Below are 44,655 nucleotides of genomic sequence, written 5' to 3' on the forward strand. Positions count from 1 at the left end.
TAGCGGGTGAAGTCCGCAACCTGGCAAGCCGCAGCGCCAATGCGGCAAAAGAAATTGAGGGTCTGATTACCGATTCCGTGACCCGCGTAGAGCAGGGTGCGCAGCTGGTGAGCGACACGGGCACCACCATGGATGCGATTTTGCGCGACGTGACGGAGGTGACGACCATTATGAAGCAAATCGCGTCGGCTTCTGAGGAGCAAAGTAAGGGCATTTCGCAGGTCGGGATTGCCATTACGCAGATGGACGGCGTCACCCAGCAGAACGCCTCGCTGGTCGAAGAGGTTTCCGCGGCAGCCGCGGCGCTGGAACGCCAGACCGAAGAGCTTCAACGCTCGGTGCAGAAGTTCCGCCTGACGGCATAACACAACAGGCCGCCTGATGCGGCCTTACTTCTTTCTTTTCCCGATGCTGTTAGTGCGTCGCTTCACCAATCAGCGCGCCCGTGCCGGCACCCACGGCCGCGCCTTTCAGCACGCTATTGCCCGTCACCGCAGCCGCGCCCGCGCCAACGACGGCACCCACGGCACCGCCCTTACGTGCGTCTTTGCCTTTTTCGCCGTTTTTGAACATTGCCCCCGTGCCTGCGCCAACCACGGCACCGCCCACGGTTGATTTCAGATCTTTGCCCGTGGCAGCGCCAATAGCAGCACCTGCTACCGCGCCGGCGGCGGTTTTGTCGATGGCCATTCCCGAGGTGGAAAAAATGAGGGCGCTGATAACCAGCGTTGTTTTAATAAGTTTCATAACAGATCCTTTGTGACTGCTGTCAGTTGATACGGCGTTTCTCATTCTGAGGTGAGAAAAACGTCCAGATAGTGCCAGCAATAGCCACTCAACCTTTAGGCTAATCATGCCCTGGGCAAGGATCTCGACTGCCGGGCGGGGAGCCGCCCGGCGAAACGTTACGCCTGACGCTTGTCTTCCGTATTGGTATCGAAGTCGCTCGCCGCGTGGCGTTCGTGGAGCTGCTCGTTCAGCTCGCCGCTGGTGCGGTTAACGATGCGACCGCGCTTAACCGCATGGCGGTTCGCCACGTCCTTCGCCCAGCGCTGGACGTTGGTGTACTTCTCCGCGTCCAGGAACTCGGCGGCGTTATAGACGCTGCCCAGCGCCACGCAGCCGAACCAAGGCCAGATCGCCATATCCGCGATGGTGTACTCCTCACCCGCCACGTAGCGACCGCGCGCCAGCTGTTTATCCAGCACGTCGAACAGGCGCTTAGCTTCCATGGTGAAGCGGTCAATCGCGTACTCGATTTTTACCGGCGCATAGTTGTAGAAGTGGCCAAAGCCGCCGCCGAGGAACGGTGCCGCGCCCTGGAGCCAAAACAGCCAGTTCAGCGTCTCGGTGCGTCCCGCCGGATCTTTCGGCAGGAAGTGGCCGAATTTCTCCGCCAGATAGAGCAGGATATTGCCGGATTCAAAGACGCGCGTTGGCGGGTTCGTGGAGTGGTCACGCAGCGCCGGTATTTTCGAGTTCGGGTTCACGTCTACAAACCCGCTGGAGAACTGGTCGCCCTCGCCGATGCGGATCAACCACGCATCGTATTCCGCGCCCGTCACGCCCAGCGCCAGCAGCTCTTCGAGCATGATCGTCACCTTCTGGCCGTTCGGTGTGCCCAGCGAGTAGAGCTGCAGCGGGTGAGAGCCGACAGGAAGATCTTTCTCATGCGTTGCGCCGGAAATTGGACGGTTGATGTTGGCGAACGCGCCGCCGCCGTTCTTTTTCCATTCCCACACTTTGGGTGGCTGATACGTGTTGTCTGACATGTTGGCCTGCCTTTTTAGTGATGTGTTGAGGCAGTGTAGCAGGAGATTTGTGAAGCGTTTAACGTTGTGAGCGCAAGCAATTAACCGCTATTCCTTCTGCTGCTTATATATATCAAATCCGGCATAAGCTTAATCGAAAATCGCATTTTCATAATTAATGCGTAAACCACTAAAGCTGAATATGATGCTTCAACATAAATAAAAGATGCAGTAATAAACACTTTATAAGGCAAGGAGTTAGTGAGATGCGCAAGCTTCTGTTATCGGCAGTGGTCGTTTCGCTCGCATTAGGCCTGGCGGGCTGTGATGATGCGAAAAATAAAGAGACAAATTCGGCCGCGGCGGCAAAAAGCGACGCGCCAAAAGAGGGCGGTTCGCTCATTATCGGGATTACCTCCGGCGACCCGTTAGCCGTTAATCCGCTCTACGCCAGCGACCGCACAACATTAACCATCATGCAGGCGCTTTATGCCCCGCTGTACAGCTTTAATAACGGCAACATTGAGTGGGGCCTGGCGGAAAGCCTGACGCCTTCTGCCGACAACCTGAGCTATACCCTGACGCTAAAACCCAACCTAAAATGGCAGGACGGACAGCCGCTGACGGCGGACGACGTGGTCTTCACCTTCAATAAGCTGCTGGATGCCAAACAGCACAGCTTCTTCCGCAGCATGTTTACCTACGGCGGCAAGCCTGTTGAAGTGAGCAAGGTTGATGAGCGCACCGTTAAGTTCACCTTACCGCAGGTCAGCGCGGCCTTTACCGGCACCCTGGTGCAGATCTACCCGATCCCGCAGCACGTGTTCGCCGGTGAAGGCGACCTGGAAAAGAGCACCAAAAACGATGCGCCGGTCGGTTCCGGGCCGTTCAAATTTAAAGAGTATCGCGCCGGTCAGTATTACGCCCTTACGCGCTTCGACGATTACTGGAACGGCAAACCGAAGCTCGATTCCGTCACCTACCGTTTCGCCAAAGACAGCAACGCCGCCAACCTGGCGCTGCAAAACGGTGAAATCAACCTCAAGATGGTTGACCCGCAGGATGTGAACCGCCTGAAAAATACCGGGAAATTTGACTTCGTGGTCTATCCGGAAGGCCGTCTGGCCTATATGACGTTCAACCAGAACGTGGCGGTGATGAAGAGCAAAGCGCTGCGTCAGGCCATCGCGTACGCCATCAACAAAGACGAGCTAACCCAGACCGCGTTTACCTCGCTGGACTACGCTAAACCGGCAACCTCGTTCCTGACGCCAGATACGCTTTACAAGACGGATGACGTTGAACAGTACAAATTCGATCTGCAAAAAGCCAAAGACCTGCTCAAGACGTCCGGCGCGCCGGACAACCTCAAGCTGCGCCTGGCGTATGTGAACACCAACAAAACCCAGGAGAGCATGGCGCTCTACATTCAGCAGGCGCTGAAGGGCATTGGGGTGAACGTGGAGCTGATGCCGCTGGACTCCAACGCCATGTCTCAGCGCAGTCTTGATATGAACAACACCGCGTGGGAACTGAACCTGGGCGGCTACATTATGGGAGCAGAGCCGGACGGTTACAAATCGCTGTTCATGAGCAACGAAGCCTATAACTACGCGCACTACAAAAATCCGCAGTTTGATGCCCTGTGGGATAAAGGTGCGGTGGAAACCGACGCCGCGAAACGTGCCGATATCTACAAGCAAATTCAGCAGACCGTGGCGAACGAGATGACCTACTACCCGATCGCCTACACCAATGCGACCGTCGCCGTGGATAAACGCTTCGGCGGCACGAAGGAAGCGGAGCCGAAGCCGGTTTATCTGTTCCAGGATCTGTCAAAAATTTATCAAAAATAGGCTGTTGCCCCGGTCGTAAGATCGGGGCCTTTTAAGGGCACGTCGTGAACACACTCCTCACGCGTCGGCTGCTGCAGCTGCTGCCGATGCTTTTCTTTATTTCGCTGGTGGCGTTTTTGCTGGTCAAGCTCGCGCCCGGCGACCCCGTGGCCGCGTACATCACGCCGCGTATGGCGCCGGAAGATATTGAGCGAATTCGCCAGAGCCTGGGGCTGGATAAGCCGCTGGTCACGCAGTACGTCCTGTGGCTGAAAAGCGTCCTGCAGGGCGATCTCGGCTATTCGTTGATTTACCACCGCCCGGTGCTGGAGATGATCGGCGAACGCATTCCGGCCACGCTGGGGCTGATGGGGGCGTCGCTGCTGATGGCTATCGTGCTGGCGATCCCGCTGGGGCTGCTGGCGGGGGCATTTAAGCACCGCTGGCTGGATCACCTGTTGAACCTGTTTGCCTATATCGGCATCTCGGTACCGATTTTCTGGTTCGGCATTTTGCTCATCACCGTTTTTGCCGTGCAGCTTAACTGGTTCCCCAGCATGGGGATGCGCACCATCGGCATGGAAGATAATGCGCTGGATCTGCTGCGCCACGGCGTGCTGCCGTGTATTGCGCTCACGTTTTATAATCTTTCCAGCTACGTACGCTACATCCGCTCCAACACCATCTCGCAGCTCTCGGCCGACTACGTGCAGACCCAGCTGGCCTACGGCGCCACGCGTTCCAGCATTCTGTTCCGCCACGTGCTGAAAAACGTGCTGCTGCCGGTGATCACCCTGTTCGGATTGTCGTTCGGTGAGCTGATTGTGGGGGCCTATGTGACGGAAAGCGTCTTCTCCTGGCCGGGGATGGGGCTGCTCGGGATCCAGTCGATCGCCTCGCTGGACTACCCGCTGATTATGGCGATCATCATGCTCTCGTCGATAATGCTGATCGTCGGTAACCTGATCGCCGACGTGCTTTATCGCTTCGCCGATCCCCGCATTCGTACGCTGAGGTAACCGGATGAGCAGACGCTGGCAGCAGGTTCGTCACCAGCTGCGCCGCAACCGTCCGGCGCAGTTCTCCCTGTTTGTGCTTTTTATTTTCGTTGTCGCCGCGCTCTGTGCGGGGTTAAGTCCGTACGATCCAGATCGGATGGCGCTCGGCGCGCGCACGTTGCCGCCGGATGCCGCGCACTGGTTCGGCACCGACGAATACGGGCGCGACTACTTTACCCGCGCGCTGTACGGCGGCCAGATCTCCCTGATGGTCGGTTTTCTTGCCATGCTCTTTTCCACGCTTATCGGCACGGTGGTAGGAACGGTGAGCGGCTATTTTGGCGGCTGGCTGGATAACCTGATGATGCGCGCCGTGGATATCCTGATGGCCATTCCGGCCTTCTTCCTGCTGCTGGTGGTGAATGCTTACCTCAAGCCGGGCGTGGATAACATCATTCTGATTATCAGCCTGCTGACGTGGATGAACATGTCGCGTCTGGTGCGTGCTGAAACCCTATCGGTGAAAGAGCGCGAGTACGTGCTTTATGCCCGCGCGTCGGGAGCGCATCCGCTGCGTATTATCGTGCGCCACATCATTCCCGGCGTGCTGCCGACCATTATCGTGGCGGCCACGCTGAATATCGCCTCGGCCATTCTGATGGAGTCTACGCTCAGCTTCTTAGGGCTGGGCGTGCAGGCACCGGCGGCATCATGGGGAAGCATGCTTAACAACGCCCAGTCTTATATTGGCGAAGCGTCGTGGCTGGCGATGTTCCCCGGCATTCTGATCCTGCTGACGGTGTTCAGCTTTAACGTGCTGGGCGATGTGTTCCGTACCGCCTTTGAGCCGGGAGCAAATCGCGATGAGTAACTTATTAGCGCTTGAGAACCTGCAAACCACGTTCCGCACCCGCGAGGGCGAGGTTCACGCGGTGCGCGGCGTGAGCTTTCAGGTTCAGCCGGGGGAACTCGTCGGTATCGTCGGCGAGTCGGGCTGCGGGAAAAGCGTCACCTGTAAGTCGATTATCCAGCTTCTGGGGAGCAACGGACGGATAACCGGCGGCAGCATTCGCTTCCAGAATGAGGACCTGGCGCAGAAAACGCCCGCGCAGATGCGTGCCATTCGCGGCAACGAGATCGCGATGATTTTTCAGGATCCGATGACCGCCCTGAACCCGGTGCTCACTATCGGCAAGCAGATGTCTGAGATCCTGGTGCGAAATAAAAAACTGTCGAAAAAAGCGGCCAAAGCGGCAGCAATAGCCATGCTGGATCAGGTGGGCATTGCTGAAGCGGAACGCCGATACGACCAGTATCCCCACGAGTTCAGCGGCGGGATGCGCCAGCGGGTGATGATCGCTATTGCGCTCTCCTGCAATCCGAAGCTTCTTATTGCCGATGAGCCGACCACCGCGCTGGACGTGACCATTCAGGCGCAGATCCTGCGCCTGCTGAAAAGTCTGCAACAGCAGACCCGGACCGCGATTTTGCTGATCACCCACGATCTCGGCGTGGTGGCACAGGTCTGCAGCCGCGTGGTGGTGATGTACGGCGGGCTGGTGATGGAGGAGGGGAGCGTGGAGGACATTTTTTATCGCCCTGCGCATCCTTACACCCAAGGTCTGCTGGCCTCTCTGCCGCGCCCGGATGAGGTCAACCAACGTTTATCGCCCATTGAAGGTTCGCCGCCTGGCCTGCTTAACCCGCCGCCGGGCTGTCCATTTGCGGAACGCTGCCCGAAGCGCATGCCCCAGTGTGAACGGCAACCCGCATTTTACACCGCCGGAGAGGGCCATCGCGCCGCCTGCTGGCTATGGGCCGAGGAGATTCAGGCATGAGTGAACAACAGGCGCCATTAGTGAGCGTGCGCGATCTGCGGAAGCACTATCCGCTCAACGGCGGTTTGCTGCGTAAAGGCGTGGCCGTGAAGGCGGTTGATGGCGTGAGCTTTGATATCCAGCCCGGCGAGACGTTTGGCCTGGTGGGGGAGTCCGGCTGCGGAAAATCCACCCTCGGGCGCGCCATACTGCGCCTTTTCGATATTACCTCTGGCGAGATCCACTTTGCCGGACAGGCAATCGCCCACGTCCGCGAAAGAGAGCTCAAGCCGCTGCGTAAGCGGATGCAGGCAATTTTTCAGGATCCTTACTCCTCGCTCAACCCCGGTATGACGGTGCGACAGCTGGTGGCCGAACCGATGCAGATCCACGGCTACAGCCGTGAAGAACAGCGCGAACGAACGGAAACGCTGCTCTACAAAGTGGGGCTGAAGCACGAACATCTTGAACGGTTCCCGCATGAGTTCAGCGGCGGGCAGCGTCAGCGCATCAGTATTGCCCGCGCGTTGTCCGTGCATCCTGAATTTGTGCTGTGCGATGAGCCGCTCTCGGCGCTGGACGTATCGGTGCAGGCGCAGGTGGTGAATATTTTGCAGGACCTGCAGCAGGAGTTGGGGCTAACCTATCTGTTTATCGCCCACGATCTCTCGATGGTGCGCCATATCTCCAGCCGTATTGGGGTGATGTATCTCGGCAAACTGGTAGAGGTGGCCCCGGCGAATGAACTGTATCAGCGCCCGGCACACCCTTACACCCGCGCGCTGCTGGCGGCGGTTCCCCAGGCCGATCCACGCATCCGCAATCTCGAAGACGCCACCCTGCGCGGCGACATTCCAGGCCCCACGTCCGCGCTGCCAGGCTGTAAGTTCTGCAGCCGCTGCCCGCACGCCATGCCGGTTTGCCAGACGCAGGAGCCTGCGATGCAGGAGATTGCGCCAGGGCATTTCGCGGCATGCTGGCTGTTTTAAATGTTATTCACGCGTCGCGCAGGTGTATGATAAACGCTCCTCTGTCAGGTTAATTACAACGTGCAGACGACGACAACCCATAAAAAATTGCCGCCTGCCTGTTTTAGGTTGGATACATGCGTAAAGGAAAGTTAAGCAGTGATGCGCCATTCGGGACATTGTTAGGCTATGCGCCCGGTGGCGTGGCGATTTACTCATCGAATTACGGCAGTCTGGATCCGCGAAAATACCCGGAAGACGCGGATTTCCGCAGCTATATCGGCAATGAATACATGGGCCACAAGTGGCAGTGCGTCGAGTTTGCCCGCCGTTTCCTGTTCCTCAACTATGGCTTCGTGTTTACCGACGTCGGCATGGCGTGGGAAATCTTCTCCCTGCGCTTTTTACGCCAGGTGGTGAACGATAACATTCTGCCCCTTCAGGCTTTTGCCAACGGCTCAAAACGCGCGCCGCGCGCCGGGGCACTGCTGATCTGGCAAAAAGGCGGCGAGTTTCACGAGACCGGCCACGTTGCGGTGATCACCCAGCTTCTGGACGATAAGGTGCGTATTGCGGAGCAGAACGTTATTCACTCGCCGCTGCCGCTCGGGCAGCAGTGGACGCGCGAGCTGCGCATGACCGTGGAGAATGGCTGCTATACCCTTCATGACACCTTCAGCGATACCGAAATTCTCGGCTGGATGATCCAGACGGACGACACGGAGCATAGCATTCCCCAGCCTGAACCGGACGGTGAACTGCTGAAAATCCGCGGCGCGCGGCTGAAAAACAAACGTCAGTTCGACGGAAAATGGCTGAACGAAAATGACGCGCTGCAGCAGGCATATATCCGCGCCAACGGCCATGTGATCAACAAAGATCCCTGCCAGTACTTCACCATTACCGAAAGCGCCGAGCAGGAGCTGATCAAGGCCACCAACGAACTGCACCTGATGTACCTGCACGCGACGGACAAGGTGCTGAAAGACGACAATCTGCTGGCGCTGTTCGACATCCCGAAAATCCTCTGGCCGCGCCTGCGCCTCTCCTGGCAGTGGCGTCGCCACCATATGATCACCGGTCGTATGGATTTTTGCATGGATGAGCGCGGCATTAAGGTTTACGAATACAACGCCGATTCCGCGTCCTGCCACACTGAAGGCGGGCTCATTCTCGAAGAGTGGGTGAAAAACGGCTATCGCGGCAGCGGGCATAACCCGGCAGAAGGGCTGCTGGAAGAGCTGACCGGCGCATGGAAGCATAGCCACGCACGGCCGTTCGTCCACATCATGCAGGACAACGATGTCGAAGAGGACTATCACGCGCTCTTTATCCAGCGCTCGCTGATGCAGGCCGGGTTTGAAACCAAAATTCTGCACGGGCTTGGCGCCCTGAGCTGGGATGCTGCCGGGCAGCTGATTGACGACGAGGGTCGCCACGTCAACTGCGTGTGGAAAACCTGGGCGTGGGAGACGGCGATAGAACAGATCCGCGAGGTCAGCGAAACCGAATACGCCGCCGTGCCGATCCGCACCGGGCATCCTGAGGGCGAAGTGCGCCTGATTGATGTGCTGCTTCGCCCGGAAGTGCTGGTCTTCGAACCGCTGTGGACCGTTATTCCCGGCAACAAGGCGATTCTTCCGGTCCTGTGGCAGCTGTTCCCGAACCACCGCTACCTGCTCGACACCGATTTTGAGGTGAACGACCTGCTGAAGCAGACCGGATACGCCGTCAAGCCGATTGCCGGACGCTGCGGCAGCAATATCGATCTCATCAGCGCCCAGGACGAGCTGCTGGATAAATCCAGCGGCAAGTTTGTTGACCGCAAAAATATCTACCAGCAGCTGTGGTGCCTGCCAAACGTGGACGGCAAGTACATTCAGGTCTGTACCTTTACCGTGGGCGGAAATTACGGCGGGACCTGCCTGCGCGGTGATGACTCGCTGGTGGTGAAAAAAGAGAGCGATATCGAGCCGCTGATTGTACTGAAGGATAAGTAACGTGCATCTGCGCTAAAAAAGCCCCCGCAGGGTATTCTCTGTGGGGGCTTTTTGTTACTGCGCTTCCTCGTCCTGCTGCGCGCTGGTTTTCAATTCGATGATGCGTCCAATCTGGTCATGATAAACCGTCAGCAGGTTGTGCTGGCTCATCTCCGAGATGAGCTGCGGTGAGACGTTAAAGCTGCGGGCAAGTTCGTCATGATGCAACAAGCCCGGCTGACGTCGTCTTACGTTCGCGCGGCGGCGGTTGTACTGATACCACAAAATCAGCAGCCAGCCGTTGAGTGCGGCGAACAGCAAATAGATCAACACCGTATTAAAGGAGGCAATAATCACGCTCCACCGGTGGTCGCTCTCCTCGGTTAACTGCATCCACAGCCTGGCATACAGGAAGAACAGAAATCCGCCCCACGCCACCACGGTTAACGCGGCATCAAAAAGTCGTGGCAGCAACCGATGTTCAGTCAAAATTAAGGTATTTTCATTCATTGAAGGCTTCCTTTTCCCCTGTCCGGACTGATCCAGCGCGCGCGGGCGCGCTGACGTTTAAGCATGACTTTTGGAAATGCGACGAGGGTGGTGAACAGACCAATCATCCAGTAGACCATCGGGAACCAAATCACCCAGAAAAGCGAGCTTGCCACCTTGCGCTCATAGCGCCGCTCGATGTACAAGCTGACCAGGAACTGCAGCAGGCACATCACGCCCAGCAGCAGCCCGGTAAACGCCGGGGGAAACAGGGTTTCAACGGTCAGCCTGGCGGGAATTGGCGCGACGTGGCTGATGATGTACAGCAGCACCGTTATCGCATACGCGAAGGCCCACAGCGTTGACAGCGCGTACTCCAGAAACAGGGGCCACATGCGGTGATGCTCCCAGCGCGCCATCTTGCGCAGGTTGACCAGAAATACCTCCGCGCCGCCCTGTGCCCAGCGCAGACGCTGCTTCCACAGGCCCTTCAGCGTCTCCGGCATCAGGATCCAGCACAGCGCCCGCGGCTCGAAAAAGATATCCCAGTGGCGCAGCTGGAGCTTCCAGCTGATGTCGATGTCTTCGGTGATCATGTCCGGGCTCCAGTACCCGACGTCCGCCAGCGCCTGCCGACGAAAGGCGGCGATGACGCCGGAGACGGTAAAGACCCGGCCATAGATCCGCTGCGTCCGCTTGATGAGCCCAATGATGGACGAAAACTCGCCAACCTGAATGCGGCCAATCAGCGTGGAGCGCGTGCGAATGCGCGGGTTCCCGGTGACCGCCCCGACGTGGGGATACTGAATCAGCGGCGCGACCAGATAGGCCGCGGTGTCGCGGTCGAGCAGGGCGTCGCCGTCAATGCAGACCAGCAGATCGCCCCGGGCCGCTGCCGCCCCGGCTTTGAGCGCCACGGCTTTTCCCTGGTTCTCCGCGAGGTTAATCACCCGCAGGCGCGGCTGCTCCAGCGCCAGCTGCTGCAGCACTTGCGCGGTGTTATCAGACGAGCCGTCGTTGATGGCGATCACTTCAATATTCTCGTACCGCTGAGCCAGCGCGGCGCTGATGGTCTCTCTGGCGTTTCTTTCCTCATTGAAACAGGGGATCAGAATTGAGATGAGCGGCTCGCCGGCGAGCGTCGGGGCGGGCGTGTCTTTATCCCACGACCAGCGGCGTTCAAGCTGAAACCAGAAATAGAGGCCGCCGGTGACCCAGAGCACGGACATAAACAGCGGCCAGAAGAAGACAAAATCCAGAATCAACTCGCCGGTAAAGAGGGCGGCCACCCCTAACGGCAGCCCGAATACCAGACACAAAATTGAAAAGGCGATTATGCGATCAGTCATTGTCAGGGTACCAGTAGGAAGAAAAGACGGGCCTGATGCGCGAGATATCAGGCTGGTTATTGATGAAATCGTCAGGGTAGTAGCCGTAGTTTTTGATGCCGTTCAGCTGGAGGACGCGCATCCACGCCGCAAGCTGACTGTCGGAGACGGCGCGCTGCGGCTTCTGCTCCCAGTCTCTGGCCTGCAGCTCGAAAATGGTTTTATCCAGCGCGCCGGGCCGCGCGGCGACGGCCTTGATCAAACGCGTCAGCCAGGCATTGCTCTCGTTCGCCGGAACGGACTCCATCAGCGGCATTGCCATGGGCACCGTCCAGTCATAGGCCGCCAGAAAATCATTGAGATTCTGCGCAAACCACGCTTCGCTTTCGGGCTGCAGAATGGGAAGGACGAACATATTGCGCGCGGTTTTTATCTGCGGGCCGCGGATGTGCTTCACCGCCTGGCTCAGAGCGCGGGTAAAACCGATAAGCCTCCGGCTTTTCTGGCGCGTCGTGTCCTGCCCGGCAGCGTCAACGTCCGTCAGTACCGCATCGTCATGGAACAGGATCCCGTTGAAGCTGGCATGGCGGGCCAGATCTTCATAGATTTCCGTCACCTGCAGGCGAACCTGCGGGTCCCACGGTGAAAGCCTGAGGTAGGGCTCATTGGCCTCGCGCAGCTGGCCGGTTCGATCGTCCCGGCGCTGCACGCGCGGCAGGGCAGGATCGAGATCGAACGAGAGCACCGGCATCCACGCGTAGACCTTCACCCCCGCGCGGGTTTGCAGCTGCCAGGATACGAAGTTAAAGAGATCGGCCCGGACCGGAAGCCGGCGGTTGGGGAAATAGAGCGCCCTGATCCTGCCATCGCCCTGCGGGTCGGCAAACGCCTGCAGGAAGACGTGGCTGATTTTCATGTCGTAGACCCGCTGGATCAGCCTGTTGATGTTTTGGGTCTGCTGAGCCGGATCGGGATCGTAAACGTAGTCGAGATCGACGTGCATCACGCGCACGGGATCGAGCTCCTGAACCCGGCTGACCGAACTGGCAAACGCTTTGAGCGAGGGGTTGCCGGCGATCAGCAAACGGGGAATGCTACCGAGATTGCGCACGTCACCCAGACCGTCCTCCAGAGTAAAGGCCAGCCGGTAGCCCTGCTGCCTGGCGATGGCGAGCGACGTACCGCTGGCGGCACCGTAAGGCCAGACCCAGGCGCGCGGCGCTTTGCCCGTCACCTGCGCGATTTTCTCCGTCACCTTGCGGACGTCATCGCCGATCCGCTGGCTGAACTGCTGGTCAGTTTCATAGCGCCCCGTCGCTTTATCATAAAAGCGGTTGGCGATGGCCGGTTCGCGGCTGCCCTGCGGGTTGGCGACGATGCCGTAATGCGAGGCCCAGGTATGCGATCCGATCTCAACCAGCGGAGACTGGCTGAGCTCGCGCACCATGTCCCAGGTCGCGAAGCGATCCCGGGGCGTCATCAGGCCGCCAAAGTTCACCTTCTGGTTTGCTGGCGTATCCACCCAGCTGCCCACCGGCGCCCAGAGCGCAGGCACGTTCCAGGCCTTAAGCAGCGGCCAGACGCGGGTGTAGAAGCTGCTGTAGCCGTCGTCAAAGCTAAGCAGAACGGCTTTCGGCGGCAGCGATTTTTTGCCGTCATGCGCGTCCAGAATGTCCTGCACGCTGATGGCGTGATAGCCGTTGTGCAGAAGCCAGCTAATCTGCTCGTTTAGCGCGCTGGTGCGCACGGAGAGGTAGCGCTGATCGGCGGCATCGTCTTCGACGTCGTGGTAGGCCAGCACCAGAAACTGGTTCTGCGGCCAGGGTTTGCTCGCCTCCGGCTGCGGCCGCTCGCTGGGCGCAACGAACGTGATCGCCTGCGCCCAGACGCTCGCGCTGAGGCAGAGCCAGCCGATGAGGATCAGGCTCACGGAAAAACGTGTGTTCAGCATATTCATCCTTAAAAGCGTAAAGTCGCATCAAGCGTGACGGAGAGGTTGCTCTCGCGTTTGCCGTCGTAAGGGCGTTTATCCCAGTTAAGCATCACGCCGGTATCAATGACGTTATTCCACTGGACGCGTTGCCCGTAGCCCAGCAGGGCGATGGCGCCAACGGACTGGTTTTTCTGCCAGTAGCTGCCGCCTCCCGCCACCAACTGCTGGCTCCAGAGGGTGTCGTAATGGCGGTACATCTCATGGTCCACGGACAGGGCGGCCGTCACGGACAGATCCCGCGCCGGGTTGTAATAGAGCGTGTCCCGCAGGCTGTTTTTACTGGCGGCGATCCCCGGTTCAAGATCCAGCGTCAGGGTCGGGGTCTGCCAGAGACGCTCCTTACCCGTAAGGGTGTATTCCTGTCGGCGATTATGGTTTGAGAAGCGGCTGACGGCGGCGCTGAACTGGTACTCACGGCGCTCGTTTTGATACCAGCGGATCCCGCCTTCACCCCGGTTGGCGCTAATCCCGTTGCGTAATGCCCGTAGCGGCGCGGTGCGGGATAAGCGTTCAAGGCTGCCGCTGAACTGCCAGTTATCATTGAGAAAGTACGTGGTTGAGAGGCGAGCACCCGGCTTGTTTTCACCGTGATAGCGGTTGCTGGATACCTCGGCTTCGAGCTGAAGGTCGCGAGGACGCCACTCGATGCCGCCCAGGATGTGACGGCTGGTGCCTTTGCCTTCATCGAAATTACCCTGCGCATAGCGGGTACCCGCAAACAGCCGCCAGCTATCCGCTACCGGTGGACCATAGAGCGTGGCATCCCCGTTCAGGTCGTGCGTCCCGCTGATGGGGTTATCGGAGTGCAAGCCCTTGCTTGCGTTAAGGCGCAGCTCGGACATGTGATGCACCGTTCTGAGCCTGTCCAGACGCCTGGCGCTGCGAGCAACGGGCGCGCAGGCAAGCACGTCGTCGGCCAGTAAATCCATCTGGCGCCACTCCTGCAGATCCATGGCGACGTAAGCCTGCTGCTGTTCCAGCTCCAGATTAGATGGCTCCAGCGCCTCCGCCCTTTTCAACGCTTGCTCGGCCGCGCGCGGCTGGCCCCGCGCCTGAAGCAGGGTGGCATAGTCAATCTGCAGCCCCTGATTGCCCGGCGCCGTTGTTGCCAGACGGTGCGCCAGCTTCTCCGCATCCGGCAGGGCGTTGGTTGAGAGCAAATAGTTAAATTTGAGCGACTGCCCGGTAAGCCACCGATCGTTGGGCTGCGGAGTGGGCGAGCCAAAATCGTAGCGGATCCACGGAACGCTGTGGGTCTGGCGCTCTACGTACTGTCGAGCGGCCTCATACTGCCCCGTGTCCAGCCAGGCGTAGAAAAGCGCATGCTCCTCGTCCTGCGGATCGGCGGCGTATTGCGGATAGCGTTGCAGCAGCGAGAAGGCGGCAGTGGCGTTTTTCTCCTGCAGATACGCGGAGATCGCCCAGCCGATGGCCCAGCCCGGCACCGGATGCTGCGCCTCCGTCAGCGCCTGATATTCACGGATGACCTGCGGGTAATCGCCATGCGCGTACAGCGCACCCAGCCTGTCGATACGGGCGAGGATGATGTCTTCCGCTGCCTGCGGTTCGTGTTGCCAGCGTGAGAGCAGGGCGTCGTAACGATTCAGTGCCGTTTGCGCCAGCTGCAGGCGCTCCTTTTCCGTTCTGCCAGGCACGTCGGCAAGGCGAACCCATTCTGCGGCGGCATTAAGCTCCAGACGGCGGCGCTGCGCGGGGGTCAGCGTTACCCTTTGTGACAGCATCAGCGCGGGAGTACTCACCCGGTTATCCGTTAGCGCGTCAATCAACTCGCTAAGGAGCGCGTTATTTTCCGGCGCAAGGGTCAGCGCGCGCGTGTCCGCTAAAAGCCGATTCCAGCTTTTTCCCTGGCGTAACCAGACGTACGAGAGCGTCTGAAGATGCGCCGGAGAGGGATCCTCCGTCACCAGCTGGCGGGCTTCCTGCAGAGCGAGCGTATCCATGCGGGCATCGGCCAGGGTTTTGATATAACCGATACGATAATCGTCATTATGTGGTGCAAGGCTACGCGCCTCTTTCCACAGTGATAAGGCAGGCTGCCACGCTTTTTGATCTCTTCTGGCCTGCGCGACAGCCGCAACGCCGCGAGCGGGCAGCGGCATATAAATGCCATAGCGCTGCCAGAGCTGAATCACCTCGTCATTACGACCTGCCCACGCAGCCACCTGTAACCAGTCCGCCACTTGCTCGGGCGTCAGGGCATGCTGTTGCTGATACCGCTGAAGATAATTGAGAAACGGCGTGTAATTACCGTTACGTGCCTGTTGAATCTGTTGCTCATAAACGGATTCCGTTGCCTGAACGAGAACAGGAAACAGAAATAGCAGAAACAATAATCCTGGGGCGCGATAAAAGAATAACGTATTGAAGCGAAGCGATCTTTCCATATCTATTTGCCATTTGTTTATCATGAATCCATTGCATAACACGGCCGCCTTTTAACGCTGCGTTAAAGGCCATTAATGAGAACATTAAATCTGAATGCAGTAACGTTTGGGGTACTTACTTTAAGGTAATTATGGAACCTCCTCTTTGGGGACTGGGTGGAAGGTAATGTACACCTGATATGTTGCCGGATAAATATGGTGAAAAGCAGAGGGGTAGTTTTGGGATAATTCTGGAATGAGATGTCTTTTGTGATTATTTTGAATTGAATGCGTATTTGTAACTCTTTGATATTGATGTGTTTTATTTATCTCTTTTTGAGTTTGTTTATATTCCTGGCGAGGTTTTATTGTAGCAATTAAAGTACTTTCTGGTGCATGTTTGGGAAGTTTCATGACAAAAAGTCTTAATGTTCAGCGAAGTGACTTTTCTGCGATTGTTTTTTATTTATAATTAACGCCAGCCATTGAATGAAAGTCTACAGGAAGTCTTACTCATCAATGTCTGTATTGAGGGATGTTCAACGCCAGAATACATATTGTCGTTAATATTACAGCGCTATAAAACGAAGGCGGCCTTCTTTCTGAAGGTGCGTTCTTGCTTTAATCTAAAAGGGATGGTTAGTGGCAACTTCAATAGTGTTAGTGACCCAGGATCGCTATCTTGTCAGGGGGATGAGGCTATTTTTCCCGGATATTATCCTGCTCGACTCGATTGACAGAAACATATTTGATAACGGTGCAGATGAATATTCTGTGTTGATTGATAGCCGTTCTCCGCTCCGTTTATATGATTACCTGATACGCCATCCGGCCAGAACAAAAAAAACGATCTGCTGCGTTATGCTGGATATGCGACATCGCGAGGAGAATCTACTCAGTATGAAGTTGTTTATGAACACGTCGCTTACGGCGCCGGATATGGCATCGTTATTTAACCTGGTGCTCAATATGAAGGGCAGGCGTCTGACCACTAAATGGCTGCTTAACTTACGGCTTGGCACGCACGAAGCGATCATGCTGCGGTTGTTGAGGGCAGGGATGTCGATGGAAGCGATTGCCGATGAACTGAACACGTCAGTGAAGAGCCTCTATCGCAAACGGACAGCGCTGTCGGAACGCCTAGGGGCGGAGAACTTCAACGAGGCGTGTTTGTTTATCTTTAAAAACAAACTGCTGGATGTGGTTGGGAACGATCCCTGAATTCCTCAGAGCCTAAAAGCAAAAACCCGCCACAAGGGCGGGTTCTTTTACTGGAAATAATTCAGAACGACCAGCGCAGATTAGCGTTAACCGAGTTGACGCGGGTATCCGCACCATATTGCCCCTGATAACCCACATCCAGCGTCGCAGCACGCGACAGCTGTACGCTCACGCCGATATCACCCACCATCACGTCCTCATCCACGGCCTGCCCCTGAGTAATGAACGCGTCGCTGCCCGCAAATGCCATGCGCGAAGAGGTATTCTTATCGCCATAGGCGTGCTGCCAGCCCAACGAACCGTAGAGGTTCACGTTCTTTGGCAGCTCGGTCACACCGCGCACCCCGAGGGTGGAGTAAAAGGTATTCATCGTTTCGTTACGCACGCTCAGCGCGGCGGCACCGCCGTCTTCCCTGAAGCTGTCGGTATGCAGTCGAATGTACGATAAATTGACGAACGGCTCGATATTCATATCAGGCTGGCCGAAGCGGTAGCCCGCTTCGGTGAATGCCAGCAGCGAGTTGGCGTCGTAATCCGACTTCAGCCGATCCGAGAAGCCGCTGAAATCAACGCTGCGCTCGCCTTCGATCTTGTGCCAGGTGTAACCCAGCGCGCCGCGAAGGGAGAACGCATCCTGTTGACCCGCCGCATACAGGCCAAGGTGGTAGTTATCGGTATCCGTTGAGGAACGACGGCTGTCGACGTCGTAATCACCGCGGCTGTAGCCGAAGTAGCCACCGACACGCACGTTATGATCCGCCAGCTTGCGATCTGCCCCCAGCAGGAAGCCGGTGGTGTTGCCGTCCAGTTTGCCCACGTTACCGTCGCCGTCGTTTCGGCTCCAGGAGCTGAAGGTCTGGCCCCAGACGCCATTGTTTTGCGGCTCCGGCTGCTGCACCAGCGACATCGCTAACGGTGGTATCGGGAGGCTGTCGTTATCAAACGCACGCTGCATACGCTGGTTTAAGACGTTAAACACCTGCGTGCTGCCGGCGATCAGGTTGGACTGCATTGACGGATAAACTTCACCGGACAGCTGGTTGAACGCCTCGCGCGCTTCCGGCGCGCTGAGTACCAGCAGCGAGTTATATAGCGCCAGCGACGGGCCGCTTTGCGTCAGGGTGGAGAGCGCGCTAGCGGTATTCCACTGGTTGCTACTTTTGGCGACGGTCTGGAAAATCCCCGGCTTGCCGCTGCCCGGATTCTCACCGCCAGGGTTTTCTCCCCCCGGGTTCTCACCGCCAGGGTTTCCTCCTCCAGGGTTTCCTCCTCCTGGATTTTCACCTCCCGGGTTTTCGCCTCCCGGATTCTCGCCGCCGGTCTCTTTCTGCGCGATAGTCAGATCGACGGCGTTGGTGCTCTGGTTGAGCGCCACGTCCAGGAAGGCGGATTTAGACACCGCCCCCGCGAACTGACCGTCAATTCCCCCGTCGGAGGTTAAAATGCGGTAGCTTTGGCCCGTTTTGTAGCTGGTTTGCGGATCCAGCGCGGTGACCTGTACCTGAGCCCGATCGCTGATGGTCGTTTTGCCTGCGACCAGCAGCTGGTCGCTGCGGCCATCACCGGCAATATCGACATCATAGAAAGAGTCACCTACAAAATTCAGATAACGTTTCAGCGTCAGCGTGCCGATATCACCATCCCCTGGCGAGATATGCCCGCCGGAAAGGATCTCGGTCTGACCCAGCGTGCCGTTCCCTCCCAGCGTTCCGCCGGCCTTGATTGAGGCGGCGCTGCTGTAGCCCAGCCCGTTGCTAACGTCGGATCCCGCCGTCGCGTTGAGGATCAGCGTCCCGCCGTTCTCGGCGCTAAGGGTCTGAATATCAAAAATATCGTCTTCTGGCTGGGTGTTGATGTTGCTGGCGATAATGACTTTGCCACCGCGCGCGGTCACGTTCGCCTGAAGGGCTGAAAGATCGCCATTCAGCGTTGTCTGCCCGGAAGTATTGATCACTTCACCTTCGCCACTCATCTTGTTGCTGAAGACGTAATTTTCATCGGTATGGTTGAAGTAGACATAGCTGCCGAACAGCCCGCCGCGCAGGCTGATTGCCGTATTCGCATCAAGAGTACCCGCGCCGCCCGCTGTGCCAAGCGTTGGCTCAGTTAAACCCGTTCCGGTGTCCATATTGCCGCGGCTGCCGATAATGAGCGCACCCCGGTTCGAGCCGGAACCCGAGGTCCCCACGATCAGCGTATTGCTGCCAGCGGAAAATGAACCGCCGTCAATCACCGACAGCACGCCATTGCCATAATCGCCCACGCTCACGCTACTGCCGCTGGTAAAGCGCGAGTCTTTGCCCGCAATAACCAGCTCGGCGGTTTTACCTGCCCCGGAGACGCCCGCCACCTGCACGCCGCCAACGTTAACCGCACCGCCGTTCAGCACGTCCAGGTCGCCATAAAGCGTCAACGTACGGCCAACGTTCCACTGTGAGCCGCTCCCCGTGACGGTGGCTTTCGGGCTTAGCGTGTCGGTTTCATCCGGCCCGGTACCATTGCCGATGCGCGCATCGTAGGCGGTGCTGAGCGCCGCGCCGTCTTCAATCGCCAGCGTGGAGCGTGCCCCCAGATCGGTACCTACGCTGAGAAAATTACTGGTCACGCGAGAGCCGGCGCCAGTGGCGATAAGGTGGCTGTCGTAGCCGCGGGTGGTGCCGACAACAATTTCTTTTGCGCTGGCCAGCGCGCCTTCTTCGACTCGCAGGGTGCCGAGGCCAAGATTCAGGTCGCCGCGCAGGACGTACTGATCGTTCACTGCGTTAAGCTCAGCGTTTGGCCCACGGACCGTGACCACGCTTTCATAAATTTGGCCGTCGAACAGCCGACCGATGTTGATGTTATAGGCGGTGATTTTGCCATTATCGATCAGCAGGTTTCCGGGTTGATTACGTCCAACGTAAACATCTCCGGTGTAACCCAGCGTTTCGGTTATACGCGCCTCGCCATCAAAAATGGCATCGGCTGCACGCGCGAAATCGGCAGGTGAAAGCAGTAACAGCGGCGCGGAAAATAGAGCGAGGTAAAGTCTGGAAAGCGGCGTCTTAACCGCTAAAGCATGCGATGTAGAGTTATTCACGGGCTATCTCCGTACTCATTAGCGTGATGTCTGGAAAATCGTTTTTATGAAAACTCAGATACGTCAGAAAATATAAAAGGCGTTATTTATGTACGCCTTTTCATTTGCCGTTAATTATTTATGCGTGACAACAGGGGTACAGGTTGGTGCGCTGAGCGTCGGGGCGGATCCTAAAATCCCCGGCATCATCATTGATGAGCAATCGAAAATACGCCCTTTTTCCGTCGTAGCGCGATAAGACAGTTTTTGCCCTCCCAGTGCGTCCGGCTGGGCGCCATTAACATTGGTCACGGTTATTTCATCCGATGAGCCCAACCCCAGCATTTTAGCGGTCTCCGCCTGCAGGAGTGGAATAGCCTGATCGGTTTTTAGCGTGGAACAACCGGCGAGCATCAACGTAACGCTTAAAAAGATGAGTGGTTTTTTCATAAATTATCCTTGATATCCAATCAGTTAATTTCACTGATTGTATTTATGTTTTCAATTACCCAAATCAGCGAATAATATATTTCCCTTTCCTAATCGAAAAAACCCTCCTAAAGTAGGGTGGGTAGATAATAATTCATCCGTACACTCAGATATGCGAAGGTAAAAGGAGGATCCTTTGGGGCACAATTATGCGTTGGTCGTTGATGACCATCCATTGGTAGCAAGCGGCATCGCTAATTTTCTGATTTCACATTGCCAGTTCAAGCAGGCGAGCGTGGTGACGAATGAGGAAGATTGCTACCGTCAAATTAGGGATAATGGCCCGCCGCGTTTGCTGGTAATCGATTTTTGGCTTTCGTCCGGAACGGCACTGAAATTACTCAAAGAAGTAAAACAACATTACCCACAGGTACGGTTCCTGGTGGTCAGCGGGGACGATAATAATGACATCTGGCAGAAAGTTCACGCCGCCGGGGGACACGGTTTTGTATTGAAAAGCGAACCGCCTGAAATGTTCTCACGGGCCGTTTGTGCACTCCTTGATAATCAGACCTGGTTTCCTGAGAGAAACGATTTTCCCGTTGAATCGAATAATGAGAAGTTAAGTAAATTTAACTTAACGCCGCGACAAATCGACGTGTTAAATATGATTATGCGCGGACTGCCAAATAAACGAATCGCCGCGCAGCTTTCAATTTCTGAGCCCACGGTCAAAGAACACATCAGCAATATATTGAAAAAGATAGGCGTTAACAGCCGGGTCGAAGCCATCACGCTTCTGCATGGCAAGCGGGAATCATCAGAATGAGGTTTTTCCAGAGCTTACAGAAGGATGGTATCTCATCTCCCGCGCAGATCCGTTTGCTAAACAACACTTTTTTGCGGCTGGTGTTCAGCTTTAGCGCGGTGCCATTTGTCGGTATTCCTTTTGCCATCTGGATCTATTTGCTGGGCGATGAACTTGGCCCAACCATTACCTGGATAATTATTTACCTGCTATGTGCCGTGGCAATCCGCATATTGCACCGACGCTACCAGCGCGAAGTGAAAGAGTATGATGAAGAGGACGTCCTGCGCCGCTGGCTTCCGCGCATAAATAAGATCGCTTTTATTCACGGGCTGGGGATTTCATCTCTCTATTTAATTACTCCGCAGACGCAGAACTTTGACTTTTTCCTGCTCCTTAATATCAGTATTGCCGCCATCGTCGCCGCCAATGCGACGCATCTGACGCCAGTCATCAGCACTTTTACGTGCTTTTTCTTCGCCTCCTGGGGAGTATTGAATATCGGCATCATCTGGCGGCTGGACGAGCTGATATTCATTGTGCTGATGCTGAACCTGCTGTACGGCTTCGCCATTTACCGCCATGCGTTAACGTCGCACGCGTACTTTATTCAGCAAGCGCTGCTTGAGGAAAAAAGCTCGCGCCTGGCAGAACAGTTTCGCCAGGCCAAAGAGGAAGCGGAGCAGGCGCTGCTGGATAAAAATCAGTTCCTGACGACAGCCAGCCACGACCTGCGTCAGCCTGTACACGCCATGGGATTTTTGATTGAAGCGATTATCCACCGAAACCGGGACGACAGCCTGACGCCCCAGCTGCTTGACCTGCAGCAGAGCGTTCGCTCGGTGCATTTGATGTTCAATTCTCTGCTCGACCTCAGCAAGATTGAATCCGGGAAAGTGCTCACTGCCCCTACCAAAGTGGACATCGGCGCTCTGCTCGACTCGGTGATCACGCTGTTTCGCGAAGAGGCCAACAGCCGTGCACTTAGGCTGTCCACCCGTCGGCCCAAACGCCGCATCCACGTGATGGGCGACCCGCTGCTGGTGCGACAATCGCTGATTAACCTGATTCAAAACGCCCTTCGCTACACGCAGCAGGGCGGCGTGCTGGTTGCCATCCGACCGCGCGGTGACGAGTGCCTGGTAGAGGTGTGGGACACGGGTGTCGGTATCGCTGATGACGAGAAAGGTAAAATCTTCTCCCCTTACTACCGTCCCGAACTGGCCTGGAAGATCGACAGCGCCGGACACGGGCTGGGCCTCGCCGTGGTTGCCCGCTGTGCCAGGCTGATGAAGGTGAAGTACGGGATGCAATCCATAGAAGGTAAAGGCTCACGCTTCTGGATGCGCTTCACTCAATATGCTGGCGAAGAGATCGCTTCGGACATCCCGCCCGCCGATAACAACGCCTCTGCGCCTGTACGCTATGCGCCGCTTCGCGGTTCTTGCCTGGTCGTCGATGACGACCCGCTGGTGACGTCAGCCTGGGAGAGCCTGATGAGCGTTTGGGGAATCAAGGTGCGCTGCGCGGCCTCCGCTGAAGAAGCGTTCGCCATCATCGACGACGGCTTCATCCCGTTCGCCGTGCTGTGCGACCAGCGCCTGCGATCCGGCGAAAGCGGCTTCGACATCCTGAAAGCGCTTTTTGAACGTCTGCCGGACATGAGCGGCGCGATGGTCAGCGGCGAATTTAATTCGCCTGTTCTGCTGGAGGCGGAGCAGGAAGGATATCTGGTGCTGCGCAAACCTCTGGAGCCGGCTAAACTGCATGCGCTGCTGACGCAGTGGTCAGGGTGTCGTGGATAGGGGAATAGATAACAGCAGCAGCGTTGCGCTTCACCGCCTGCTACCGGTCTCCTGGCTGTAAGGTCAGATAGTTCGCGGTGTCCTGCTGTGATGCCAATGTGTCGGTATGGTTGAGCCGCTGAGGGAGGATTTCGCGGCCCTGATTAATGATTTCATCGTGCATGATTCATACTCCTGTGGTGATCTGCATGTTGCTTCTACCGGGCAGGGCGGGAGATGTTGGAAACGACTCCGAAGGAGTCATTAAAGTTGCTACCAGCGAAGTTCCGCAGTGGGCAATAATGTCAGTTTCGAGCGTATACTCTAAGATATCTTCAACTCGTTGATATATATAAATTTGACGAATATCGCCAGGTAGCGATTTATCCGCCAAATTAAGTTAAACTTCGTCACAGGTTTCAGTGAGTTATGGGACGGATAACAGAATGACCAGCGAAGAGGCACTTTTAAAATCAGGTTTTAGCAAACGAGATCTTCAAAAGCTAAAAAACAATATTGAAAATTACGGTGGTTCGTTTGATAGCGTAACTCATGATCTGGCCAATCGTTTTAAGGCTATGAAGTGGATAACTATTATTGCCTTCATCATACTGGCTTTAACTCTTTTATTTGCATCCAAGGATACAAGCCTGACACTTGCACTCACGTTATTGATTGTACTACCTTTCATCTGGTATATAACGCCAGCAAAACTTGGCTACAAATCCTGGCGTTATCGTAAAATGCTGACTAATTCTGGGACGGGTCGCTGACGGACAACAGATCAAAAATAATCTTAGCTTTCACGCCATAACCCGCTATTTTCATTGTAAGCTGCGGGCGGCTCAGTGTGCTCACCTTTCGGTAATAGTCAGCAGGGAGATAACGAAACAGTCGCCAGGTACCTGGTCGCCGTAACAAGCCAAAAATGGTGTACGCATTAGCGGCCAGTGAAATTGATTTGTAGACACCTAGCCCATTCTCACGACTAAAGCCCATAAACTCAGCTGTAGACATCGCGGCATTCGCGACCAGCCCCTCACTGGTAGTGTTGTTAGTTGCGTAGCGAGCCACTTCTTTACTGATGCTGTTTGCCCCGTCAGTAACCAGAATCGCACCAGCAAGAACCCCGAGAGGGGTCATAGTGCCTATGAGGGTAAATCCTGCGGCTATTTCAGCACCGGCCAGGACAACACTAACAGCCGAGATCACATACCCAACAATTTTGTTATTCTCTCGGATAAACTCGACTTTAGCGTAAAGCTTCGCTGCCTTCGTTCTTAATAAACGCGCTTGTTCCAGCAGGTTACTGTTTTCTTCTCTGAGAATTTTAACGCATTCCATGCATTCTTCATCTGATTTAGCCCGACGAGCTAACGTAAACTGATGTTCTATGAGGTCCCGAATTTCCTGAACAAACTTCATTCGAGTCAGACTATCGCTGAGATGAAAAGCCGACAGGGTGTTGGCTGTATTTACCAGTTTCCTGGCTTCCATATTCACCATCGTTTCCGCCCAGGCTTTATTTCTTCCACCTGAGCGCATCATGTTAAGTAATGCTGCATCCATTGGTGTTCCTCTCAATTGCTTTACCGGCCTCTGCTTAGACTGATAAACGCCCCCCTGACAGCCATGCGTGCCAACGCACACACAATATAGTAGCAATGTGGTTACGGTGTCTGAAGTAGAAGTCGCTTTTTACAGCTTCGTTCCTCGGCCTACTTTACTGCGGTTAGCCAGGGCCTGTTCCAGCAGTGTACGGAACGCCGACAGGTCACTTTTCAGGATGTCCCGGATAGATTTACCACCAATTAATCTAATAAAACAGTTAGCCGATGGGGTGTACTCACGGATACGTGATGCCGCTCTGTCGGGCTCTGTCCAATTGATATGTGCATTTGTAATGCTCAAATAGATTGGTGAAGGTCAGGTTTTTCTGCTTCTGCGTGGCGGTAAAGGCGGTAAACACGCCAGTTGTACCACCGGGAAGCGGGGTCGGAGGAGAGATAAGGAGGGTAACTACTGGTAAACCTACAAGTTGCTGACTCAGAAAGCAAAAACCCCCGCCGAAGCGAGGGTTATAAATAAGTGGTGCCCGGACTCGGAATCGAACCAAGGACACGGGGATTTTCAATCCCCTGCTCTACCGACTGAGCTATCCGGGCAACGGGGCGCATTAAACCCGATCTGCCCGTTGCCGTCAACGAAAAATGTTGTTTTCGTTACAGACTGCGCAATCTCTCGCCATTTCGCCGCAATCTTAAGCGAAAAAGTGCGTCCAGAGCGCAGAGAGCGGCATGGCGAGCAGTAATGCGGGCAGCATATTCACCACGGCAAACATTTTGATCCCGCAAATACGTAGGCCCGTCGCCAGCAGCAGCAGGCCGCCGACGGCGGTGAAGTCCGCCATCATCGCTGGCGTGGTCAGCGGGAGAATCAAGGTGGCGCAGGTGGCAAGCGCCAGCTGGATTAGCAGCATCGGGACGCAAATCGCCGCAACGGCAACGCCGAGCGTGGTGGCGAAAATGGTGGCGGTGAAGAAATCGAGAAACGCTTTTGCAATCAATATGCTTGGGTCGCCCGTCATCCCTTCCTGCATCGAGCCGAAAATCCCGGTGCCGCTTGCGCAAAACAGAATAATGATGGCGACGTAGTTCTGAATAAACGACTCGTGCGTGCCGTGTTTCGCCTTGCCCGGTCGGGCAATCAGGTTTTTGGCTTTGCCCACCGCGCTATTGATGCCTTTTTCCAGATAGCAAAACTCGCCAATCAGTGCGCCGAGCAGTGTAGCCAGCACCATGACGGGCAGGTTGGCGCATTTGATCACTAAAAGGATTCCGATGCCTAAGGATGCCAGGCCGAATATAGAGGGCATGGAGGAACGGATACGCTCCGGCAGCCGCTGACTCAACACTGCGCCCAGTACGCCGCCCAGCAATACGGCTCCGGCGTTAATAAATGGCCCGATAACCACAGTTAACTCCTGTTATTTACTCATTGATATTGCATTATTATGGCACGTCAGGGCTGCGCGAGCCTTAGCTTTGGGTGGTTTCGTGCATACTGATTCCTTCTTGCGCGTGAAAATAAAAAGTGACATGATTGCGCGAATTTTCTCCTCCCTGTCTCACCGCTCGGTGAGGGTATTTGCGCTTATGAAAACCATGAAAATTGCCGTCAGCCATGAGCTGGTATCCAAAGTTTCTACGCACCGTGAAAAGGTGACGCTGGATAACACCGATTTCACCGATGTGGCGGCAGTCGTCATTAGCGTTGTTGAAAGCTACAGCGGCATTCTCGCGTTGCTGAAGCGTACGGGCTTTCAGCTACCGGTGTTTATGTTCTCGCAAGAGCCTGGAGAGGTGCCTGATGGCGTCACGGCGATTATCTCGGGTAAAGCTCAGGAGTTCCTGGAACTGGAGAGCGCCGCCTGCCGTTACGAAGAGGAATTGCTGCCGCCTTTTTTCGATACCCTGAGCCAGTATGTAGAGATGGGCAACAGCACCTTCGCCTGTCCGGGCCACCAGCACGGGGCTTTTTTCAAAAAACACCCGGCAGGGCGACAGTTCTATGATTTCTTCGGTGAGAACGTATTTCGCGCCGACATGTGCAACGCCGACGTTAAGCTGGGCGATCTGCTGATCCACGAAGGCTCCGCCAAGCACGCGCAAAAGTTCGCGGCGAAAGTATTCAACGCGGACAAAACCTACTTTGTGCTGAACGGCACGTCGGCGGCCAACAAGGTGGTGAGCAACGCGCTGCTGACCCGCGGCGACCTGGTGCTGTTCGACCGCAACAACCATAAATCTAACCACCACGGCGCACTGATCCAGGCGGGCGCTACGCCGGTGTATCTTGAGGCGGCGCGCAATCCGTTTGGCTTTATCGGCGGGATCGACGAGCACTGCTTTGATGACGCGTATCTGCGGGATCTGATCCGCGAGGCGGCGCCGGAAAAGGCCGACGAGGCCCGCCCGTTCCGCCTGGCGATCATTCAGCTTGGCACCTACGACGGGACGATCTACAACGCCCGCCAGGTGATCGACAAGATCGGCCATCTGTGTGACTACATCCTTTTTGACTCCGCGTGGGTGGGCTACGAGCAGTTTATTCCGATGATGGCGGAAACGTCCCCGCTCTTGCTGGAGCTTAACGAGAACGATCCGGGTATTTTCGTGACCCAGTCGGTGCACAAGCAGCAAGCCGGGTTCTCGCAAACGTCGCAGATCCATAAAAAGGATAACCACATCCGCGGTCAGGCGCGCTTCTGTCCGCACAAGCGGCTGAACAACGCGTTTATGCTGCACGCCTCCACCAGCCCGTTTTATCCGCTGTTTGCGGCGCTGGACGTGAACGCCAAAATTCACGAGGGCGAGAGCGGGCGCAGGCTGTGGGCGGAGTGCGTCGAGCTGGGCATTGAGGCGCGCAAGGCCATCATCGCCAACTGCCATATGATCAAACCGTTTATCCCGCCGGTGGTGGCGGGGCGGCCATGGCAGGATCACCCCACGCAGGTCATTGCGAGCGAGCGTCGCTTCTTTAGCTTCGAGCCGGGGGCCAAATGGCACGGGTTTGATGGCTATGCGAGCGAGCAGTATTTCGTCGACCCGTGCAAGCTGCTGCTGACCACGCCGGGCATTGATGCAGAAACAGGTCACTACACAGATTTCGGCATTCCGGCAACCATTCTCGCCCACTACCTGCGCGAAAACGGCATCGTGCCGGAGAAGTGCGACCTTAACTCGATCCTGTTCCTGCTGACGCCTGCCGAAAGCAGCGAGAAGCTGGCGCAGCTGGTGGCGATGCTGGGGCAGTTTGAGCAGCATATTGAAGACGACACGCCGCTCGCCGACGTGCTGCCGACCATCTACCAAAAATACCCGGTGCGTTACCGCGACTACACGATCCGTCAACTGTGCCAGGAGATGCACGATCTCTACGTCAGCTTTAACGTTAAGGATCTACAGAAGGCGATGTTCCGCCAGGAGAGCCTGCCCGCCGTAGTGATGAACCCGCAGGATGCCAACCAGGAGTACATTCGCGGGAACGTGGAGCTGGTGCGTATTCGTGACGCTGAAGGGCGCATTGCCGCCGAAGGTGCGCTGCCGTACCCGCCAGGCGTGCTGTGCGTGGTGCCGGGAGAAGTCTGGGGCGGGGCGGTACAGCGTTATTTCCTGGCGCTGGAAGAGGGCATTAATATGCTGCCGGGCTTCTCGCCGGAGTTGCAGGGCGTTTACAGCGAGAAGGATGCGGACGGGATTAAGCGGCTGTATGGGTACGTATTGAATGTCTGAACGTAGGCCCGGTGGCACAAGCTTACCGGGCCTATAATACTTCGTCAGGCTTCTGCGCGGCGGTACATCCTCCTCGGATGCCCAATTTTCCCGTACAGCATCTCCACCGTCAGAAAACCCACCTCCACGCAATGTTCCAGATAGCGTCGGGTGGTGGTTTTACTCAGTCCCGTCTCGCTCACCACCTCATCCACCGTAAAGCAGTGCGCCGCCTTGCTGTTAAACAGCGTTTGCACCCGCGCTAGCGTGTTCTCCTCTATTCCCTTACTGCCGTTGTCCAGACGATAGTTTTTCGCCTGTAACTGATAGAGTGAATCCACGTTCTGCTGGTCGACAATCTTCCAGACCCGCTGTTGTTCTGCAAACTGCACAAACCGCTCCAGGGACTGGCTGAGCCGCTTCCAGGAGACGGGTTTGAGGATGTAGTCGAACGCGCCGTTGCGGATGGCCTGGCTGCAGGTGTCCATATCGCTGGCGGCGGTGATGAAAATCACCGAGCAGTTGGCGCGGGCCAGCATCGGGTTGCTGATAAGCGTGATGCCTTTGCCGTCCGGCAGGTAGTTATCCAGCAGCATCAGCTTCGGCTGTTTGCTCTCCAGCTGTCGCTGCGCGTCGGCCAACGACGCGGCAATCCCCACCAGCCTCAGGCGCGGATGTTTACCGATAAGCTCCGCGTGCAGCTGTGCCAGTTCGTTCTCGTCTTCAACAATCAGTACGTCGATAAGTTCATGTTGCATAGTCGGTATCTTCCAGTTGCCGGACGGTTCCCGAGGCCGGGATAAACAGTGAGAAAATGGTCCCGTGCGGCATGTTATCGGCAACTTCTATTGTGCCGCCAGCCTGCGTGACGTAGCTTTCGATCAGATACAGGCCAATCCCGTGATCGCCCCGCGTTTTGGTGGTGATGCCGCGTTCAAATATCCGGTCACGGATCGCCGGGGTAATGCCAACGCCCTGGTCGGCCACTTCAATAATCAGCTCCTGCTCGCTGAGTTTTATCAGCACTTCCACCGGCGCATGCGGGAGCGGCGATCGCTGCGTCGCTTCGATGGCGTTATCCAGCAGGTTGCCAATAATCGAAATCAGCTCTTGCTCTCCCAGCGGCAGGAACGGTTTGTCCAGCCGACAGGCCGGGTCGAAACTCAGCTCGACGCCTTTCTCACGCGCGCGGGCGGCTTTTCCCAGCAGCAGCCCGCACAGGGTCGGTGAGCTGAAGCGCGAAGAGATAAAGTCCAGCAGCTCCTGAGCGTGTTCAGACTGCGCCTGAATGTAGCCAATCGCCTCCTCATAGCGGCCCATGTGCAGCAGGCCGGAGAGGGTGGTCATCCGGTTCAGCTGCTCATGACGCATTATGCGGAGGTTATCGACATAGCGTTTAACCTGGCTAAGCTGGGCGCTCAGCGAGTCGATCTCGTTGCGATCGCGGAAGGTGATCACCCAGCCCTGCAGCGACCCCTCAAGCATGATGTGGACCCGGCTGGCAATCACCGTGAGATCGTTAAAGCGGCAAATCTCGTCATGGGTATCTTTCGCCAGCATCGTCTGCGTGTCGAAGAACGGGACCGGATCGATCACCTGGCTTATCAGCTGCCCGCGCAGTTCCCGGGCCGGCTGGCTCAGGCCCAGCAGCGTGCGCGCCGCCTGGTTGATCACCTCTATGCGCCGTTCGTTATCAATGGCAATCACGCCTTCGTAGATGGACTCCATCATCGCCTTTTGCTGGCGCACCAGCAGGCCGATCTCGCGTGGCTCCAGGGAGAAGATCTGCTTCTTAATACTGCGGGTAAAGAACCAGGAGAAGATGAAGAGAGCAATCAGCAGCAGCACGGCGGCAATCAGGATATTGACCACTTTACTGACGGTAATGGTGTCCAGGTAGCTGGTGAGATAGCCAACTGAAACAATGCCGACCACCTGTCCGGCAGCGTTGAAAATGGGGGCTTTACTGCGCAGCGAAATGCCTAACCCGCCTTTACGTATGGTTGTCGTGCTTTTCCCCTGCAATACGGCTTCATTGTCGCCGCCGACCAGCGTCGTGCCCACCCTGTCGGCAAAGACGGAGTGAAAAAGATGCCGTCCCGTATTATCGCCAATGACAATAAAGCTGGCGTCGCTGTGCGCGGCCATTTTCTGCATGAAATCATGAATGGCGTTGATATCTTTTTGTTCAACTTCAGTACGCAATGACGGAATAAGCGCAATCTCTTCCGCCTGTATTTTAGCGCGCGCACTCATTTCCTGATAAAGCTGTTTCCCGACATCGGCATAATAATATCCGCCCAGCAGCACAAAAAGTACTGAGAAAAAGGCAACGAGCGAAATAAACAGCTTAATCTGGAAAGAGACTTTCATAACTATCACGCACAGTAGCGGCAAAGATCGTCAATATATCATCTTTTTTCATGCGGATGTCCGCTTTGCGGGAAACTTGTGATCCCTTGCACAGCAAGGGCTGTAAATGATTTATCCAGAAGGCTTATGATCTTCATGCTGCTAAGTTAAATGTTATTTGGTCGTTCAATTCAGAAAAGAAACCATAAAAACCACGACAATAAATAAGGCATAAATCACATTAAATAAAAGAAACCATTAAAACCATAGCTGCCATTAAAACTTCGCTTTTAATATGTCATTCCTCACATAAAGTAAGCCTTTGTGACTCTAAGCTGAACGCACAAAATAACCAAGGGGCTTATTATGAGCACAACTGACGATTCTTTCTCTGTTACCCACGACCCGATTGAAATTCAGCGGCCTTCGCTTAAAGAGCGCTGGTGGCATATTATGGATACCTGGAAAATCGGGATTATTCCTCTGCCGCTGTTCGTTCTGGCGGGCGCGCTGATAGCGATTGATTGCCTGGGCGGAAAGCTGCCGAGCGACATCGTGGTCATGGTGGCCACGCTGGCGTTCTTCGGCTTTGCCTGCGGTGAGTTCGGCAAACGCCTGCCGATTGTCGGCAAGCTCGGCGCGGCGGCGATTTGCGCCACCTTTATCCCTTCCGCGCTGGTCTACTACGGTTTGCTGCCGGACGTGGTGGTCGAGTCTACAACCAAGTTCTACAAATCCACCAACATTCTCTACCTCTACATCTGCTGCATCATCGTCGGCAGCATCATGAGCATGAACCGCACGGTGCTGATTCAGGGCTTCCTGCGCATCTTCTTCCCGATGCTGTGCGGCGAAATCGTCGGCATGCTGGTGGGGATGGGCGTCGGCCTGGCGCTGGGTCTTGAGCCGTTCCAGATCTTCTTCTTTATCATCCTGCCAATCATGGCGGGCGGCGTCGGGGAAGGGGCAATCCCGCTTTCCATCGGCTATGCCACCCTGCTGCACATGGACCAGGGCGTGGCGCTCGGCCGCGTGCTGCCGATGGTCATGCTCGGCGGTCTGACGGCAATCATCATCTCCGGCTGCCTGAACCAGCTCGGTAAACGCTATCCGCACCTGACCGGCGAAGGCCAGCTGATGCCTAACCGCGCGAATGCCGATGCTACCGTCTCTCAGCCTGCGTTTTCCGGCAAGGCGGACGTGACCACTATCGCCTCCGGCGCGCTGCTGGCGGTGCTGCTCTACATGCTGGGCATGCTCGGCCACAAGCTGATTGGCCTGCCTGCCCCGGTCGGCATGCTGTTTATGGCGGTGCTGGTGAAGCTCTGCAACGGCGCCTCTCCGCGCCTGCTGGAAGGCTCGCAGGTGGTGTACAAATTCTTCCAGACCTCCGTGACCTACCCAATCCTCTTCGCCGTCGGCGTGGCCATCACCCCGTGGCATGAGCTGGTGGCGGCGTTCACCGTCAGCAACCTGCTGGTGATTGTCAGCACCGTCTCCGCGCTGGTGGCGACCGGGTTCTTCGTCGGCAAAAAGATTGGTATGCACCCGATTGATGTCGCCATCGTCTCCTGCTGCCAGAGCGGCCAGGGCGGTACCGGCGACGTGGCGATCCTGACCGCAGGCAACCGCATGAGCCTGATGCCGTTCGCCCAGATTGCTACCCGTATCGGCGGGGCGATTAACGTCTCTGTCTCACTGCTGATTCTGGGCAACTTCCTCGTCTAAGTATTCAGGAAAAAACAATGAAACTCGCAAGCTTTTTATACCAGGGAAAACGCAGCTACGGCATCGTCCAGGCCGACGGCGTGATTGATTTGGGCCGCCGTCTCGGCGACCGCTACAGCGACCTCAAGGCGCTGCTGCAGGGCAACGGGCTGGCGCAGGCCACCCGCTACCTGAACGACGCCGTGGACGTGCCGCTGAGCGCCATCACCTTCTTACCGGTGATCGAGCAGCCGGAAAAAATCCTCTGCGTGGGCATGAACTACGCCGACAAGCGCAAGGAGTTTGACCAGCACAACCCGGCCCCGACGCTGTTTGTCCGCTTCCCGGACTCACAGACCGGCCACAACGAGCCGGTGCTGAAGCCGCGCCACTCCAGCGAATTCGACTACGAAGGCGAGCTGGCGGTGATCATCGGTAAGGGCGGGGAGAACATCAGCCGCGACGACGCCCTGCGCCACGTGGCCGGCTACAGCTGCTACATGGACGGCTCCGCCCGCGACTGGCAGCACACCTGGTTCACCGCCGGTAAAAACTGGCGTCAGACCGGCGCGTTTGGCCCGTGGATGGCGACGGCGGACGAGATCCCGGACCCGCACAGGCTTGCAATCCGCACCTGGCTGAACGGCCGCATGGTGCAGGAAGACAACACCAGCAGCATGATCCACAAGGTTGCGGAGCTGATCGAGTACATCAGCACCTTTACCCGCTTAAGCCCGGGCGATGTGATCATCACAGGATCCCCTGGCGGGGTGGGTAAAAAGCGTAACCCGCCGCTGTTTATGAAAGAGGGCGATCGCATTGAGGTGGAGATCGAGCATATCGGTCATCTGAGCAACGTGATCGTGGAAGCGCCAGCCGTCGGGCTTGCGGCAGCACATTAAGTAAGGCGGCCGCATGCACTCGCAACCCATCGATTTTCGCCACACGCTGGTGGCGAAACACCCGGAACGCTTAAGCCAGATCCGCTACCTGCTGGCAGACAGCGGCCTGGGCCTGGACAACGACATCACGCTGTTCGTCGAAGCCTGGTCCGGCTCGCAGCTGGTGGGCTGCGCAGGGCTTGCCGCCAACGTCATTAAGTGCGTGGCGGTCAACGAGCAGCTTCGCGGCGAGAACCTCAGCGCGCGGCTGCTGGCAGAGGTGGAAAATGCGGCGCTGGAGCGCGGCCATTTTCACCTCTTCCTCTGCACCCGGCCGTGCAACCGGGAGCGCTTTGCCCGCAGCGGCTTCTGGCCGATCGCCCAGAGCGGGAACAACGCCGTGCTGATGGAGAACACCCCGCAGGGGATCGCGCGCTACTGCCGATCTCTTCGCGCGAACCGCAGGTGCGGGGAGAAGATTGGCGCCATCGTGATGAACGCCAATCCGTTTACCCTCGGCCACCGCCATCTGGTGGAGCAGGCGGCGGCGCGGTGTGACGCCCTGCATCTGTTCGTGGTGCGTGAAGACGCGTCTTTCTTCCCGTTCAGCGCGCGTCTCGAGATGGTGCGCGCGGGGGTGGCGCATCTGCCGAACGTGGTGGTGCATGAAGGCTCGCAGTACATCATCTCCCGCGCCACCTTCCCGGCCTACTTCCTGAAGGAGACCGGCAAGGTGCAGCAGGCGTGGAGCGAGATTGACGTGCTGATCTTCCGGGACTTCATTGCCCCGGCGCTCGGCATCACGCACCGCTTCATCGGCTCGGAGCCGTTCTGCGATATCACCCGCCAGTACAACCAGACGCTGCACGACCTGTTGGCCTCGCATATCGAGGTGGTGGAAATGCCGCGCATCAAGGCCACCGGCAACGCCATATCGGCGTCCGAAGTGCGCCGCTTACTGAAGACACAGCAGTTTTCCCGGATCCGGGAGATCGTCCCGGACTCCACCTTCGCGCACCTCGAAACGCATTACCGTGCGGGTGCGGAAGTCGCTTAACTACCAGGAATTTATCATGAAAATTGTAAGGGAGGCGCTGGCCGGAACGCAGGAGTCCAGCGACCTGATGGTGAAAATCGCGCCCGCTCACGGCGAGCTGGAGATCGTCATCCACAGCGAAGTGATTAAGCAGTTTGGCGAGCAGATTCGCCAGGTGGTCAACGACACGCTGCGCGCCATGAACGTGCACCAGGGACTCATCATTATTGAGGATAAAGGGGCGCTGGACTGTGTGATCCGCGCCCGCCTGCAAAGCGCGCTGATGCGTGCCGCCGATGAACAGGCCATTAACTGGGGGGCGCTGAAATGAGCAAACTCCGCCGCAGCATGCTGTTCCTGCCGGGCGCCAACGCCGCCATGCTTTCCACCGCGTTTATCTACCGCCCCGACTCCATCATGTTTGACCTTGAGGACGCCGTCGCCCTTCGTGAGAAGGACACCGCGCGCCTGCTGGTATTCCACGCGCTACAGCACCCGATGTATCAGGATATCGAAACCGTGGTGCGCATTAACCCGCTCAGCACGCCGTTTGGCCTGCTGGATCTGGAAGCCGCCGTGCGCGCGGGCGTGGACGTGATCCGCCTGCCAAAAACCGACACCCCGGACGACGTCTACGAGCTGGAGGGCCATCTCGAGCGCATTGAACGCGAGTGCGGCCGCGAGGTCGGCTCCACCCGCGTGATGGCGGCGATTGAGTCGGCCGTTGGCGTCATCAACGCCGTGGCGATTGCCCGCAGCACTTCGCGCCTCATCGGGATTGCGCTGGCCGCCTTTGACTACGTGATGGACATGCAGACCGAGCGCGGCGACGGCACCGAGCTGTTCTACGCCCGCTGCGCCGTGCTGCACGCCGCCCGCGCGGCGGGTATCGACGCCTTCGACGTGGTGTGGTCAGACGTTAACGATGAGGCCGGGTTCCTCCGCGAGGTCGATCTGATCCGCAAGATGGGCTTTAACGGCAAGTCGCTGATTAACCCGCGCCAGATTGACCTGCTGCACAACGCTTATGCACCGACGCAGGAAGAGGTGGATCACGCCAAAAGGGTGATTGAGGCGGCAGAAGAGGGCGAGCGTAACGGCCTGGGCGTGGTGTCGCTCAACGGCAAAATGGTGGATGCACCAATTATTAACCACGCGCAGGTGGTGCTGGAGCGCGCGGCGGCTTCCGGCGTGCGTCGGTAAGGATAAGACAATGAATCAGACTGAACTTCTCCACGTAAACTTCCCGCATCTGCGGGACCTGAAACCCTTTGATACCGCCCACAGCGCGACGCCCTGGCTGGCGGACAGTGACGCGAAGCACAACCGCAAGCTATGTGCCTCCCTTGAAGAAGCCGTAGCGCGCAGCGGCCTGCAGGACGGGATGACCATCTCCTTCCACCATGCCTTTCGCGAAGGCGACCGGGTGATCAACACCGTCGTGGCGCTGCTGGCGCGGATGGGATTTAAAAATTTGACTTTGACCTCAAGCTCGCTGATGACCTGCAACGACGCTCTGATCGAGCACATTGAAAGCGGCGTCATCACCCGGATTTACACCTCGGGCATGCGCGGCAGGCTGGCGGACGCCATCTCCCACGGGCTGATGGACGAGCCGGTACACATTCACTCCCACGGTGGGCGCGTGAAGCTGCTCCAGGACGGCGAGCTGAATATCGACGTGGCGTTTCTCGGCGTGCCGTGCAGCGATGCGTTTGGCAACGCTAACGGCACGCACGGTAAATCGTGCTGCGGCTCGCTCGGCTACGCGATGGTGGACGCGCACTTTGCCCGCAAGGTGGTGCTGCTGACCGAAGAGCTGGTGCCGTTCCCGAATATGCCCGCCAGCCTGGTGCAGGACCAGGTGGACTACATCGTGCAGGTGGAGAGTGTGGGCGATCCGGCGAAAATCAGCGTCGGCGCGGCGCGCGTCACCAGCAACCCGCGCGAGCTGATGATCGCCCGCTATGCGGCGGACGTGATCGAGCATTCCGGCTACTTCAAGCCGGGCTTCTCGATGCAGACCGGCTCCGGCGCGGCGGCCACCGCCTGCACGCGCTTTATGGAAGAGAAGATGGAGCGCAGCGGCGTAAAGGCGCGCTTTGCGCTCGGCGGCATCACCGGCAGCCTGGTGGATCTGCACGAGAAGGGGCTCATCGAAAAGCTGCTCGACACCCAGTGCTTTGACGGCCAGGCGGCGGCTTCGCTGGCGCGCAACCCGAACCACGTAGAGATCTCCACCAACGTCTACGCCAACCCCGGCAGCAAGGCGGCAAGCTGCGACCAGCTCGACGTGGTGATCCTCAGCGCCCTGGAAATTGACGTTGATTTCAACGTCAACGTCATCACCGGCTCCGACGGCGTGATGCGTGGCGCATCCGGCGGGCACTGCGACGTGGCGGCGGCAGCCAACCTGACCATCGTGGTCGCGCCGCTGCTGCGCAGCCGCATTCCGACGGTGGTCAAGCGCGTCACCACGCGCCTCACGCCGGGGGAGAGCATCGACGTGCTGGTCACCGACCACGGTATTGCAGTCAACCCGGCGCGCCCGGAGATCCGCGAGCGGCTGCTGGAGGCCGGGCTGAAGGTAGTGGACATTAGCGCGCTCTATGAGCGGGCGATTTCCCTGACCGGCGTACCGAAACCGATTGAATTTACCGACAAAATCGTCGGGGTGATCCGCTACCGCGACGGCAGCGTGATCGACACCGTACGACAGGTGAAGGAGTCAGTATGATTTTAGCGACACCCGTGCGGGCGGGTGTCAGCTTGGAGGAACTGCTGGCGGCGAAAGAGCGTCGCGCAGCCCGTCAGGCTGACATGCTTGAGCACTATAAACAGCCGGTGATCTCCCTCACGCTGGTCACGCCAGGGGAAATCAAGGACAGCCTGCGCTATCGCAACACCATGGGCGTGGCGCTGCAGATGTGCGACCAGCTGCTGTGGGAGAACCGCTGGCAGGTGCTGGACCGCCAGGTGCTGTGGCTGCCCACCGGACCGGAAGCCTTGTGGTGCGTCGCCCATCCGGCGGCGGAAATCAAAGCGCACTGCGCGGAACTGGAGCAGACGCACCCGCTCGGCAGGCTGTGGGATCTGGACGTGATCTGCCCTCAGCATGGCCACGTGGGGCGCCAGTCGCTGGGGGCAAACCTCAGGCGCTGTCTGATCTGCGACGAGCCCGCGCATGCCTGCTCCCGTTCGCGCAATCACCCCGTTGAGCAGGTTGTTTCCCGCGTGGAGAAAACGATCGATGACTGGTTTGCTCGCGACTAAACCGCGCCCGGTTGACGTGCCCGCGCTTGCCGAAGCGGCGCTGTGGCAGGAGCTTGAGCTGACGCCCAAGCCGGGGCTGGTGGACAAGCTCAACAACGGTTCCCATCGCGATATGGACCACGCGCTGTTTGTCCGCAGCATTGCGGCGATTGCACCGTGGTTTTCGCGCTTTGCCGAGCTGGGCAGCGCGCAGGCGGATAAACCGGCTGGCGAACAGCTACGGCTTCTCCGCCCGATGGGGATGGCCTGCGAGCAGGCGATGTACTCCGCGACGAACGGCGTGAACACGCATAAGGGCGGGATTTTTGCTCTTGGCCTGCTATGCTTCGCTGCCGGGCGTGTGAAAAATGTCTCTGCGGACAGCCTCTGTTGTGAGGTGAGTAACATCTGCAGCGGGCTGGTGTCGCGGGAGCTGGCAGCGCGCAGCGGGCAGGCGACGGCGGGCGAGCGGCAGTTTCAGCAGTACGGCTTAACCGGGGCGCGAGGCGAGGCGGAGAGCGGCTTTGCGACGGTGCGTAAGGCGCTGGGGCAGTGGAACGGACAGTCGCTTCACGACCTGCTGTTGCGCCTGATGGCGGTCAATCAGGACAGTAATCTCGTGTCGCGCGGCGGCATTCAGGGGCTGCGCTACGTTCAGGGCTATGCGCGGGAACTGCTGGCTAACGGCTGGGATCGCGAGGCGTTGCTTAAGATGGATGAGGTACTGATTGAACGAAACCTGAGTCCGGGCGGCAGCGCGGATTTGCTGTCGGTGGGGTGGGTGCTCTCTGCAATAAAATAGCCGGGTGGCGGCTACGCCTTACCCGGCCTACGGTCTGGTTTTGTAGGCCCGGTAAGCGAAGCGCCACCGGGCACAACAATTAATGCGCAATCGGCTGTGAACCGTGCGCTGTGCGAACGTGCTTGTACTTGAACAGCGCGAGGAACGCGAAGAACAGCACCAGCGAATACGCCGCGAAGATCAGCCACACGGGCTGCCAGTCGGTGATACCGTTGGTGGTGTACATCTCAACCACTTTACCGCTCACCACGCCGCCCAGAATACAGCCGAAGCCGTTGGTCATCATCAGGAACATGCCCTGCGCGCTGGCGCGGATTTCAGGCTTCACCTCTTTTTCCACAAACACCGAACCGGAAATGTTGAAGAAGTCGAAGGCGCAGCCGTAAACAATCATCGACAGCACCAGCAGCACGGTGCCGAACGCGCTCGGGTCGCCGTAGGCGAACAGGCCGAAGCGCAGCATCCACGCGGCGATACTGATCAGCATGACGTTTTTGATGCCGTAGCGGCTCAGGAAGAACGGGATGGTCAGGATGAACAGCGTCTCGGAGATCTGCGAGATGGACATCATTACCGACGCGTGCTCAACGATAAAGCTCCCGGCAAACAGCGGATCGTTATCGAAGCTGTGCAGGAAGGTGTTGCCGAACATGTTGGTGATTTGCAGCTCCGCGCCCAGCAGCATGGAGAAGATAAAGAAGATCGCCATGCGCTTGTTTTTGAACAGCGCGAAGGCATCCAGGCCAAGCATGGTGCTCCAGCTCTGGTTTTTCTGCTGGTTAGATACCGGAATGGTTGGCAGCGTCAGGGTGAACAGCGCCAGCAGTACGGAGAGCGCAGCACCAATATACAGCTGCATGTGGCTCAGCTCGAAGCCCGCGAAGCTCACGCCCCACATCGCCATGATAAAGCCGATGGTGCCCCAGATACGGATTGGCGGGAAGTCGGTGACGATATCCAGGCCGGCAGATTTCAGGCGGTAGTAGGAGATGGAGTTGATCAGCCCAAGCGTTGGCATATACGCCAGCGAGTTAAGCAGGATCACCATAAACATCGCCCCCGGCGTGGTCACTTCGGCCGCCATAAACAGCGTCCCCGCACCCACCAGATGGCAAAGCATATACAGCCATTTCGCACTTAACCATTTATCCGCCACGATACCGAGCAGCGTTGGCATGAAAACAGCCGCAATACCCAGCGAGCTGTAGACGGCACCGATTGACGCACCATCAAACTTGAGCGTCACAAACATATAGGAGCCGAGTGTAGTCAGCCAGCTACCCCACAGGCAGAACTGCAGAAACGACAAGATTTTAAGCTGCAGCTTAAGGTTCATGTTACTTTCCTCACAAGTGAGCGGGAGATATGTTGTTATAGGAACATTCAGGGTTGTTATTTGATGCAATTCTATCAGTTGGCAACGATATGTTTTGTTACCTCCCGCAAAAAAATGCAATCCACATTAATTTGCAGTTTGGATTGTGATGCAAATAACATTTTCGTATGGGTGGAGGATAGGTGCGGCCTGATGCCCTCACCCTGACCCTCTCCCTGTGGGAGAGGGGAAGCAGAATCCCTTCTCCCTGTGGGAGAAGGAGGGCCGATCACCGACGACGATAGTTTTTCTGCGCCGTATTCACTTTATACAGGTATCGGCGGGATTCCGCAGACGGGTGGCGGGTGGTGAGGGTGGAGTAAACATCCCCCGGCGCCATGCTGTTGATGATGTTCGCAGCCTGCACTTTGTCATTCGAGAAGACGCGCAGCACGCTGCCCGCGCCGCCGTTATAGGCGGTGATCACTGCATAGCGACGCGACGTCGGGTTATCAATTCCGCCGAGATAGACATTGTTCAGCATCGCCAGATAGGCCGTGCCGGTATCAATGTTGCTTTGCGGATCGAACAGATAGCTGCGGCTCGGCGTGCCGGATTTCCCCTGCGAGCGGAAGACGTCTTTACCGGCGCTGTGCTGGACAACCTGCATCAGCCCCAGCGCGTCGGAACGGCTCACCGCGTACGGGTTGAACGAGGATTCGGTCTGCATAATCGCCAGGATCAGCGACTCGTCCACGCCATACTTACGCGACGCCTGACGCACCATGCCCAGATACTTATGCGCACGCTTGTCGAGGTGGTTCGGGACAAGGTTAATGGTAACGCTGTAGATAATCTTCAGGCCGTTAGAGCGGCTCTTCAGGCGCGTCTGCAGCAGGTAGTCGGCAAATTTCGTGGCGCGACCTTCCCAGCGGATCGGCTGTCCGGTCTGGTCGACAACCTGACCGTACAGGAACGGCTCTTTCGAAATGGTGATGTCGTCCGCATCGGAGTAGAGATCGATAGATCCCGGATCGTCACCCATCAACAGGGTTTTGACGATCGCCTGACGCAGCCGTGCCGCAGGGTCGGTGCCTGCGATGGTCTCAATGGTGATCGTACCCTCATCAAAGTTGATGTGGCTACGGGTCAGATAGGCGTCGGTGTACTTAACGTAGTCCTTCGGTCCGGCAATAAGAACTTCGTTAAATCCCCATATGTTCTCGATGTTATGGGCAAACTGCCCCATCAAAATGTCAAAACCGTTGGTGTCCTTGACCCAGGCTTCATTGTAATCATCGCCTTTTTTGGACGAGCACGAGACCAGCAACGGCGCAACAAGGGCTAGCGCTAAAAGTTTTTTCATCATTCCGGGAGTGCGTGTTGTGTTTGCTTTAACGGCGGGGTTTCACCCGCACGCTGTTATTTTTCCGGCGGCGTATAGCCTTCGATGTGGACGTCTTTGCCCTCGAACAGGAAGTTCACCATCTCCTGCTCCAGCAGCTTGCGGTGCTCCGGGTTCATCATGCTGAGCTTTTTCTCGTTGATCAGCATGGTCTGTTTTTTCTGCCACTGTCCCCAGGCTTCTTTGGAGATCTCGTTATAGATGCGCTTGCCCAGGTCGCCCGGGTAGAGCTGGAAATCCTGGCCTTCAGCGTCGCGCTGCAGGAAAGTACAAAAAATGGTTCTGGCCATACGTATTCCTCTTTGTGTTGCCGATGCTAAACCATTGCACCGGCACGTAATTGCTGTAACAGGCGCTCCACGGGAGCCGCCAGCCCGACTGATGGCGGTTGCGCTAAGTTATACCAGAGAGCGGTGCCTTCATCCATGCAGGAGGTGAATGAGGACACGGGAAGCCACATCGGTACTATATCCAGATGGAAATGGCTGAAGGTGTGGCGAAACGCGGTCAGCTGCGTCAGGGTATCTGCCGCAATGCCGCGCTGTTTAAGCCATTCACGCAGCAAGTTTTCATCTTCAAACTGTGGGAAGCAGTATAGACCACCCCACAGACCGCTCGGCGGACGCTGGGCGAGGAAGACGTCGTCACCGTGCTGCATCAGCAGCATATAGCCGGTGCGCTCCGGCAGCGTCTGTTTAGGTTTCTTACCCGGATACTGCGCCCATGACTGGTTGGCATACGCCACGCAGAGGTTGCTCACCGGGCAGAGTTCGCACTTTGGTTTTGAGCGCGTGCAGACCATCGCGCCGAGATCCATCATCGCCTGGTTAAAACGCTCTACGCCCTTCGCCGGGGTGACCGCTTCAGCGATCTCCCAGAGGCGTTTTTCAACGTCTTTCTTACCCGGCCAGCCGTCAACGGCGTAGCAGCGTGCGAGCACGCGCTTCACGTTGCCGTCGAGGATCGGGAAATGCTTGCCTAATGAAAGGGAGAGGATCGCGCCTGCGGTTGAACGTCCTACGCCGGGTAAATCGGCCACCTCGTCGAAGGTTTTCGGGAATTTACCGTTGTGGCGGGTGGCGACCTGCTGCGCGGCCTTGTGCAGGTTGCGCGCGCGGGCGTAATAGCCCAGCCCGGTCCACAGGTGCAGTACTTCGTCCAGCGGCGCGTTTGCCAGGTCGGTGACCGTCGGGAAGCGTGCCATAAAACGCTCGAAGTAAGGGATCACGGTGGCGACCTGCGTTTGTTGCAACATCACCTCGGAGAGCCATACTTTGTAGGGCGTTTTTTCAATTTGCCAGGGCAGGGTTTTACGCCCGTATTTGTCGTACCAGTCCAGCACCTGGGCTGAAAATTGAGAGGCTTGCATGGTCATCGATTCGCATAATCAGGGACGCAGATTGCAGCACAGCGTCAATCTGCTGTAAACCGGATCTTTCCCATGCTTGCATAGAAGCCTTAACTTTGGATAATGCCCGTTTCCCGAACATTCTCACAAGCAGACAACTCTTTTATGAAAAACGACGTCATTTCACCGGAATTTGATGAAAACGGTCGCCCGCTGCGCCGTATTCGCAGCTTTGTCCGCCGTCAGGGCCGCCTGACCAAAGGGCAGCAACACGCGCTGGACAACTACTGGCCGGTGATGGGCGTTGAGTTCAGCGAGCAGCCGCTCGACTTTACCGAGCTGTTTGGCCGCGACGCGCCCGTCACGCTGGAGATCGGGTTTGGTATGGGCACCTCGCTGGTCACTATGGCGAAAGCGCGCCCGGAGCAGAACTTCCTCGGCATTGAAGTACACTCGCCGGGCGTCGGCGCGTGCCTGGCAACGGCCCACGAAGAGGGCGTTGAGAACCTGCGCGTGATGTGTCACGACGCGGTGGAAGTGCTGCACAAAATGATTCCTGACAATTCTTTGAACATGGTTCAGCTCTTTTTCCCTGACCCATGGCACAAAGCGCGTCATAATAAACGCCGTATCGTTCAGGCACCGTTTGCCGAGCTGGTGAAAAGCAAGCTCAAGCTGGGCGGCGTTTTCCACATGGCGACCGACTGGGAACCTTATGCGGAACACATGCTGGAAGTGATGTCGTCGCTGGACGGGTACAAAAATCAGTCCGAGAGCAACGACTACGTACCGCGTCCGGAATCGCGTCCGGTGACAAAATTTGAACAGCGTGGCCATCGTCTTGGTCACGGCGTATGGGACTTAATGTTCGAGAGGGTGAAATAATGGCAAAGAATCGTAGCCGTCGTCTGCGTAAAAAGATGCACATCGAAGAATTCCAGGAAGTGGGCTTCTCCGTTGCCTGGCGTTTCCCGGAAGGCACCAGCGTTGAGCAGATCGACCAGGACGTTGATGCGTTCATCAACGAGGTGATCGAGCCTAACAAGCTGGCCTTCGACGGTAGCGGCTACCTGGCATGGGAAGGTCTGATCTGCACCCAGGAAGTTGGCAAATGCACCGAAGAACATCAGGCCCTGGTTCGCAAATGGCTTGAAGAGCACAAGCTGGAAGATGTCCGCGTGAGCGAACTTTTCGACGTTTGGTGGGACTAATAAAGCAGTAAGCGGGCCAGCATTAGCTGGCCCATTTTGTCTGAGGGAGTGTTTAAGATGCGCAAAACGTTGCTGGCTGTTGCTTTGATGGCAACCGGATTCACCGCCCATGCGGATTATCAATGTAGCGTCACCCCGCGTGATGACGTGGTGTTAAGCCCGCAAACCGTGCAGGTCAAAGGCGAGAACGGCAATCTGGTGATTACGCCGGAAGGGAACGTCACCTTTAACGGCAAACAGTACAACCTGACTGCCGCACAGCGTGAGCAGGCGAAAGATTATCAGGCCGATTTGCGTACCGCGCTGCCATGGATTAATGAAGGCGCCCTGACGCGCGTCGAAAAGAGCCGCGTCGCGCTGGACAAAATCATCACTAAAGAGGTGGGGGAGAGCAGTAATATGCGCTCCCGCCTTACGAAGCTCGACAAGCAGCTCAAAGAGCAGATGAACCGCATTATCGAGACGCGCTCTGATGGCCTGACGTTCCACTATAAGGCGATCGATCAGGTCCGCGCTGACGGCCAGCAGCTGGTGAACCAGGCGATGGGCGGCATCCTGCAGGACAGCATCAACGAGATGGGCGCCAAAGCCGTGCTGAAAGGCGGCGGTAACCCGCTGCAGGGTGTGCTGGGCAGCCTTGGCGGCTTGCAGACTTCCATTCAGAACGAGTGGAAGAACCAGGAAGATGATTTCCAGCAGTTCGGCAAAGACGTGTGTAAACGCGTGGTGTCGCTGGAAGACAGCCGGAAGGCGCTGGTGGGGACGCTGAAGTAAGTTCTCTGCGCGCTGGGCCCCTCACCCCATCCCTCTCCCCATGTACAGTCCGGGGACATGGTAGACAGGTGTTCGGGGACATGGTGAACACTTTTTAACATCCTTTACCCATGGTGATCGACTTTTTCTTCAGGTCGATCACCCCCACTTTCGTGCTGTACCACCACACTTCATAGCAGCCGTCTTCCTGCGTCTCCCTCAGCCCGACCCGTTCTCCCCTGAACGCCTTGCCTGCGCTCAGACTGACACCCTGTATGCTCAGCTTTCCGCTGACATCCACTTTCCTGACCTTCACCCCTTCATCGTATTCAGGTGGCGTTACGCTGCCGCTGTACTGCCGGGCAGACGGCTGATAACGCGAGGCCGGTACCGCCATATCCAGCGCCTCGTGCGGGCGTTCAAGGTTGTACACCGTGCGCCAGTGATCGAAAGCGCGCTGCAGCTCTCCGCTGTCCGC

General features: G+C 57.1%; 41 protein-coding genes, 1 tRNA gene and 1 pseudogene (1 of these 43 cut by a window edge). 23 read left to right on the forward strand and 20 right to left on the reverse strand.

Annotated elements, in window-relative coordinates:
- Positions 1–365 carry the 3' end of a methyl-accepting chemotaxis protein gene (locus IM313_RS04070; protein ID WP_048957265.1) on the forward strand. It extends 1,183 nt beyond the left edge of the window, so the window shows 365 of its 1,548 coding nt (coding positions 1,184–1,548); its start codon lies off the left edge, out of view; its stop codon occupies positions 363–365.
- A gap of 49 nt (positions 366–414) precedes the next feature.
- Here IM313_RS04070 and IM313_RS04075 read toward each other — a convergent pair whose 3' ends face one another.
- A complete protein-coding gene (locus tag IM313_RS04075) occupies positions 415–747 on the reverse strand; it encodes a glycine zipper domain-containing protein (protein ID WP_041908148.1) in 333 nt (110 codons plus the stop codon).
- Positions 748–905: 158 nt separating this feature from the next.
- Positions 906–1,772 (reverse strand): glutathione-dependent disulfide-bond oxidoreductase, encoded by an 867-nt coding sequence (gene yghU, locus IM313_RS04080; RefSeq protein ID WP_028014407.1) that lies wholly within the window; start codon positions 1,770–1,772, stop codon positions 906–908.
- A gap of 245 nt (positions 1,773–2,017) precedes the next feature.
- Here yghU and IM313_RS04085 point away from each other — a divergent pair, with 245 nt between their 5' ends.
- The 6 genes from IM313_RS04085 to gss all read left to right on the forward strand — a co-directional run bounded on the left by IM313_RS04085 (position 2,018) and on the right by gss (position 9,369).
- Positions 2,018–3,607, forward strand: a complete 1,590-nt coding sequence (locus tag IM313_RS04085; protein ID WP_045260792.1) for an ABC transporter substrate-binding protein — start codon at positions 2,018–2,020, stop codon at positions 3,605–3,607.
- Between the two features lie 44 nt (positions 3,608–3,651).
- A complete protein-coding gene (locus IM313_RS04090) occupies positions 3,652–4,605 on the forward strand; it encodes an ABC transporter permease (protein WP_028014405.1) in 954 nt (317 codons plus the stop codon).
- A gap of 4 nt (positions 4,606–4,609) precedes the next feature.
- On the forward strand, positions 4,610–5,455 hold the full coding sequence (locus tag IM313_RS04095; RefSeq protein WP_028014404.1) for an ABC transporter permease: 846 nt from the start codon (positions 4,610–4,612) through the stop codon (positions 5,453–5,455).
- The gene (locus IM313_RS04100) at positions 5,448–6,422 is read left to right on the forward strand and encodes an ABC transporter ATP-binding protein (protein ID WP_047367402.1); all 975 of its coding nucleotides are present in this window, start codon (positions 5,448–5,450) and stop codon (positions 6,420–6,422) included. Before IM313_RS04095 ends, IM313_RS04100 begins: the two co-directional genes overlap by 8 nt.
- A complete protein-coding gene (locus tag IM313_RS04105; protein ID WP_192971887.1) occupies positions 6,419–7,390 on the forward strand; it encodes an ABC transporter ATP-binding protein in 972 nt (323 codons plus the stop codon). The genes IM313_RS04100 and IM313_RS04105 overlap by 4 nt, the downstream gene beginning before the upstream one ends.
- A gap of 116 nt (positions 7,391–7,506) precedes the next feature.
- Positions 7,507–9,369: a bifunctional glutathionylspermidine amidase/synthase gene (gene gss / locus IM313_RS04110; protein WP_047367403.1), complete on the forward strand. Its 1,863-nt coding sequence runs from the start codon at positions 7,507–7,509 to the stop codon at positions 9,367–9,369.
- A gap of 54 nt (positions 9,370–9,423) precedes the next feature.
- Here gss and pgaD read toward each other — a convergent pair whose 3' ends face one another.
- The 5 genes from pgaD to IM313_RS04135 all read right to left on the reverse strand — a co-directional run bounded on the left by pgaD (position 9,424) and on the right by IM313_RS04135 (position 15,956).
- Positions 9,424–9,858, reverse strand: a complete 435-nt coding sequence (gene pgaD / locus IM313_RS04115; protein WP_045260787.1) for a poly-beta-1,6-N-acetyl-D-glucosamine biosynthesis protein PgaD — start codon at positions 9,856–9,858, stop codon at positions 9,424–9,426.
- Complete coding sequence (gene pgaC, locus IM313_RS04120) at positions 9,855–11,186, reverse strand: poly-beta-1,6-N-acetyl-D-glucosamine synthase (protein WP_049000669.1); 1,332 nt, start codon at positions 11,184–11,186, stop codon at positions 9,855–9,857. The genes pgaD and pgaC overlap by 4 nt, the downstream gene beginning before the upstream one ends.
- Positions 11,179–13,116, reverse strand: a complete 1,938-nt coding sequence (gene pgaB / locus IM313_RS04125) for a poly-beta-1,6-N-acetyl-D-glucosamine N-deacetylase PgaB (protein WP_192971886.1) — start codon at positions 13,114–13,116, stop codon at positions 11,179–11,181. The genes pgaC and pgaB overlap by 8 nt, the downstream gene beginning before the upstream one ends.
- Before the next feature lie 8 nt (positions 13,117–13,124).
- Positions 13,125–15,563: a poly-beta-1,6 N-acetyl-D-glucosamine export porin PgaA gene (pgaA, locus tag IM313_RS04130; protein ID WP_192971885.1), complete on the reverse strand. Its 2,439-nt coding sequence runs from the start codon at positions 15,561–15,563 to the stop codon at positions 13,125–13,127.
- A gap of 129 nt (positions 15,564–15,692) precedes the next feature.
- Positions 15,693–15,956 (reverse strand): hypothetical protein, encoded by a 264-nt coding sequence (locus IM313_RS04135; protein ID WP_192971884.1) that lies wholly within the window; start codon positions 15,954–15,956, stop codon positions 15,693–15,695.
- A gap of 279 nt (positions 15,957–16,235) precedes the next feature.
- Between IM313_RS04135 and IM313_RS04140 the strand changes: the two genes are divergently transcribed.
- Positions 16,236–16,763 (forward strand): helix-turn-helix domain-containing protein, encoded by a 528-nt coding sequence (locus tag IM313_RS04140; RefSeq protein WP_048959537.1) that lies wholly within the window; start codon positions 16,236–16,238, stop codon positions 16,761–16,763.
- A gap of 61 nt (positions 16,764–16,824) precedes the next feature.
- Here IM313_RS04140 and IM313_RS04145 read toward each other — a convergent pair whose 3' ends face one another.
- Both IM313_RS04145 and IM313_RS04150 read right to left on the reverse strand, forming a co-directional pair.
- The gene (locus tag IM313_RS04145; protein ID WP_192971883.1) at positions 16,825–19,842 is read right to left on the reverse strand and encodes an autotransporter outer membrane beta-barrel domain-containing protein; all 3,018 of its coding nucleotides are present in this window, start codon (positions 19,840–19,842) and stop codon (positions 16,825–16,827) included.
- Positions 19,843–19,956: 114 nt separating this feature from the next.
- Positions 19,957–20,271 carry a lipoprotein gene (locus tag IM313_RS04150; RefSeq protein ID WP_028014394.1) on the reverse strand — a complete coding sequence of 105 codons (315 nt, stop codon included), beginning with the start codon at positions 20,269–20,271 and terminating at the stop codon, positions 19,957–19,959.
- Between the two features lie 175 nt (positions 20,272–20,446).
- Between IM313_RS04150 and IM313_RS04155 the strand changes: the two genes are divergently transcribed.
- Positions 20,447–21,079, forward strand: a complete 633-nt coding sequence (locus IM313_RS04155) for a response regulator transcription factor (protein ID WP_192971882.1) — start codon at positions 20,447–20,449, stop codon at positions 21,077–21,079.
- A complete protein-coding gene (locus tag IM313_RS04160; RefSeq protein ID WP_192971881.1) occupies positions 21,076–22,863 on the forward strand; it encodes a hybrid sensor histidine kinase/response regulator in 1,788 nt (595 codons plus the stop codon). Before IM313_RS04155 ends, IM313_RS04160 begins: the two co-directional genes overlap by 4 nt.
- A gap of 40 nt (positions 22,864–22,903) precedes the next feature.
- Here IM313_RS04160 and IM313_RS22685 read toward each other — a convergent pair whose 3' ends face one another.
- Positions 22,904–23,026, reverse strand: coding sequence for a hypothetical protein (locus tag IM313_RS22685; protein ID WP_255508171.1), 123 nt, complete (start codon positions 23,024–23,026; stop codon positions 22,904–22,906).
- A gap of 262 nt (positions 23,027–23,288) precedes the next feature.
- Here IM313_RS22685 and IM313_RS04165 point away from each other — a divergent pair, with 262 nt between their 5' ends.
- Positions 23,289–23,615, forward strand: a complete 327-nt coding sequence (locus IM313_RS04165) for a hypothetical protein (protein WP_192971880.1) — start codon at positions 23,289–23,291, stop codon at positions 23,613–23,615.
- Here IM313_RS04165 and IM313_RS04170 read toward each other — a convergent pair.
- From IM313_RS04170 to IM313_RS04180, 3 genes are all read right to left on the reverse strand, one after another.
- Entirely contained in the window at positions 23,593–24,411 is an 819-nt protein-coding gene (locus IM313_RS04170) for a DUF4225 domain-containing protein (protein WP_047364562.1), read from the reverse strand. The two genes, IM313_RS04165 and IM313_RS04170, sit on opposite strands and share 23 nt — an antisense overlap.
- Positions 24,412–24,931: 520 nt before the next feature.
- A tRNA-Phe gene (locus IM313_RS04175) sits at positions 24,932–25,007 on the reverse strand.
- 95 nt (positions 25,008–25,102) lie between these two features.
- Complete coding sequence (locus IM313_RS04180; protein WP_028014391.1) at positions 25,103–25,816, reverse strand: DUF554 domain-containing protein; 714 nt, start codon at positions 25,814–25,816, stop codon at positions 25,103–25,105.
- A 181-nt stretch (positions 25,817–25,997) separates the two neighbouring features.
- Here IM313_RS04180 and IM313_RS04185 point away from each other — a divergent pair, with 181 nt between their 5' ends.
- Positions 25,998–28,136 carry an ornithine decarboxylase gene (locus tag IM313_RS04185; protein ID WP_192971879.1) on the forward strand — a complete coding sequence of 713 codons (2,139 nt, stop codon included), beginning with the start codon at positions 25,998–26,000 and terminating at the stop codon, positions 28,134–28,136.
- A 44-nt stretch (positions 28,137–28,180) separates the two neighbouring features.
- Here the strand turns inward: IM313_RS04185 and IM313_RS04190 are convergent, their stop codons facing one another.
- Positions 28,181–28,873 carry a response regulator gene (locus IM313_RS04190; RefSeq protein WP_047367414.1) on the reverse strand — a complete coding sequence of 231 codons (693 nt, stop codon included), beginning with the start codon at positions 28,871–28,873 and terminating at the stop codon, positions 28,181–28,183.
- Positions 28,863–30,488 carry a sensor histidine kinase gene (locus IM313_RS04195; protein WP_192971878.1) on the reverse strand — a complete coding sequence of 542 codons (1,626 nt, stop codon included), beginning with the start codon at positions 30,486–30,488 and terminating at the stop codon, positions 28,863–28,865. The genes IM313_RS04190 and IM313_RS04195 overlap by 11 nt, the downstream gene beginning before the upstream one ends.
- A 345-nt stretch (positions 30,489–30,833) precedes the next feature.
- Between IM313_RS04195 and IM313_RS04200 the strand changes: the two genes are divergently transcribed.
- From IM313_RS04200 to citG, 8 genes are read left to right on the forward strand one after another with little or no spacing between them, the layout of a single operon-like run.
- Positions 30,834–32,195, forward strand: coding sequence for a 2-hydroxycarboxylate transporter family protein (locus IM313_RS04200; protein WP_179121197.1), 1,362 nt, complete (start codon positions 30,834–30,836; stop codon positions 32,193–32,195).
- A gap of 17 nt (positions 32,196–32,212) precedes the next feature.
- On the forward strand, positions 32,213–33,076 hold the full coding sequence (locus IM313_RS04205) for a fumarylacetoacetate hydrolase family protein (RefSeq protein WP_192971877.1): 864 nt from the start codon (positions 32,213–32,215) through the stop codon (positions 33,074–33,076).
- A 13-nt stretch (positions 33,077–33,089) separates the two neighbouring features.
- Positions 33,090–34,112: a [citrate (pro-3S)-lyase] ligase gene (citC, locus tag IM313_RS04210; protein WP_192971876.1), complete on the forward strand. Its 1,023-nt coding sequence runs from the start codon at positions 33,090–33,092 to the stop codon at positions 34,110–34,112.
- Between the two features lie 16 nt (positions 34,113–34,128).
- On the forward strand, positions 34,129–34,422 hold the full coding sequence (citD, locus tag IM313_RS04215; RefSeq protein ID WP_008499773.1) for a citrate lyase acyl carrier protein: 294 nt from the start codon (positions 34,129–34,131) through the stop codon (positions 34,420–34,422).
- Positions 34,419–35,294, forward strand: a complete 876-nt coding sequence (gene citE / locus IM313_RS04220; protein ID WP_192971875.1) for a citrate (pro-3S)-lyase subunit beta — start codon at positions 34,419–34,421, stop codon at positions 35,292–35,294. Before citD ends, citE begins: the two co-directional genes overlap by 4 nt.
- 10 nt (positions 35,295–35,304) lie before the next feature.
- Entirely contained in the window at positions 35,305–36,828 is a 1,524-nt protein-coding gene (gene citF / locus IM313_RS04225; protein ID WP_192971874.1) for a citrate lyase subunit alpha, read from the forward strand.
- A complete protein-coding gene (gene citX / locus IM313_RS04230) occupies positions 36,825–37,364 on the forward strand; it encodes a citrate lyase holo-[acyl-carrier protein] synthase (RefSeq protein WP_045630634.1) in 540 nt (179 codons plus the stop codon). The genes citF and citX overlap by 4 nt, the downstream gene beginning before the upstream one ends.
- Positions 37,342–38,145, forward strand: coding sequence for a triphosphoribosyl-dephospho-CoA synthase CitG (gene citG, locus IM313_RS04235; RefSeq protein WP_192971873.1), 804 nt, complete (start codon positions 37,342–37,344; stop codon positions 38,143–38,145). The genes citX and citG overlap by 23 nt, the downstream gene beginning before the upstream one ends.
- 79 nt (positions 38,146–38,224) lie before the next feature.
- Here citG and IM313_RS04240 read toward each other — a convergent pair whose 3' ends face one another.
- The 4 genes from IM313_RS04240 to mutY all read right to left on the reverse strand — a co-directional run bounded on the left by IM313_RS04240 (position 38,225) and on the right by mutY (position 42,234).
- On the reverse strand, positions 38,225–39,481 hold the full coding sequence (locus tag IM313_RS04240; RefSeq protein WP_192971872.1) for a nucleoside permease: 1,257 nt from the start codon (positions 39,479–39,481) through the stop codon (positions 38,225–38,227).
- Positions 39,482–39,749: 268 nt separating this feature from the next.
- The gene (gene mltC, locus IM313_RS04245; protein ID WP_045260773.1) at positions 39,750–40,826 is read right to left on the reverse strand and encodes a membrane-bound lytic murein transglycosylase MltC; all 1,077 of its coding nucleotides are present in this window, start codon (positions 40,824–40,826) and stop codon (positions 39,750–39,752) included.
- Positions 40,827–40,882: 56 nt separating this feature from the next.
- Positions 40,883–41,155, reverse strand: a complete 273-nt coding sequence (locus tag IM313_RS04250; RefSeq protein WP_003862425.1) for an oxidative damage protection protein — start codon at positions 41,153–41,155, stop codon at positions 40,883–40,885.
- Positions 41,156–41,181: 26 nt separating this feature from the next.
- Complete coding sequence (mutY, locus tag IM313_RS04255; RefSeq protein WP_192971871.1) at positions 41,182–42,234, reverse strand: A/G-specific adenine glycosylase; 1,053 nt, start codon at positions 42,232–42,234, stop codon at positions 41,182–41,184.
- A gap of 144 nt (positions 42,235–42,378) precedes the next feature.
- Here mutY and trmB point away from each other — a divergent pair, with 144 nt between their 5' ends.
- The 3 genes from trmB to IM313_RS04270 are packed head-to-tail and all read left to right on the forward strand — an operon-like array spanning position 42,379 to position 44,198.
- On the forward strand, positions 42,379–43,098 hold the full coding sequence (gene trmB / locus IM313_RS04260) for a tRNA (guanosine(46)-N7)-methyltransferase TrmB (protein ID WP_028014376.1): 720 nt from the start codon (positions 42,379–42,381) through the stop codon (positions 43,096–43,098).
- Complete coding sequence (locus tag IM313_RS04265; RefSeq protein ID WP_028014375.1) at positions 43,098–43,424, forward strand: YggL family protein; 327 nt, start codon at positions 43,098–43,100, stop codon at positions 43,422–43,424. The genes trmB and IM313_RS04265 overlap by 1 nt, the downstream gene beginning before the upstream one ends.
- Positions 43,425–43,481: 57 nt before the next feature.
- On the forward strand, positions 43,482–44,198 hold the full coding sequence (locus IM313_RS04270) for a DUF2884 domain-containing protein (protein ID WP_041908321.1): 717 nt from the start codon (positions 43,482–43,484) through the stop codon (positions 44,196–44,198).
- 94 nt (positions 44,199–44,292) lie between these two features.
- Here IM313_RS04270 and IM313_RS04275 read toward each other — a convergent pair.
- Positions 44,293–44,655: pseudogene (locus IM313_RS04275) on the reverse strand (IS481 family transposase); the annotation flags it as partial.

It is taken from the genome of Enterobacter cloacae complex sp. P2B (assembly GCF_014895985.1).
GTDB lineage: Bacteria > Pseudomonadota > Gammaproteobacteria > Enterobacterales > Enterobacteriaceae > Enterobacter > Enterobacter bugandensis.

What these genes read in the sequence shown, in the direction of transcription:
- citG (WP_192971873.1), top strand. Translation starts at nt 37,342, where the DNA reads ATGACTGGTTTGCTCGCGACTAAACCGCGCCCGGTTGACGTGCCCGCG.
- pgaB (WP_192971886.1), bottom strand. Translation starts at nt 13,116, where the DNA reads ATGCTGAACACACGTTTTTCCGTGAGCCTGATCCTCATCGGCTGGCTC.
- IM313_RS04105 (WP_192971887.1), top strand. Translation starts at nt 6,419, where the DNA reads ATGAGTGAACAACAGGCGCCATTAGTGAGCGTGCGCGATCTGCGGAAG.
- IM313_RS04185 (WP_192971879.1), top strand. Translation starts at nt 25,998, where the DNA reads ATGAAAACCATGAAAATTGCCGTCAGCCATGAGCTGGTATCCAAAGTT.
- IM313_RS04270 (WP_041908321.1), top strand. Translation starts at nt 43,482, where the DNA reads ATGCGCAAAACGTTGCTGGCTGTTGCTTTGATGGCAACCGGATTCACC.
- IM313_RS04150 (WP_028014394.1), bottom strand. Translation starts at nt 20,271, where the DNA reads ATGAAAAAACCACTCATCTTTTTAAGCGTTACGTTGATGCTCGCCGGT.
- mltC (WP_045260773.1), bottom strand. Translation starts at nt 40,826, where the DNA reads ATGAAAAAACTTTTAGCGCTAGCCCTTGTTGCGCCGTTGCTGGTCTCG.
- citC (WP_192971876.1), top strand. Translation starts at nt 33,090, where the DNA reads ATGCACTCGCAACCCATCGATTTTCGCCACACGCTGGTGGCGAAACAC.
- trmB (WP_028014376.1), top strand. Translation starts at nt 42,379, where the DNA reads ATGAAAAACGACGTCATTTCACCGGAATTTGATGAAAACGGTCGCCCG.
- IM313_RS04165 (WP_192971880.1), top strand. Translation starts at nt 23,289, where the DNA reads ATGACCAGCGAAGAGGCACTTTTAAAATCAGGTTTTAGCAAACGAGAT.
- IM313_RS04205 (WP_192971877.1), top strand. Translation starts at nt 32,213, where the DNA reads ATGAAACTCGCAAGCTTTTTATACCAGGGAAAACGCAGCTACGGCATC.
- IM313_RS04140 (WP_048959537.1), top strand. Translation starts at nt 16,236, where the DNA reads ATGAGGCTATTTTTCCCGGATATTATCCTGCTCGACTCGATTGACAGA.
- yghU (WP_028014407.1), bottom strand. Translation starts at nt 1,772, where the DNA reads ATGTCAGACAACACGTATCAGCCACCCAAAGTGTGGGAATGGAAAAAG.
- pgaC (WP_049000669.1), bottom strand. Translation starts at nt 11,186, where the DNA reads ATGACTGATCGCATAATCGCCTTTTCAATTTTGTGTCTGGTATTCGGG.
- pgaA (WP_192971885.1), bottom strand. Translation starts at nt 15,563, where the DNA reads ATGGAAAGATCGCTTCGCTTCAATACGTTATTCTTTTATCGCGCCCCA.
- IM313_RS04095 (WP_028014404.1), top strand. Translation starts at nt 4,610, where the DNA reads ATGAGCAGACGCTGGCAGCAGGTTCGTCACCAGCTGCGCCGCAACCGT.
- IM313_RS04100 (WP_047367402.1), top strand. Translation starts at nt 5,448, where the DNA reads ATGAGTAACTTATTAGCGCTTGAGAACCTGCAAACCACGTTCCGCACC.
- IM313_RS04265 (WP_028014375.1), top strand. Translation starts at nt 43,098, where the DNA reads ATGGCAAAGAATCGTAGCCGTCGTCTGCGTAAAAAGATGCACATCGAA.
- citD (WP_008499773.1), top strand. Translation starts at nt 34,129, where the DNA reads ATGAAAATTGTAAGGGAGGCGCTGGCCGGAACGCAGGAGTCCAGCGAC.
- IM313_RS04075 (WP_041908148.1), bottom strand. Translation starts at nt 747, where the DNA reads ATGAAACTTATTAAAACAACGCTGGTTATCAGCGCCCTCATTTTTTCC.
- IM313_RS04200 (WP_179121197.1), top strand. Translation starts at nt 30,834, where the DNA reads ATGAGCACAACTGACGATTCTTTCTCTGTTACCCACGACCCGATTGAA.
- gss (WP_047367403.1), top strand. Translation starts at nt 7,507, where the DNA reads ATGCGTAAAGGAAAGTTAAGCAGTGATGCGCCATTCGGGACATTGTTA.
- pgaD (WP_045260787.1), bottom strand. Translation starts at nt 9,858, where the DNA reads ATGAATGAAAATACCTTAATTTTGACTGAACATCGGTTGCTGCCACGA.
- IM313_RS22685 (WP_255508171.1), bottom strand. Translation starts at nt 23,026, where the DNA reads ATGCACGATGAAATCATTAATCAGGGCCGCGAAATCCTCCCTCAGCGG.
- IM313_RS04135 (WP_192971884.1), bottom strand. Translation starts at nt 15,956, where the DNA reads ATGAAACTTCCCAAACATGCACCAGAAAGTACTTTAATTGCTACAATA.
- citE (WP_192971875.1), top strand. Translation starts at nt 34,419, where the DNA reads ATGAGCAAACTCCGCCGCAGCATGCTGTTCCTGCCGGGCGCCAACGCC.
- IM313_RS04160 (WP_192971881.1), top strand. Translation starts at nt 21,076, where the DNA reads ATGAGGTTTTTCCAGAGCTTACAGAAGGATGGTATCTCATCTCCCGCG.
- citF (WP_192971874.1), top strand. Translation starts at nt 35,305, where the DNA reads ATGAATCAGACTGAACTTCTCCACGTAAACTTCCCGCATCTGCGGGAC.
- IM313_RS04195 (WP_192971878.1), bottom strand. Translation starts at nt 30,488, where the DNA reads ATGAAAGTCTCTTTCCAGATTAAGCTGTTTATTTCGCTCGTTGCCTTT.
- IM313_RS04170 (WP_047364562.1), bottom strand. Translation starts at nt 24,411, where the DNA reads ATGGATGCAGCATTACTTAACATGATGCGCTCAGGTGGAAGAAATAAA.
- IM313_RS04085 (WP_045260792.1), top strand. Translation starts at nt 2,018, where the DNA reads ATGCGCAAGCTTCTGTTATCGGCAGTGGTCGTTTCGCTCGCATTAGGC.
- IM313_RS04250 (WP_003862425.1), bottom strand. Translation starts at nt 41,155, where the DNA reads ATGGCCAGAACCATTTTTTGTACTTTCCTGCAGCGCGACGCTGAAGGC.
- citX (WP_045630634.1), top strand. Translation starts at nt 36,825, where the DNA reads ATGATTTTAGCGACACCCGTGCGGGCGGGTGTCAGCTTGGAGGAACTG.
- mutY (WP_192971871.1), bottom strand. Translation starts at nt 42,234, where the DNA reads ATGCAAGCCTCTCAATTTTCAGCCCAGGTGCTGGACTGGTACGACAAA.
- IM313_RS04190 (WP_047367414.1), bottom strand. Translation starts at nt 28,873, where the DNA reads ATGCAACATGAACTTATCGACGTACTGATTGTTGAAGACGAGAACGAA.
- IM313_RS04240 (WP_192971872.1), bottom strand. Translation starts at nt 39,481, where the DNA reads ATGAACCTTAAGCTGCAGCTTAAAATCTTGTCGTTTCTGCAGTTCTGC.